The following is a 41,689-nucleotide window of genomic DNA, read 5'->3' as shown; positions in this document are numbered from 1 at the left end:
GCTGTCGAAAACTGCGTAACTCATTGTTTACCAAGGAGTTTTCCGTTTCGACTGCGCCGGAAGTGGGGCGAATTATAGGCTTCCAGAATCTGCCGTCAACCGCTATTTTCATAAAACTGTCATATAAGTCAAAAAACCCCAGAAACACGAAGGCCGGCCCCCTTCATATAAGGAGAGCCGGCCTTCTTCCCTTCTACTTACAAGCTAGGGAATGCGAACTGCGACGCCTCATGGCTCGCACGCTGCGGCCAACGCTGGGTGATGGCCTTGCGACGGGTGTAGAAACGTACGCCGTCCGGACCGTAGGCATGCAGATCGCCAAACAGCGAGCGCTTCCAGCCACCGAAGCTGTGATAAGCCACTGGCACCGGCAAAGGTACGTTGACGCCAACCATACCGACTTCGATCTCGTCGCAGAACAGGCGCGCAGCTTCACCGTCACGGGTGAAGATGCAGGTGCCGTTGCCATACTCGTGATCGTTGATCAGTTGCATGGCTTCTTCCAGGCTGTTGACCCGAACGACGCACAGCACCGGCCCGAAGATCTCTTCTTTATAGATGCGCATTTCAGGGGTGACGTTATCGAACAGGCAGCCACCCAGGAAGAAGCCTTCCTCGTGACCGGCCACGCTCAGGCCGCGACCGTCCACCACCAGCGTCGCGCCGGCAGCAACGCCGTCTTCCACATATCCGCTGACCTTGTCGCGAGCTTGACCGGTGACCAGCGGCCCCATGTCCAGGCCGCAGTTGGTACCGGCACCGACTTTCAACGCCTTGATCTGGGGTACCAGTTTGGCTACCAGCGCATCCGCCACCTGGTCGCCGACACACACCGCTACCGAGATCGCCATGCAACGCTCACCGCAGGAGCCGTAGGCGGCGCCCATCAATGCGCTGACAGCGTTATCCAGATCCGCGTCCGGCATCAGCACCGCATGGTTTTTCGCTCCGCCCAGCGCCTGGACGCGCTTGCCGCGCTTGGTGCCTTCGGCGTAAATGTATTCAGCAATCGGCGTCGAGCCTACAAAGCTCAGTGCCTTGACTTCCGGTGCTTCGATCAGGGCGTCCACCGCTGTCTTGTCGCCATGCACCACGCTCATCACGCCTTTCGGCAGACCGGCTTCCAACAGCAGCTGAGCGATCAGCAGAGTGGAGCTCGGATCACGCTCGGACGGTTTGAGGATGAAACAGTTGCCGCAGACGATCGCCAGCGGGTACATCCACAACGGCACCATCGCCGGGAAGTTGAACGGCGTAATGCCGGCCACCACGCCCAGTGGCTGGAAGTCCGACCAGGCATCAATGTTCGGGCCGACGTTACGGCTGTACTCGCCCTTGAGGATTTCCGGCGCCGCGCAAGCGAACTCGACGTTCTCGATGCCGCGTTTCAGTTCACCGGCGGCGTCTTCAAGGGTCTTGCCATGTTCTTCGCTGATCAACTGGGCGATACGCCCTTCGTTCTGCTCCAGCAATTGCTTGAAACGGAACATCACCTGGGCACGCTTGGCCGCAGGGGTGTTGCGCCAGGCCGGGAATGCAGCCTTGGCAGCATCGATAGCGCTCTGGATGGTTTCACGGGTGGCCAGCGGCAGTTTGTGAATGGCCTGACCGGTGGACGGGTTGAACACATCAACCGCGCGACCGTTTTCGGTCACCAGTTCGCCATTGATCAAATGCGGAATAACGCTCATGGAAGCTCCTGAAAAGTTGTCCACAGGCGTCTTTCAAAGAACGCCTGCTATATAGATAGCTTTTGTGAGGGCCGGGTCTGAAACGATGGCGATCTTGAGGACGCTATCGCCAGCAAGCCGGCTCCTGCAGTGTGTCGGTGAATCAGTCGATCTTGCTTAGCACTTCGCCGACCGCGTCGAACAGACGATCCAGGTCTTGCGGCTTGCTATTGAACGTTGGGCCGAACTGCAGGGTGTCGCCGCCGAAGCGCACGTAGAACCCGGCTTTCCACAGCGCCATGCCCGCTTCGAAAGGACGCACGATGGCATCGCCATCACGCGGTGCGATCTGGATCGCACCGGCCAGGCCATAGTTACGAATGTCGATGATGTTCTTGGTGCCTTTGAGGCCGTGCAATGCATTTTCGAAATGCGGTGCGACTTCGGCCACGCTCTGCACCAGGTTTTCCTTTTGCAGCAGGTCGAGGGCTGCCAGGCCAGCGGCGCAAGCCACCGGGTGTGCCGAGTAGGTGTAGCCGTGGGGGAACTCCACTGCGTACTCAGGCGTGGCCTGGTTCATGAAGGTCTGATAGATCTCGGAACTGGCAATTACCGCGCCCATCGGGATCGCGCCGTTGGTGACCTGCTTGGCGATGCACATCAGGTCCGGGGTCACGCCAAAGGTGTCGGCACCGAACATGTTGCCGGTGCGGCCGAAACCGGTGATTACTTCGTCGAATACCAACAGGATGTTGTGCTGATCGCAGATTTCGCGCAGACGCTTGAGGTAGCCCTTTGGCGGAACCAACACACCGGCGGAACCGGCCAGAGGCTCGACGAATACCGCGGCGATGTTCGACGCGTCGTGAAGCTCGATCAGCTTCAGCAGTTCGTCAGCCAGGGCGATACCGCCCTGCTCCGGCATGCCACGGGAAAAAGCATTGCTCGCCAGCAGGGTGTGCGGAAGGTGGTCGACGTCCATCATGGCCTGGCCGAACAGTTTACGGTTGCCGTTGACGCCGCCGAGACTGGTGCCGGCGATATTCACGCCGTGATAGCCACGGGCACGACCGATCATCTTGGTCTTGGTCGACTGGCCTTTGAGGCGCCAGTAGGCACGAACCATCTTCACTGCAGTGTCGGCACACTCGGAACCCGAGTCAGTGAAGAACACGTGGTTCAGGTTGCCCGGGGTCAGGTCGGTAATCTTTTCCGCCAACTGGAACGACAACGGGTGGCCGTATTGGAAGCCTGGCGAGTAATCGAGGGTGCCCAACTGTTTGGCCACCGCTTCCTGGATTTCCTTGCGGGTGTGCCCGGCGCCGCAGGTCCACAGACCGGACAGCGAGTCATAAACCTTGCGGCCTTTATCGTCGATCAGCCAGCTGCCTTCGGCACCAACGATCAGACGCGGGTCGCGCTGGAAGTTACGGTTGGCGGTGTAGGGCATCCAGTGAGCATCGAGCTTCAGCTGGCTGGCCAGGGAAGTCGGGGCGTTTTCAGGCAAGTTCATGAGCGAAACCTCGCAGGGCGATAAGCGGCGTGGAGTTGAAAGCGTTCTTGCAGCTAAATTGCCACGGCGATAAAGTCGGTGAAATGCAACACTTCTAACGTTCAGTCAGGCCATCACTAAACTATCGAGTAACATGTATGTCCAGCCGCCGCCCCGATCCGCTTGCACAAGTCAGCGACTTTGATATCCGCCTGCTGCGGATCTTTCGCAGTGTGGTCGAATGCGGCGGCTTCTCTGCGGCAGAAAGCGTGCTGGGCATCGGTCGCTCGGCCATCAGCCAGCAAATGAGCGACCTGGAGCAGCGGCTCGGCCTGCGCCTGTGCCAGCGTGGGCGTGCCGGTTTTTCCCTGACCGAAGAAGGCCGCGAGGTCTACCAGTCGGCCTTGCAATTGTTGAGCGCGCTGGAAAGTTTCCGCACCGAGGTCAATGGCCTGCACCAGCACTTGCGAGGCGAACTGACCATCGGCCTGACCGACAACCTGGTCACCCTGCCCCACATGCGCATCACCCACGCCCTCGCACAATTGAAGGAGCGCGGCCCGGACGTGCAGATCCAGATCCGCATGATCGCCCCCAATGAAGTCGAGCAAGGTGTGCTCGACGGTCGCCTGCATGTCGGCGTGGTGCCGCAGGCCAGTGCCCTCTCCGGGCTGGAATATCAACCGCTGTATAGCGAGCGTTCGCTGCTGTATTGCGCGGTTGGTCACCCCTTGTTTTATGTCGATGACAAACAACTGGACGACGAACGCCTCAACAGCCAGGACGCCATCGCGCCGACGTTCCGTTTGCCGGCGGAGATCCAGGCCCACTACCAGGCCCTCAATTGCACCGCCAGTGCGTCGGACCGTGAAGGCATGGCTTTCCTGATTCTGACCGGGCGCTACATCGGTTACCTGCCAGACCATTATGCGAGTCTGTGGGTGCAACAGGGCCGGCTGCGGGCGCTGAAACCCACGGTGCGTTTCTATGATTTGAGCCTGGCTTCGGTCACGCGCAAGGGTCGGCGCCCGCACCTGGTGCTGGAGAGTTTTCTCGAAAGCCTGGCCGCCACGCGCTGAGCCTTGCAGGAGCGAGCCTGCTCGCGATGGGCGTCAACGATAACGCTGGGGGGCCTGACAGCCAGCGGTGCTCTGAGGTTCATCGCGAGCGGGCTCGCTCCTACAGGGGATTGTGGTGTTTTCGGATTTATTGCATGTTGCAAGAGGGTGCGTTATCAACGCATTGGCCGCCCCACCCACTTGCCCGGAAGTGCCCATGACCTTTGAAGTCCCAGCCCATGGCGGCAAACCCGCCAGCCGCATTCGTCAGAAAAACGAAGAGGCCATCATCAAAGCCGCCGAAGACGAGTTCGCCCGTCACGGGTTCAAAGGCACCAGCATGAACACCATCGCCCAGAATGCCGGCTTGCCCAAGGCGAACCTGCATTACTACTTCACCAACAAACTCGGTTTGTACGTGGCGGTGCTGAGCAACATCATCGAATTATGGGACAGCACCTTCAACACACTGACGGCCGAGGACGATCCTGCCGAGGCATTGACCCGCTACATCCGCGCGAAGATGGAATTTTCCCGACGCCAACCACAAGCCTCGCGAATCTTCGCCATGGAAGTCATCAGCGGCGGCGAATGCCTGACCGAGTATTTCAACCAGGACTACCGCACCTGGTTCCAGGGTCGCGCCGGTGTGTTCCAGGCCTGGATCGATGCCGGTAAAATGGACCCGGTCGACCCGGTGCACCTGATCTTCCTGTTGTGGGGCAGCACCCAGCACTACGCCGACTTCGCCACGCAGATCTGCCGCGTCACCGGGCGCTCCAGGCTGACCAAACAAGACATGGAAGACGCCGGCAACAACCTGATCCACATCATTCTCAAGGGCTGCGGCCTGACACCTGCCATCTAAGTACCTATGCCCTTTACCCTCAGCGGTTTTTGCGAATACCGCGAAGAGATTCGCAAAAGCCGCTTCATCACCTTCGCGGCGCCCATCTCCAGCCCGGCCGAGGCCCAGGCGTTCATCGAGCAGCACAGCGACTTGAATGCCTCGCACAATTGCTGGGCGTGGAAGCTCGGCGATCAGTATCGCAGCACCGACGATGGCGAGCCTGGCGGTACGGCGGGCCGACCGATCCTGGCGGCGATCGACGCGCAGGATTGCGATCAGGTCGCGGTGCTGGTGATTCGCTGGTATGGCGGCATTCAACTGGGCACCGGCGGTCTGGCGCGGGCCTATGGAGGGGGCGCCAACAAATGTCTGCAAGCGGCGCCGAAGATCGAGCTGATCAGCCGGGTGGCGCTGCGCTGCGCCTGTGGATTTGCCGAGTTGGCACTGGTGAAGCTTCGGGTAGCAGAAGCTGACGGGCTGGTTGTAGAGGAAGCGTTTACCGCCAATGGTGTCGAGTTGCAGTTAGCGGTCGGCGAACAGCAGATAAAAAGGTTGCAGACGCATCTGGCGGATTTGAGCCGGGGGCGGATCGTTTTAGAGCGCTAGAAAATCAAACGATCGCAGCCGGCGGCAGCTCCAACAGGGTCGCGTTCTTTTGGGGCGCCGCGAATTTCCACATATTCCATATTTGCCCACATCTACTGTGCACCCGACTGTGGATAACCTGAGCACATTCCGCTGTAACCCTTCTGTCATGCGGCTTTGCGGGCTTTGTTCAATTTTCGTCCAATTGGCTGTCCGGCAACCAAAAGCCGCTTGAAAACAACTAGTTAGAGCGGTTTAGTTCCTTTAGAAGAAAGCCACTCAGTGCTTATGCCCGACATTTGAGCTTGCGCACAAATACTGTGGAGCAATCTGTGGATAACCCGTTCATGTCCCTCCCCGCGCCACAGCAGGCATGGGCTGCAATGATTTGTTCAATTTTTGATCATAAAACAATGGGCAAATCCGGAGCCTGATTAATGGCTCTGCCCTGATGTGGTGCCGACTTTGACCCGCCCCATGGCAAAGTTGTGGGCCCAAGGCCGTGGCTGGCCTACCTTGACCAATTTCCTGACCTAGTGGCCAGAAAATTGCTTTATCCACAGGCACAAGTCCAACCGCACCGAGCCTGTCATGCCCAATCCCGTTCCAACCGATCCGGTTCCGCGCCTGCAACTGCGCCGAATCAGCAAACGCTACCCCGGTTGCCTGGCCAACGATGCCATCGACCTGAGCATCGCTCCCGGCGAGATCCACGCTCTGCTCGGGGAAAACGGCGCCGGCAAAAGTACCCTGATGAAAATCATCTACGGCGTCACCCAGGCAGACTCGGGGGAAATGATCTGGCAAGGACAGCGGGTGTCCATGCGCAACCCGGCCCAGGCCCGGGGCATGGGAATCGGCATGGTGTTCCAGCATTTTTCGCTGTTCGAAACCCTGAGCGTGGCGCAGAACATCGCCCTGGCCATGGGCACCGCCGCTGGTACGCCAGCGCAACTCGAGCCGAGGATCCGTGAAGTGTCCCGACGCTATGGCATGGCCGTTGAACCTGAACGACTTGTCCACAGCCTGTCCATCGGTGAACGACAACGGGTCGAGATCATTCGCTGCCTGATGCAGGACATTCGCCTGCTGATTCTCGATGAGCCGACCTCGGTGCTGACCCCGCAAGAAGCCGACGAGTTATTCGTCACCTTGCGCCGGCTCGCTGCCGAGGGCTGCAGCATTTTGTTTATCAGTCACAAGCTCGGTGAAGTCCGCGCGTTGTGCCACGGTGCGACGGTGTTGCGCGGTGGTCGGGTGGCCGGGCATTGCGTGCCCGCCGAATGCTCGGATCAGCAATTGGCGCAGTTGATGGTCGGTGAAGCGGCGGCGTTGATCGCCGATTATCCGAAGGTCGCGGGCGCCACCGCGTTTGTGCAGGTTCGCGGATTGTCCTGGAACAACCCGGACCCGTTCGGTTGCTCGCTCAAGGACGTCGACCTTGAAGTACGCAGCGGCGAAATCGTCGGTATCGCCGGGGTCGCGGGAAATGGCCAGGACGAATTGCTGGCCTTGCTCAGCGGCGAAGAACGCTTGCCCCGCGACAACGGCGCAACCATTAGCTTCGACGGCGAAGCGGTCGCCCATTTGCGTCCCGACGCACGTCGCAAGCTCGGGCTGGCCTTCGTTCCAGCTGACCGTCTTGGCCATGGCGCGGTACCGGAATTGAGCCTGGCGGATAACGCACTGCTCACGGCCTTTCAACAAGGTCTGGTCAGCTGCGGGCTGATCCGCAGGGCCAGAGTCGAGGCTCTTGCCGAGGACATCATCCGTCGCTTCGGCGTCAAGACGCCCGGCAGCCAAGCGCCGGCCCGCAGTCTGTCTGGCGGCAACTTGCAGAAGTTCATCCTTGGCCGGGAAATCCTCCAACAACCAAAACTGCTGGTCGCCGCGCACCCGACCTGGGGGGTGGATGTCGGTGCTGCCGCCACTATTCATCGAGCCTTGATCGCCTTGCGCGATGCTGGCGCGGCGATCCTGGTGATCTCCGAAGACCTCGACGAACTGTTCCAGATCAGTGATCGCCTCGGTGCGCTGTGCGGCGGGCGTCTGTCCGCGCTCCAGGCCACCGTCGATACCCGCCTGAGCGATGTCGGTGGCTGGATGGCCGGCCAGTTCGACGCATCCCAATCATCCGCATCCGCAATGCGCTAACGGAGTGTCACATGTTGCTTTCTCTTGAACCCCGTGGCCAACAATCGCGCCTGATGCTGTGGTGCTCGCCGTTGCTGGCGGCTGTCCTGACCCTGGCCTGTGGCTCGCTGCTGTTCATTGCCCTCGGGCATGATCCGCTGCTGACCTTGCATACCTTGCTGATCGCACCGGTCAGCGACCTGTATGGCGTCTCCGAATTGCTGGTCAAATCCTTGCCGATCCTGCTCTGTGCCCTGGGCCTGGCCGTCGCTTACCAGGCGCGGATCTGGAACATCGGCGCCGAAGGCCAACTGCTACTCGGCGCACTGGCCGGCAGCGCTTTGGCGGTGAATATCATCGGCCTGCAAAGCCGCTGGGCGCTGGTCATGATCCTGCTCACCGGCACCCTCGCCGGTGCCGCGTGGGGCGGGCTGACGGCCTGGTTGCGCACACGCTTCAATGCCAATGAAATCCTCACCAGCATCATGCTCAATTACATCGCGTTGAACCTGCTGCTGTACTGCGTGCATGGCCCGCTGAAAGACCCTGCCGGGTTCAACTTCCCCGAGTCGGCCATGTTCGGCGACGCCAGCCGCTTGCCCCTGTTGATGGAGGACGGTCGGGTGCACACGGGGGTGTATTTCGCCCTGCTCGCCCTGGTGGCGGTTTGGGTACTGCTGCAGAAGAGTTTTGTCGGCTTCCAGATCAAAGTGCTCGGTCTGGACAAACGTGCCGCCGGCTTCGTCGGCTTTCGCGAGAAACGCCTGATCTGGCTGGCGCTGTTGATCAGCGGCGGCCTGGCGGGCCTGGCCGGGGTCTGTGAAGTCACCGGCCCCATTGGCCAACTGGTGCCGCAGGTTTCGCCAGGCTACGGCTATGCGGCCATCACCGTGGCGTTTCTCGGGCGCCTCAATCCCATCGGTATTTTGTTTTCCAGCCTGTTGATGGCGCTGCTGTACATCGGCGGCGAGAGCGCGCAAATGACCCTGAATCTACCCCAGGCGATCACGCAATTGTTCCAGGGCATGATGCTGTTCTTCCTGCTCGCCAGTGACGTGCTGATTCTTTACCGACCACGTCTGAACCTGCGCTGGACCCGCCGCGCGCAAGCCACCGCCGTACATGCAGGAGCGCTGTGATGGATATCGATCTGCTAAGCAATATTTTCTTCGCCATGGTCCGTTGCGGTACGCCGTTGCTGCTGGTGGCGTTGGGCGAACTGATCTGCGAGAAAAGTGGCGTCCTCAACCTCGGCCAGGAGGGCATGATGCTGTTTGGCGCGGTAATTGGTTTTATCGTCGCCTTCAACAGCGGCAACCTGTGGCTCGGCGTGCTGCTGGCGATGCTGGCCGGAATGCTGTTGTCGGCATTGTTCGCCTTGGTGGCGTTGGTGTTCAACGCCAATCAGGTAGCCAGCGGATTGGCCCTGACGATTTTTGGCGTTGGTCTGTCGACCTTTGTCGGGGCGGCGTGGGTCGGTAAACCGCTGGCCGGTTTCGAACCGCTGGCGATTCCGTATCTGAGCGGGATTCCGTTGCTGGGGCGAATGCTGTTTGCCCAGGACTTGCTGGTGTATCTGTCCTTCGCGTTGTTCGCGTTGGTGGCCTGGACGATTCTGAAGACTCGCGTCGGGCTGATCATCCAGGCCGTCGGCGAAAACCCGGATGCGGCCAGCGCCATGGGGCTTCCGGTTTTGACCGTGCGCACGTTGGCGGTGCTGTTCGGTGGTGCGATGGCGGGCTTGGCCGGGGCCTATCTGTCCCTGGCCTATACACCGATGTGGGCCGAGAACATGAGCGCCGGACGTGGCTGGATCGCCCTGGCACTGGTGGTGTTTGCCAGCTGGCGGGTGTGGCGGCTGCTGCTTGGGGCTTACCTGTTCGGGCTGGCCAGCATCCTGCATCTGGTAGCGCAGGGACTGGGGCTGGCAATCCCGTCGAGCCTGCTGGCAATGCTGCCGTATGTCGCGACCATCGTGGTGCTGGTGCTGCTGTCCCGGGATGCGCTGCGAACGCGGCTGTACGCGCCGGTGTCGTTGGGGCAGCCGTGGCAGGCGGGGCATTAGTCGGCGACTATAATGGCCTCTAGCACGAGTCTCAACATTCAAGGAGGCCACTCATGTCCACAACAAAAACCGCGCTCATCATCGGCGCCTCCCGCGGGCTGGGCCTGGGTCTGGTGAAAACCTTGCTGGCCGACGGCTGGCAAGTTACCGCCACCGTGCGTAACCCACAGAACGCCGAAGCCTTGAAGGACCTGGGCAAGGTACAGATCGAGAAGCTCGACATGGATGATCAGCGAGCAGTGCTCGAACTGAGCCAGAAGCTCAAGGGAGGTGTATTTGACCTGTTGTTCGTCAACGCCGGGGTCAAAGGCCCGCAGGTTCAGACACCCAATGGCGGTGCGACAATCGCCGACGTCGGTCAGCTGTTTTTCACCAACGCGGTGGCCCCGATCAATCTGGCTGAACGTTTTATCGGGCGGATCCGGCCGGACACCGGCGTGCTGGCGTTCATGAGTTCGGTACTGGGCAGCGTGACCATGCCCGACTCACCCGATCTTGCCCTGTACAAGGCCAGTAAGGCGGCGCTGAACTCCATGACCAGCAGCTTCGTCACGCAGTTGGGCGAAACCGGGCTCACCGTGCTGTCGCTGCACCCGGGCTGGGTGAAGACCGACATGGGGGGTGAAGGTGCCGATATCGATGTGCAAACGAGTACACGTGGTTTGGTCGATCAGGTGAATGCGTACGTCGGCAAGGGTGGGCATCACTTCATCAATTACAAAGGCGAAACCATTCCCTGGTAACACCACCGCCCCCCCCTGTAGGAGCGAGCGTGCTCGCGATGGGCGTCAACGATAACGCTGGGAGCCTGACACCCCGCGGTGTTCTCAGGTCCATCGTCGGAACGCCGCCCGGAGCATGCTCGCTCCTACAGGGGGATTGCGCCGCCCGGTCGGGCCGGGCTTGCCCGCCGGGGCGTTTTGATCGAAACTGCGCGCCTCGCCTCCCCCGGCGAACCTGGATCAGCAGACAGGGCAACACTGAGCTGGCAACCCTGAACCCAACTTTCAGAGGAGCCGGCCAACATGCCTGCGACCCGTACCTGGTTAAAAAACCCCCTCGCCATTTTCACGGCCAACGGTCTCGATGCCCGTGGCGGTCTGGTGCTGCAAGACGGATTGATCGTCGAAGTGCTCAGCGCCGGCCAGCAACCTTCAGCACCTTGCACTGAAGTCTTCGATGCCCGTGAGCATGTGATCCTGCCGGGGCTGATCAACACCCACCACCACTTCTATCAGACCCTGACCCGCGCCTGGGCGCCGGTGGTTAACCAACCATTGTTCCCTTGGCTGAAAACCCTGTACCCGGTCTGGGCACGCCTGACTCCGCAAAAGCTCGCCCTCGCTACCAAGGTCGCACTGGCCGAGTTGCTGCTGTCCGGTTGCACCACGGCGGCCGATCACCATTACCTGTTTCCTGAAGGCCTGGAAAATGCAATCGACGTGCAAGTCGAAAGCGTTCGCGAACTGGGCATGCGCGCCATGCTCACCCGCGGCTCCATGAGCCTGGGCGAGAAGGACGGTGGCCTGCCGCCGCAACAGACGGTGCAGGAAGGCGAAGTCATTCTCGCCGACAGCCAGCGCTTGATCGCCGAATACCACGAACGCGGTGACGGCGCGCAAATCCAGATCGCCCTGGCGCCCTGCTCGCCGTTCTCGGTGACACCGGAAATCATGTCGGCCAGCGCCGAGCTGGCGAACAAACTCGATGTACGCCTGCATACCCATCTGGCGGAAACCCTCGACGAAGAAGACTTCTGCCTGCAACGCTTCGGCCTGCGTACCGTGGATTATCTGGACAGCGTCGGCTGGCTCGGCCCGCGCACCTGGCTAGCCCATGGTATTCACTTCAACCCGGATGAAATCGCCCGTCTCGGCGCAGCCGGCACCGGTATCTGCCATTGCCCGAGTTCGAACATGCGCCTGGCTTCCGGTATCTGCCCAAGCATCGATTTGACCGATGCCGGCGCCCTGCTTGGCCTGGGTGTGGACGGCTCGGCTTCCAACGATGCCTCGAACATGATGCTCGAAACCCGTCAGGCCCTGTACATCCAGCGCCTGCGTTATGGCGCCGAGAAAATCACCCCGGAACGCGTACTGGGTTGGGCCACCAAAGGTTCGGCCAGTCTGCTGGGGCGTACCGATATCGGTGAGATCGCGGTGGGCAAACAGGCTGACCTGGCCCTGTTCAAACTCGACGAACTGCGTTTCTCCGGCAGCCACGATCCAGTGTCGGCACTCTTGCTGTGCGGCGCCGACCGCGCGGATCGGGTGATGGTCGGTGGCAAGTGGCGGGTGATCGACGGTCAGGTCGAGGGGCTGGATCTGAAAGGGTTGATTGCCGATCACAGCCAGGCGGCTCGCCAGCTTATTGCCGGGGTCTGACCAACCACCATCCCTGTGGGAGCAAGCCCGCTCCCACAAGGGTCTTGCGGTGTTTTTAGAGGCCCAGCAGCGACAACATGATAAATGTCGCAAACAGCACAAAATGGGTCATGCCTTCGATGGCGTTGGTTTCGCCATCGTTGAGGTTGATGGCGCTGACGATCAGGGTGATGAAGATCATCACGGTCTGCACCGGGGTCATCGCCATCTGGAATGGCTGGCCGGTGTAGAGCGCCATCGCTTCCATCACCGGCACCGTCAGGATCACCGTCGACAACGACGCGCCCATGGCGATGTTGACCACCGACTGCATGCGATTGGCCAGCGCCGCCCGCAGTGCCGTCAGAATCTCCGGTGCCGCCGAGATCGCCGCCACCAGGATCGCCGTGATCACCGGCGGCGCACCCGTACCTTCCAGGCCCAGATCGAGAGTCTTGGACATCACCTCGGCCAGCACACCAATCACCACCACGCCGAACACCAGGGTCGCAATGCTCAGCGCCATATTGATCGGCTGCGGCTCTTCGCCGGGCTCCTTCCTGCGGCGTTTTTCCGGGTAGCTGTAGCTGAAAAAGTAACTGTGCGGCCCGACCTGCATGCGCAGGAACAAGGCATAAAGCACCACCATCGCGCCGATGGTAAAGGCCGAATAGATCTTCCAGTTGGCTTCGGGAATGAACTCCGGCACCACCATCGACACGCCCATGGCGGTGAGGATCATCACGCTGTAGCTGCGGGCCGAATCGTCGTTGTAGGACTGCTCGCCGTGTTTGAGCCCGCCCATCAGCGCGGCGAGTCCGAGGATGCCATTGATGTCGAGCATCACCGCCGAGTAAATCGTGTCGCGCACCAGTGTCGCTGACGCTTCATTGCTCATCATGATCGCCAGGATCACCACCTCCACCAGCACTGCGGCCAGAGTCAGGATCATCGTGCCATAGGGGTCTCCGACTTTTTCCGCCAGCAGTTCGGCTTGATGGGCGACGCGCATGGAGGCGGCAACGATGAACGCGATCAGCACCAGGCCGCTGATCAGCGCAACGAGCTGCCCGCTGTGCAGCATCCAGTGCTCCAGCGCGAAGGCAACGACGGCAGCGATCAGCGCCAGTAGCAGAAAGGTTTCTTGCTTGAGCACAGTAAGCATGGCGGGCCTTTTGCCGAGGGGGGGCGGATGACTTAACTGACTGCACGATGGCGCTAATGGTTCGTTACACCTTAGTGCACCACGGGCAGGCAGGAAGATGCATCGGCGCACCGAAGTACGCCATCGCTGGCAAGCCAGCGCCTACAAGGTGAACGGCGATCCGGCTTTTGCAGGAGCCGGCTTGCCGACGATAGGGCCATTCCAAACACCGGCCCCCCTTGAATCTTCGGTTTTGTTGTCCTGTTGGTCAGCAATTTGCATTGCCCTGTGCAAGCCCAAGTGCCCAGCCAATCCAAACAACAACATGGAGTTTCATTCATGCATAAACGTCCATTGAAGAAGCTGCTTTGCGCCGTGACCGCGGCCATCGGCCTGAGCGTCGGCCTGACCGCCAGTGCCAACGACCCGCTGAAAGTCGGCTTCGTCTATATCGGTCCGATCGGTGACCATGGCTGGACGTATCAGCATGAACAGGGGCGCAAGGAACTGGCGGATAAATTCGGTGCGCAGATCACCACCAACTACGTGGAGAACGTCGCCGAGGGTGCCGACGCCGAGCGGGTGATCCGCAACATGGCCAAGGACAAATACGACCTGATCTTCACGACCTCCTTCGGCTACATGAACCCGACCCTGAAAGTCGCCAAACAGTTTCCCAAGGTGACCTTCGAACACGCCACCGGCTACAAGCAGGACAAGAACCTCGGCACTTACCTTGCGCGCACCTATGAAGGTCGCTACGTCGGCGGCTTCCTCGCGGCGAAGATGACCAAGACCAAGAAGGTCGGCTACGTCGCCTCGTTCCCGATCCCGGAAGTGATCCGCGACATCAACGCCATCCAGCTGGCCTTGAACAAGTACAACCCCGGCACCGAAATCAAGGTGGTGTGGGTCAACTCCTGGTTCGATCCGGGCAAGGAAGCCGACGCCGCCAATGCCCTGATTGATCAGGGCGTGGACGTGGTGTTCCAGCACACCGACAGCCCGGCACCGATCCAGGCAGCCGAACGTCGCGGCGTGTATGCCGTGGGCTACGCTTCGGACATGGCGCACTTCGGGCCGAAAGCGGTGCTCACCTCCATCGTCAACGATTGGGGCCCGCACTACATCCAGGCGACGCAAAGCGTGCTCGACCATGACTGGAAACCGCAGGACTACTGGGGCGGGTTGAAGGAAGGCACCGTTGAACTGCCCATCAGCGACCTGGTGCCAGCGGCAGTGAAGAGCGAAGCCGAGCAGCTCATTGCCGACATCAAGAGCGGTACGCTGCAGCCGTTCACCGGGCCGATCAAGGATCAGGCCGGCACCGAGAAAATCCCGACGGGTGTGAGTGCAACCATGGCGGAACTGGCGTCGATGAACTACTACGTCGAAGGCATGAAGGCCGAGATGCCCAAGTAAACACCGCCACCTGTACCTGTACCTGTACCTGTAGGAGCGAGCATGCTCGCGATGGACTCAAGAACACCGCGGGGAACCAGACTCCCCCGCGTTATCGTTAACGACCATCGCGAGCATGCTCGCTCCTACAGGGATTTTCAGCGTTCTTAAGGGTTTTGTATGAACAGCCTTCCCGTCATCGACATCAGCCCGCTTTACAGCGACGATCAGAATGCCTGGTCCGCCGTGGCGAACCAGATCGACCAAGCCTGCCGCGAATGGGGCTTTTTCTATATCAAGGGTCACCCGATTTCCGTCGAGCGTATCGATGCCGTGCTCGACAGCGCCCAACGCTTCTTCGACCAGCCTGCCGCCGAGAAGCTGAAGATCGATATCACCCAGACCCGCCACCATCGCGGTTACGGCGCAATAGCTACTGAACAACTCGATCCGAGCAAACCCAGCGACCTGAAAGAAACCTTCGACATGGGCCTGCACCTGCCGGCCGACCACCCGCAAGTGCTGCTGGAAAAACCCTTGCGCGGGCCCAATCGCCATCCGTCGCTACCCGGCTGGGAGGCGCTGATGGAGCAACATTACGTCGACATGCAGGCGCTCGCGCAAACCCTGTTGCGCGCAATGACCCTGGCGTTGGGGATCGAGCAGGATTTCTTCGATACACGCTTCAGTGAGCCGGTCAGTGTGCTGCGCATGATTCACTACCCGCCACGCCACACCGCCAGCTCCGAAGAGCAGCAAGGCGCCGGCGCCCACACTGATTATGGCTGCATCACCCTGCTTTATCAGGATGCCGCCGGCGGCCTGCAAGTGCGCAACGTCAAAGGCGAATGGATCGACGCGCCACCGATCGACGGCACCTTCGTGGTCAACCTTGGCGACATGATGGCGCGCTGGAGCAACGACCGTTACCTGTCGACGCCGCACCGGGTGATCAGCCCGCAGGGTGTGGATCGCTATTCGATACCGTTCTTCGCCGAGCCGCATCCGGACACCCGCATCGAATGCCTCCCCGGCTGCCAGGATGAACAGCACCCGGCCAAGTATCCGCCGACCACCTGCGCCGAATTCCTGCTCTCGCGTTTCGCCGATACCTACGCCTATCGAAGGGAGCTCGAAGCCGGTTGATCGACCTGCTGGTCAGGTTTTACCAAATGTTGCTGCGAGCATCTGTAGAATGGCGGGCATTGCACCTGATGAGAAAAGAATTATGTACGACTGGCTGAACGCCCTGCCCAAGGCAGAACTGCACCTGCACCTGGAGGGCTCGCTGGAGCCTGAGTTGCTGTTCGCCTTGGCCGAGCGCAACAAGATCGCCCTGCCGTGGAGCGATGTTGAAACCCTGCGCAAGGCTTACGCCTTCAACAACCTGCAAGAGTTTCTCGACCTGTACTACCAGGGCGCTGACGTGTTGCGCACCTCCCAGGATTTCTACGACCTGACCTGGGCCTATTTGCTGCGCTGCAAAGAACAGAACGTGATTCACACCGAACCGTTCTTCGACCCGCAGACCCACACCGACCGTGGCATCCCGTTCGAGGTGGTACTCAACGGCATCGCTGCCGCACTCAAAGATGGCGAGCAACAACTGGGTATCACCAGTGGTTTGATCCTCAGCTTCCTGCGTCACCTGAGCGAAGAACAGGCCGAGAAAACCCTCGACCAGGCGCTGCCGTTCCGCGATGCCTTTGTCGCCGTCGGCCTGGACAGCTCCGAAATGGGCCACCCGCCGAGCAAATTCCAGCGCGTGTTCGATCGCGCCCGCCATGAAGGTTTTCTGACCGTCGCCCACGCCGGTGAAGAAGGCCCGCCCGAGTACATCTGGGAAGCCCTCGACCTGCTGAAAATCCAGCGCATCGACCATGGCGTACGCGCCATCGAAGACGAACGCCTGATGCAACGCATCATCGACGAACAGATCCCGCTGACCGTGTGCCCGCTGTCGAACACCAAACTTTGCGTGTTCGATCACATGTCGCAGCACAACATCCTCGACATGCTGGAACGTGGTGTGAAGGTCACGGTGAACTCCGATGATCCGGCGTACTTCGGCGGCTATGTCACCGAAAACTTCCATGCGCTGCACACGCATCTGGGCATGACCCAGGACCAGGCCACTCGCCTGGCGCAGAACAGCCTGGATGCGCGGTTGATCAAACCGTAAGTGACCGAAGTACAGATGCAGGAGCGACAATGAGTCGCCCTGCATCTTTGGCGTACTAGAGCGCAAGTTCCAGCTCGGCTTCCCTGACAAACCGTTGGATTTCACGCTGCCCGGCGACGCTCACCTGCAAGGCTCGCGAATCGCCGTGCAAACTCAGCCAGCCCGACTGCATGAACAATTGCAGCAAGGCCGCGCCAAGCGAGCCGCCCATGTGCGGGCGTCTTTCACTCCAGTCAGGACATGCGCAGCAAATACTGCCGTTGCGATGGGCCAGTGCCTGGATGAACACACCCCGTGCCGCCAGCCCGGTCGCGCCCTTATGCGTCACACTCACTCGCTGATCGAACTGCTCGATCCAGCCCGCATCCAGCAGACGCTGGTACAGCTCCGCCGCCAGGGTGCCTCCAAGGTGATCGTCGCACAGACGTGCGCGCAGCAATGACGAAGGTTTCGCCTGGGGCTTGTACAGGGGCGCAGTACGCTTGAAGACGGCCGGAATATCCCGGGGCGCGCTGGCGATGCTTGCACTGGCCAGCGCTTCGATTGCCGCCCCCACTTCCGGCGCCGCCAGGCGGAAAAAGCGTTTGCGCCCGCGGCTTTCGACTTTCAACAGACCACCAGCGGACAAGCGTCCCAGGTGTGCACTGGCCGAAGATGGTGACAGGCCCGCCAGCAATGCCAGCTCTTCGGTTGCTCGAGCCGAGCCATCCATCAAGGCCCACATCATCGCACTGCGCTTTGGCTCAGCCAGCAATGTGGCTATCTGGCTGATGCAAGGTGCATGTTCCATGTATTCACTCCCTGTTGAATCGTTCCGTCTACTGCCCGCAGACATCTGCTGATGTACCGCCGGCCGTGGCGCTGAAGACGTCTTGAGTCTGGCGACCCAATGACAAGCCGCCGATCTGTAGATGAGGCACACGATAGTGTATGCAGATTAGTCGTCTGCTCCCGCCCGACGCCAACCCCAGGTGCTGATAGGTTCTGAGAGAAATTTCTCTTTTTTCGTGCGACTAATGATCGATCTTCGATAAACCCGGAAATTGACTACTCAACCCGGCGCATCGGCTGGCGAGCATTTCACGCAAAAGGTTCACCGGCTTACTCAATTGCGCCCGATGGGCACACAGCAGATTCAGCGGTGCGCGCTCACACAGCAACTCCGGCATCAGTATTTTCAAACGACCGGCGAGCACATCGGCGGCGACATCAAGCCACGACTTGTAAGCGATCCCTGCACCCGCCACGGCCCACAACCGCACGACGTCGGCATCGTCGCTGAAGCGATCACCGTTGACGGTCAGGCCGACCTGGCGTTTGCCATCGTGGAAACTCCAGTGGTCGTGGACCCGGCTGCCGAGCATGTACAACAAGCAGTTGTGCTGCGCCAATTGCTCCAGTTGCCGTGGCTCGCCATGCCTGGCCAGATAATCCGGGGAAGCACAGAGTACACGGCGGTTGTGCGTGGCGATGGGCAGCGCCACCAGGCTGGAATCCTCCGGTTCGCCGTAACGCAAGGCAATGTCCACCGGCTGGCGGAACAGGTCGGCAATGCGGTCACCCAGCAGCAAGCGCACGGTGAGTTTCGGATGCTCGCGCTGAAATGCGTCAAGCCACGGCAGCAGCAGATTGCGCCCGAAGTCCGAGGGTGCCGACAGCTGAAGAATCCCGCTGACCTGATCCTGGCCGCTGGCCAACAGGCGTCGACCTTCATCGAGATTGCTCAAGGCCGCGCGAGCGTACTCAAGAAATCCCTCGCCCTCGGCAGTCAGGCGCAGGCTGCGAGTGGAGCGGGCGAGCAAGCGCGCCCCGAGTTGCTGCTCGATACGCTTGAGCGCCGCACTGGCCACCGCCGCCGACATGTCCATGCCACGCGCGGCCGCCGACAGGCTACCCAGGTCCGCCGCCCGGACAAATAGCTGCAAGTCATCGAAACGCAACATCTCAAGCTCCGATTATCAAAAAAATATTGAAAGAGACTGCTCTTGTAGCCGGTTTTATCTTCGCAAGAAATAGCCAATCATCTGTCCCATCCCGTCTTACCTTTATTTGTGTTCCAGGAGCCCTACATGAAAGCCGTTGCCTACTACTCGTCTTTGCCAATCAGCGACGACAATGCCCTGCAGGACATTGAACTGCCCGAGCCGGTAGCCGGCCCCCGCGATCTCTTGGTGGAAGTCAAAGCCATTTCGGTCAACCCGGTGGATACCAAGGTGCGTCAGAATGTGCAGCCTGAAGGTGGCGCGGCGAAAGTGCTGGGCTGGGACGTGGCTGGCGTGGTCAAGGCCGTTGGCAGTGAAGTGTCGCTGTTCAAGGCTGGCGACAAGGTGTTCTACGCCGGCTCCATCGCCCGGGCAGGCGCCAACAGTGAGCTGCATGTGGTGGATGAGCGCATTGTCGGGCATATGCCCCGCACGCTCGATTTCGCCGAAGCCGCTGCACTGCCGCTCACCGCAATCACTGCCTGGGAGCTACTGTTCGAACGCCTGCAAGTGCGCGAAGGCAACGTCGACGAAGGTCAGAGTTTGCTGATCGTCGGTGCAGCCGGTGGCGTGGGTTCGATCCTGACGCAACTGGCCAGCCAGCTCACCGGTCTGAAAGTCATCGGCAGCGCTTCGCGTGCGCAGACCCAGAGCTGGGTAAAAGAACTGGGCGCCGACCTGGTGATCGACCATAGCCAGCCATTGAGTGAAGAACTCAAGCGTGCAGGCCTGGATCAGGTGACCCATGTCGCCAGCCTGACCCAGACTGACCAGCACCTCGATCAACTGGTCGAAGCCTTGGCCCCTCAAGGCAAGCTGGCTCTGATCGATGATCCCAAGTCGCTGGACGTGGTTAAGCTCAAGCGCAAGAGCCTGTCGCTGCACTGGGAATTCATGTACACCCGCTCGCTGTTTGAAACCGCCGACATGATCGAGCAGCACAACTTGCTCAATCGCGTCGCCGGACTGATTGACGCCGGCACCCTGAAAACCACGGTTGGCGAACACTTCGGCACCATCAACGCAGCCAACCTGCGCCGTGCCCATGCACTGCTGGAAAGCGGCAAGGCCAAGGGCAAGATTGTGCTGGAAGGGTTCTGAGCTCAATCGCCCTGCAAGGAGATACCGCGCACAATCAGGAAACCGGGAGGTAGAGCCTCTCCCTCCCGGAGCCCCGAGGCTCTGATTATTTTTGTTACACACCGTCAGTCCGACAGTTGACCCTTGTCACAAAAGCGCTCGTATAGAGGACTACAATCGAATCTCCTGTGAGGCAACCTTTTGCATGACGTCTTTTACAAGAGGAGATCAGCTGTGAAGATCCTGATAAAAGAACTGGCAAAATCCCAGTGGCAAGTCAATCTTGACCAGCATGCCGTGACTTTCCGTAGCGAAGCGGAAGCCCGTGCTTTTACCCGCACCCTGGAAGCACGTATCCAGGCACCCCACCAGATTCCCCTCCTCTATCCGCAGCGTGCTGCTGGCTGAGCCTCACCTCAAGCCTGGGCCTTCTGCAATACCCGGGTATTCTGCAAACGCTGGGTGAGCATCGCCACACTCACCACCAGAACGCCGCACAGGCTGATGACCATGGCCATCGGCATGGCGCTGCCGTCGTGCAACACGCCTACCAGCGCGGCAGCACCTGCCGCCACGCTGAATTGCAGGCAGCCCAGCATGGCCGAAGCGCTGCCGGCGCGTGCCCCCTGGCCGCTCATCGCACAGGCCGAGGCGTTGGGAAGAATGCAACCGAGACTGGCGATACAGACGAACAACGGAATCAGCAGTGGCCACAGTTTTTCGGTTTGCAGCGAGCTGACCGCGAACAACGTCAGGCCGGCCGCCAGATAAATCCACACCGCACGCGCCAGCAAAAAAGCCGGGCCACGTTTTGCCAGTAACCGCGCGTTGATCTGCGAGACCAGAATCAATCCTGCCGCGTTGATGCCGAACAGCCAGCCGAAGTGCTCGGCGGGAACGCCATAAAGCTTGATAAAGACAAACGGTGATCCAGCGATGTAGGCAAACATCCCGGCAATGGCAATGCCTCCGGTCATGGCGTGGCCGAGGAACACCGGGTCAGCCAATAGCCGACCGTACTGGCGCAACGCCCCCGAGAGTGGTTGACGCGGCACATGGGCCGGCAAACTCTCCGGCAATCCGAAGGCCACGGCCAAGCCCGCCAATGCACTGAACCCGCTCAGGGCGAGGAAGATCGATTGCCAACCGGTGGTGTTGACCAACAGCCCGCCGAGCATCGGCGCGAGAATCGGTGCCAGCCCCATCACCAATATCAGTTGCGAAAAGACTTTTGCCGCCCCCACTGCATCGCATTTGTCGCTGACCACCGCCCGGGAGATCACCATTCCCGCACACCCGCCCAGTGCCTGGACAAAACGTGCGCCGATCAGCCACTCCAGGTTCGGTGCATAAGCACACGCCAGAGAAGCAACGGTGAACAGGCCGACCCCCGTCAGAAGTGGAATGCGTCGGCCGAAACGATCCGCTACCGGGCCGTAGGCAAGCTGACCGATGGACAAGCCGAGGAAGTACGCCGCCAGCGTCAACTGAACGTGCTGTTCGTCCGTGGCGAACGCCAGCGCCATGGCCGGAAACGCCGGCAGATAGAAGTCGATCGCCAGTGGACCGAAAGCGCTCAAGGCGCCGAGAATCAGAATGGTGCGAAAGTTCATCAGGCATCCAGAGGGGCAAGAGTCGGCAGCCCGACAGTCTAGCCGCCCATGGACGCCTTGAACATTCCGATAGCTCGCTAACTATCAAAAATCAGACCAACTGGATGCCATAGCCTTCTTCGCGAATCGCCTCCATAACCTGTTGCGCCGTCAAGGCACTCTCGACACCCACCTCCCTGGCAGCCAGATCGACGCGCACGCTGGCCGCCGGATCTTTAGCCTGCACTGCCTGGGTGATGGCCTTGACGCAATGACCACAGGACATGCCTTCAACATTGAAAACCTGCATGGAATGACTCCTTTGATGAGGGTTGAGTAAAGTCTCGGGCTTGCCACCATGGCAAGGTCAAGTTCTGCAGCTATCTGCCGGGCTGGCAATCGACGTCGCGCTCGGCCAAGCTGCGTCCATCAATGACTCGAACTCAGGAGATTCAGCCATGCGCTGGTCAGCTTTCAGCCTGTTTGGCTTCCTCAGCCTTTTCGCCGCCCTGCCCTCGGCCCATGCCAACGGGGAGGATTACGGCGTGCTGGTGATTTCCCGCGAGCGCCTGGAAGTCGCAACTTCCTGCGAGATCGGCGTGTACATCCAGGATCAACTGGCGGCGCGTCTGTTTCAGGAACAGAGCACTTCGTTCAACCTGCCGCCGGGCAATGTGTCGCTGCGTCTCAAGCTGCTGCCGGGGCAAACGCCGGGCTGCAACCCGGGCATGCTCGCCCCGGGCTCACAGCAGATTTCGCTCAAGGCCGGGGATGTGCTCAAGTACCGGATCGCGATGACGCAGGAAGGGATGTATCTCAAGCGTGCTGACCTCGGATATTGAGCCCGATCCCCTGTAGGAGCGAGCATGCTCGCTCCTACAGGGGTTCTGCGGTGAATATTGATTGGTGCTTGACCTTGCCAGCATGGCAAGGTTGATCCTGTGGTTATCTACTACAGGGAGCGTGACCGATGTCCGAATCCACCACCTTCGACCTACCAATTGCCGGCATGACCTGCGCCAGTTGTGCCGGACGTGTCGAGCGAGCATTGAGCAAAGTCAGTGGCGCCAGTACGGTCAGCGTCAATCTCGCCACTGAGCAGGCCCGGGTCCAGGCACCCGGCGACAGCCTGCCGGCCTTGATGGACGCCGTGGAAAAGGCCGGCTATAGCGTGCCGCAGCAGACCCTTGAATTGAACATCGCCGGCATGACCTGTGCCTCCTGTGTCGGTCGGGTGGAACGGGCACTGAGCAAAGTGCCGGGGGTAAAGCGCGTCAGCGTCAACCTGGCCAATGAACGCGCGCACCTTGAACTGCTCGGCCAGATCGACGCGCAAATCCTGATCGCGGCCGTCACCCGGGCAGGCTACAGCGCCAGCGTCCAGGAAGCCGGGCATCAACAATCCGACGATCAGCAACGACGCCTGCACCGCGAGCGTTGGGCGTTGATCATGGCTATCGGCCTCGCCTTGCCGCTGGTGTTGCCGATGTTGTTGCAGCCGTTTGGCGTGCACTGGATGCTTCCGGCCTGGGCGCAATTCGCCCTGGCCACGCCGGTGCAATTCATCTTCGGTGCCAGGTTTTACCTCGCCGCGTGGAAAGCCGTGCGTGCCGGTGCCGGTAACATGGATTTGCTGGTCGCGATCGGCACCAGCGCCGGATATGGCTTGAGCCTCTACGAATGGGCCACCGATGCCGGGCGCATGCCGCACCTTTACTTCGAAGCGTCTGCGGTAGTGATCGCCCTGGTGTTGCTGGGCAAATACCTGGAAAGCCGCGCCAAGCGTCAGACCGCCAGCGCAATCCGTGCCCTCGAAGCACTGCGCCCGGAACGGGCCATTCAGGTGATCGATGGTCGCGAGCAAGACGTCGCCATCAGTGCCCTGCGCCTGCATGACCTGGTGCTGGTCAAACCCGGCGAACGCTTCCCTGTGGACGGTGAAGTGGTCGAAGGCCAGAGCCATGCCGACGAAGCGCTGATCAGCGGCGAAAGCCTGCCGGTGCCGAAACAACCGGGTGACAAGGTCACCGGTGGCGCTATCAACGGCGAAGGCCGCTTGCTCGTGCGCACTCAGGCCCTCGGTGCGGAAACGGTGTTGGCACGCATCATCCGCCTGGTGGAAGACGCCCAGGCGGCAAAAGCACCGATCCAGAAACTGGTGGATAAAGTCAGCCAGGTGTTCGTGCCGACAGTACTGGTGATCGCCCTGGCCACCCTGATCGGCTGGTGGCTGTACGGCGCCCCGCTGGAAACCGCGCTGATCAACGCCGTGACGGTGCTGGTGATCGCCTGCCCTTGCGCGCTGGGCCTGGCAACGCCGACGGCGATCATGGCCGGCACCGGGGTGGCGGCGCGGCACGGCATTCTGATCAAGGACGCCGAAGCCCTTGAGCGTGCCCATGAGGTCAGCGCGGTAGTGTTCGACAAGACCGGCACCCTGACCTCGGGGGCGCCACGCATTGCCCATTTGAGCGCCGTCGATGGCGACGAAGCACTCCTGTTGCAACAGGCCGGCGCCCTGCAACGCGGCAGTGAGCATCCGTTGGCGAGGGCCGTGCTGGATGCCTGTGCCGAACGTGGTTTGAACGTGGCCGATGTCAGCGACAGTCAGACCCTGACCGGGCGCGGCATAGCCGGCACTCTTGGGGGGCGGCGACTGGTGTTGGGCAATCGGCGCCTGCTCGAGGAAACGGGTTTGAGCGCAGGGCAATTGGCCGATTCGGCTGCTCCCTGGGAGACCGAAGGCCGCACCCTATCCTGGCTGATCGAGCAAAGCCCCGAGCCACGGGTATTGGGCCTGTTCGCCTTCGGTGACACCCTCAAGCCCGGCGCGCTGCAAGCCGTGCAACAACTCGCTGCACGCCACATCAGCAGCCACCTGCTGACCGGCGATAACCGTGGCAGCGCCAAGGTGGTGGCCGATGCGCTGGGGATTGCCGATGTCTACGCCGAAGTGCTGCCGGCGGACAAAGCCGCGACTGTCACTGCACTGAAAAAAACCGCCGTGGTAGCGATGGTCGGCGACGGTATCAACGACGCTCCTGCGCTGGCTGCCGCGGATATCGGCATTGCCATGGGCGGCGGCACCGACGTGGCCATGCACGCCGCCGGCATTACCCTCATGCGTGGCGATCCACGGTTGGTGCCGGCGGCGCTGGAGATCAGCCGCAAGACCTACGCAAAAATCCGCCAGAATCTGTTCTGGGCATTTGTGTATAACCTGATCGGTATTCCGCTGGCGGTATTCGGTGTGCTTAACCCGGTGCTGGCCGGCGCCGCCATGGCGCTGTCGAGCGTCAGCGTGGTGAGCAATGCGCTACTGTTGAAAACCTGGAAACCCAAGGACCTGGAGGACAACCGATGAACATCGGCCAAGCGGCTCGCCAGAGCGGCCTCACTGCGAAGATGATTCGTTATTACGAGTCTATCGGCCTGCTCAAGGCGGCCCATCGCACCGACAGTGGTTATCGGCTGTACGGCGACGATGACCTGCATACCCTGGCCTTCATCAAGCGCTCACGGGATTTGGGGTTTTCCCTGGAAGAGGTCGGCAAGCTGCTGACCCTCTGGCAAGACCGTCAGCGTGCCAGCGCCGATGTGAAAGCCCTGGCCCGGCAGCACATCGATGAACTGAACCGCAAGATCCGCGAGCTGGGGCAACTGCGCGATACCTTGCAGGACCTGGTTGAGCATTGCCAGGGGGATCATCGGCCGGATTGCCCGATTCTGAAAAATCTTGAGTCGGGGTGTTGTGCGCAACTGATACATGCCTGAACCCACCCCTCACCCCAGCCCTCTCCCGGAGGAAAAGGGCTGGGGTGAGGCGCTTCAAGTAATGAGTTCGACTCAAAGTTTAAGGTTGCAGTGATTCTTGCCAATAACTCGGTCGGCTCCCTCTCCCTCCGGGAGAGGGCTGGGGTGAGGGAAGAATCTGACTGACACCCCACGAAATAACTGACACCCACAAAAAACCCGGCCGAAGCCGGGTTTTTCTTTAGCCCATCACTGCATCCATGGCGGAGGCGGTTCTTCAGTCTTGCCTGGCGGCGCGTCATCAGCCGCGCGCACCGCTTGCTTGCGCTCTTCATCCAGGCGCGCAGCCTCGATTTCACGCATGATCCCGCCGACATCCGCCAGCTCTTCCGGTTCGTCGAACTCCCCGGTCAGGACACTCGCCGGGTGCAAGGTGCCGGCCTCGTACAAGGCCCACATTTCCTTGGCGTACCGGGTCTTTTTCAGCTCCGGGGCAAACCGCCCGAAGTAGGACGCCATGTTGCCGACATCCCGCTCCAGCATGCTGAACGCGTGGTTGTTGCCCGCCGCATCGACCGCTTGGGGCAGGTCGATGATCACAGGCCCCGTAGGCGTCAGCAGCACGTTGAACTCGGACAGGTCGCCGTGCACCAGGCCGGTACACAACATCAGCACGATCTGCGAGATCAGGAACGCGTGATACTCGCGCGCTTGATCCGGTTCCAGTACCACATCGTTCAGGCGCGGCGCGGCATCACCGTATTCGTCGGCCACCAGCTCCATGAGCAGCACGCCTTCGAGGAAATCGAACGGCTTGGGTACCCGCACGCCGGCACTGGCCAGCCTGAATAGCGCCGCCACTTCGGCGTTCTGCCAGGCGTCTTCGGTTTCCTTGCGGCCAAACTTGGAGCCCTTGGCCATCGCCCGGGCCTGACGGCTGTTGCGCACCTTGCGGCCTTCCTGATACTCGGCCGCCTGACGGAAACTGCGTTTATTCGCCTCCTTGTAGACCTTCGCGCAACGTAACTCGTTACCGCAGCGCACCACATAAACAGCTGCTTCTTTACCACTCATGAGTGGGCGCAGCACCTCGTCGACCAGACCGTCCTCGATCAGGGGTTCAATGCGTTTTGGAGTCTTCATCAGCTTTTATTATGGGTCCTTTATTACCAAACACGCGAAAGTCATTCGTTATACGGCAATCCACTCGCCGGGGGGAGGGGTTGCCGACCTAAGACAAGCATTTCCGACACAAGCTGGCAACGCAACTCATCACATAGACAGGATTTTTCCCGGTAATCTTCAATTTCCTTCGACCGCAGCCGAAGCTCTTGGTGACAAAGTGACGTGTCCGACAATCGCGCCAAAACCAGCGATGCCGCACTCAGGACCCGGGGTTGACCAAGAGTGAGGCGTAACTGCTTCGGACAGATCCGCGAGTCGGTGGACGTGATCCGTGATCATGAACACCCAGATCGGCACGGCAGCCGAGCAACAGCATCAAGTGGCCGAAGACATAAACCGGCACATCAGCCAGATCCACAGCGATACACAGTGGGTGGCGGAACTGGCGAACTCGGCGTACCTGGACTCCCAGAGTCTGGCCGGGTTGTCGAATGAGCTCGACGGGTTGATGCGGCGGTTTCGTACCTGATAGTCGGCGAAGAACCTTTAAAAGCCCCCCTCACCCCAGCCCTCTCCCCCAAGGGGAGAGGGGGAAAGGGAGCAGATCTTCAAACTGTTCAAAACCTGAGTTTGACTCAGGCTCTAAGGTCGCCGTACATCGTCCAGACGACTCGGTCAGTCCCCTTTCCCTCCGGAAGAGAGGGAAATCGAGCTGATCCTCATGCAGTTCAAAACCTGAGTTCGATTCAGACTCTCAGGTCGCCGTACATCGTCCAGACAACCCGGTCATTCCCCTCTCCCTTTGGGAAAGAGGGAAATCGAGCTGATCCTCATGCAGTTCAAAACCTGAGTTCACTCAGGCTCTCAGGTCGCTGTATATCGTCCAGMCAACCCRGTCAGTCCCCTCTCCCTTTGGGAAATAGGGAAATCGAGTTGATCCTCATGCAGTTCAAAACCTGAGTTCAACTCAGGCTCTCAGGTCGCTGTATATCGTCCAGACAACCCRGTCAGTCCCCTCTCCCTTTGGGAGAGGGTTAGGGTGAGGGTGGCCCTTGCAGTCAACGCTCAAGTATCGCCGTCACCCCCTGCCCTCCTGCCGCGCAAATCGAAATCAACCCCCGCCCCCTGCCCGCCGCATCCAGCAACTTCGCCAGGTTGGCAACAATGCGCCCACCCGTGGCCGCAAACGGATGCCCTGCCGCCAGGGAACTGCCTTTGACGTTAAGCCGGCTCCGATCAATCGACCCCAATGGCGCATCAAGGCCGAGCCGGGTTTTGCAGTACTCGGGATCCTCCCAGGCCTTCAAGGTGCACAACACCTGCGCGGCGAAAGCTTCGTGGATTTCGTAATAGTCGAAGTCCTGTAGCGTCAGGCCATTGCGCGCCAGCAAGCGTGGTACCGCATAGACCGGCGCCATCAACAAGCCTTCAGCTCCGTTGACGAAATCCACCGCTGCCGCTTCACCGTCGCGCAGGTACGCCAGGATCGGCAAGCCGCGCTCCTTCGCCCATTCCTCACTGCCCAGCAACACCAGAGACGCGCCATCGGTCAGCGGCGTCGAGTTGCCGGCCGTCAGGCTGCCCTTCGCGCTTTTTTCGTAGGCCGGTTTGAGTGCCGCGAGCTTTTCCAAAGTCGAGTCGGGCCGCAGGTTGTTATCGCGGGTAAGCCCCAGAAAGGGGGTCATCAGATCGTTGTGCCAGCCTTCGGCGTAAGACGCCGCCAGTTTCTGATGGCTCTCGAGCGCGAGCCGGTCCTGGTCTTCGCGGGCAATGTTCCAGGTCTGGGCCATCAGTTCGCAGTGCTGGCCCATGGACAAACCGGTGCGTGGCTCACCGTTGCGCGGAAACTCGGGGACCAGATGACGGGGGCGCAATTGCAGGAACGTCTTCAGTTTGTCGCCCGTGGTTTTCACCCGGTTGGCTTGCAGCAGAATCTTGCGCAGGCCTTCGTTGACACTGATCGGCGCGTCCGAGGTGGTATCGACACCGCCGGCAATGCCGCACTCGATCTGCCCCAGGGCAATTTTGTTCGCCACCAGCAATGCCGCTTCCAGCCCGGTGCCACAGGCCTGCTGAATGTCATAAGCCGGGGTCGCGGGTGACAGCCGCGAGCCGAGCACGCATTCGCGGGTCAGGTTCATGTCCCGGGACAACTTGAGCACCGCCCCCGCGACCACCTCACCGATGCGCTGGCCGTGCAAGTTGTAGCGCTCGATCAGACCTTCCAGCGCGGCGGTGAGCATCACCTGATTGCTGGCCGTGGCATACGGACCGTTGGAGCGAGCGAAGGGAATCCGGTTACCGCCGATGATCGCGACACGGCGCAGCTGGGTCATAGAAGCTCCTGACAAATTATCTGATTTCAACACCTTCCCCCTGTGGGAGCGGGCTTGCTCGCGAAAGCGGTGGATCAGTCAACCGAGATGTTGAATGTGCTGGCGCTTTCGCGAGCAAGCCCGCTCCCACAAAGGTTGAGGTGCTAGCCAAATCCCGTGGTCAAACTACTCTGCTGTTACCAAGCGTAGGCCTTAAATGGTGAATCGAACGACTGATCGCCGTTCATGGTCCACACTTTGAACCCCAGCTGCTGGAGTGCGTTCCATGTCTGACCGCTATATCGACTTCGCCAACTCATCCATCGGCCATCGCCTGGTCGGCGCCCTGGGGCTGCCTTCGCCAACCCGCCTGGAGCGCTGGCAAGCAGGCCGGCTGCGGCCTGTGGAAGGTGCGCTGCTGATCGGCGGCGGGCCCTTGGCGGAAAAAGTCAGCGCCTTCGCCAACCGCCTGACCGATGCCATCTACAGCTACGGCACCGAACCCTCGACGGCGACCGCCTGGATCCCCGGTCATGGTCCGAAACTCAAAGCGGTGGTGTTCGATGCCAGCGACCTGACGCACACCGATCAGCTCAAACAGCTACGCGAATTCTTCCAGCCGCTGATGAAAAATCTGGAGCACTGCGCACACCTGGTGATCCTCGGACGCGATCCACAAACCCTGACAGAACCGTTCGCCGCCAGCGCACAGCGTGCCCTGGAAGGCTTCAGTCGTTCGCTGGCCAAGGAACTGCGCAGCGGTGGCACCCTGCAGCTGATTTATGTCGGTGAAGGCGCCGAGGATCAACTGGAAGGCCCGTTGCGGTTTTTCCTTTCGCCAAAAAGCGCATTCGTCTCCGGACAGGTCATTCGCCTGGCTCCCTGCGTGACCCAGGTGAGCGACTGGACGCGCCCGCTCGCCGGACGCAAGGCGCTGGTCACCGGTGCCGCGCGGGGTATCGGTGCCTCCATCGCCGAGACCCTGGCCCGGGATGGCGCCGAGGTCATCCTGCTTGACGTGCCACCGGCCAAAACCGATCTCGACGCCCTCGCCGCCCGCCTCGGTGGCCGCAGCGTCACCCTGGACATCTGCGCCAAAGACGCCGCCACGCAACTGGTCGAACAGTTGCCCGACGGCATCGACATCGTGGTGCACAACGCCGGCATCACCCGGGACAAAACCCTGGCCAACATGACCCCGGAATTCTGGGACGCCGTGCTCGCGGTCAACCTCAACGCCCCGCAAGTGCTGACCAAAGCCCTGCTCGAGAGCGGCACCCTGCACGACAACGCCCGGGTGATTCTGCTGGCGTCCATCAGCGGCATCGCCGGCAATCGCGGGCAAACCAATTACGCCGCCAGCAAGGCCGGACTGATTGGCCTGGCACAGGCCTGGGCGCCCTTGCTCAATGAGCGTGGCATCAGCATCAACGCCGTGGCGCCGGGCTTTATCGAAACCCAAATGACCGCACACATTCCCTTCGCCCTGCGCGAAGCCGGGCGGCGCATGAGCTCCATGGGCCAGGGGGGCCTGCCGCAAGACGTCGCCGAAGCCGTGGCGTGGCTCGCGCAACCGGGTAGCGGCGCCTTCACCGGGCAAGCGCTGCGCGTGTGTGGACAAAGTGTTCTGGGGGCTTAGCCATGATCACTGACTGGCACACACTCAACCGCGAACCGAGTCTGCCGGGGCTGTATGCGCGGGCGGCAACGCGACGCAAAATCACCGGCACGACCCTGCCCGACTCAGGTTTGCGCTGTTGGGTGGACGTCGATCCGCAGCGTCTGGCGGCTTACCGCAAGGTCTGCGGTTTCGCGGATAACGGCCTGCTGCCACCGACCTATCCGCACATCCTTGGCTTTGCCCTGCAGATGCAATTGCTCACTGCCAGCAACTTTCCGTTCCCGCTACTGGGGTTGATTCACCTGAGCAATCGCATCCGCGTATTGCGCCCACTGGGTGGAGTGAGTCGCGCCCGGGTGAGCGTGCAGGTGCAGAACCTGCAACCCCACGCCAAAGGCGCAACCTTTGATCTGGTGACAACCCTTGACGATCAGTTGGGCACGCTGTGGGAGGCGCAAAGCCAGATGCTCTGCCGCGGAGTCAAACTCGATGGTGAACCGGTCGAGGAGGCGCTGGCATCGACCCTGATGTTAAGCGAAGTTGAAGACTGGAAAGCACCCTCGGACATTGGCCGGCAATACGCCAGAGTATCGGGCGATTACAACCCGATTCACCTGAGCGCCGCGAGCGCCAGGCTCTTCGGTTTCCCTACCGCCATCGCCCATGGTCTGTGGCTCAAGGCACGCACGCTGGCTGCGTTGGGCGAGCAACTGGCGGCAGCGCATGTCGAAATGGCCGTGCAGTTCAAAAAACCGGTGCGCTTGCCCAGCGAGGTGACCTTGTTGGCCAGCGCGGCAGGGTCGAGCGGGGACTTGCGCCTGGCGGGCGCCGGGGATCTGGAGCACATGGTCGGGCATTGGCGACCGCTCGCCTGATGGCGCACGTTTCAGGGAAGACTCAGCTTTTGACCAGATAAACCTGCGGCTGCGGAAACAGATTATTCAGGGTTTCCAACAGTCGCACGTGGTAGATCGGCTTGCGGAAAAGATCGAGCACCTGCAGGCGCAACATGTCACTGACATCCTCCATGTCCGCGTGTCCGGACATCACGATCACCGGCAAGTGCTGGCGTGAGGTGTGCTCGCGCAGGCGCTTGATCAGCGCCATGCCACTCTCCTCGGGCATGCGCAAGTCGGTGATGACAAGGGCGATATCAGGGTGTCGGGTCAACTGTCGCAGTGCGAGCTTGACCGAGGTGGCCGTATAGCAATTGAACCCCTCGCCCTCCAGCAATTCAGCCAGTTCAAGCAATGCGTCCTCTTCGTCATCGACCAGAAGCAGTTGCTGTCGTGGATGTGCTGGAGCGTTCATGGGGAAACACCTGCAATGGACTCAGCGCTGACGTCAGGATAAATTTCAAACGATAGCAAGTTGCAGGCTTAGAAACTAAGCCGCTGGAGTTAGCGCGGTTGTAATCGTGCCGAAGAATGTGACTAATGCTGTTTTCACACTCGGACTCAACCCTATAAGCACCACCGCAACCATCGCGGCAACAACCGCATATTCAATACCTGAAGCGCCCTCGGTATCTTTTATAAATTTTTTATACGAAACGACCGCCGATTTGGTCTTGTGCACAAGTTTGGAAAAAGACATGACATTCTCCTGGACGACGACAGGTGTTGCACCAGCGCAACATGATTCCTCCGTGCCAGCACCAGCATTGTCGGCATTTCCCGGGCAAACAACTGTAAATACGCATTAATACTAAAGTATTAACCAATTTATTGACGCCGAAAAGCACTTAAGTATCTGCATTTCCGTTCGATATATTCAGAGAGCTAATGGCATTTCGCTCTAGCTGCGCTAACGTGACATAGCGAAATAGTTAAATGTTCATAGCTGCCTGATTGCGAAGTTGTCTCGTTTTTTAATAACGAAGGCCTGTAGCAGCAGGAAAGGGAGAGCCGTCATGAACAGCCGTATGACTCTGGGCCTGGCCGGATTGTTTTTGATCGGCGCCATTATTGCCGGTTATTGGGGCCTGACACTCAGTCGTCAGCCGGCCCCCGAAACCGTTATCGCTCCAACCGTCGCCACCGCACCAGCCCCCGCCATCGCGGTACCTGCGCCAGCGGAGGACCTCGTCCGCCAGCCCGTGGTCGTGCTGGTCAAGGATGTTGCGCCGTTCGCGCAAATCAGCGCCGCCGACGTGGCCCTGGAAAATCTGCGCACGGTTCCGCCCGGCAGTCTCACTCGTCTCGACCAGGCCATTGGCCGCACACCCTGGCGCGCCCTCGGTGCCGGCACCTGGCTCAATGACGAAAGCTTCGAAGCAGGCAGCCGCGTGGCACGGATGATCCACCCCGATGAGCGCGCCATGGCGGTGGCTGTCGATGAAGTGATCAACGCCGGTGGGCAACTGACACCGGGGGACTATGTCGACGTGCTGCTGTTCCTGCCAATGGGTACCAACAACCCGCAATCGTCAGCCCAGTTGGTGATTCCGGCGCTGCGAGTGCTCGGGGTCGGCGAACAGCTGGGGCTGACCAACGACGGTCAGCCTGCCAGCCCGGCGCGCAGCAATGAAGACAAACTCCGGCAGGATCAATTGCGTGCCACGGCTCGAACCGTGTTGCTCGCTGTTCCCGAACAACTGCTCAGTCGCCTGATGCTCGCCACCCAGTCCGGGGTACTGCGCCTGGCCGTGCGCAGCGCCGATGAACAACGCCTGGCCCGCTACTGGGCGGGTGAAAAAGATTCAGCGGTGAGCCTGGCCGCCGCCAACCGCGAGTTGCTGCAGTTCAACCAGTTGGCCATGACCTCACCCGCCAAAGCAGTGGGGACCGGCAACGCGGTGATGTCGCGCAAGCCGAGTGTGGAAGTCATTCGCGGCAACGAAGTCTCGCAAAAGACCCCCTGAATAAAAGCAAGGAATGCCTCTCCATGTGCAGTCGTTTTACTCCGTTGTTCAACGGTTTGATCTGGGCCACCCTGCTCGCCGGCATGCCACTGCAAACAACCTCAGCGGCCGCCGGCAACTGTGCCGCACTCAGCCCGCTGCCCGCAGCGCTGGAAGTCGGCGAAGGTCTGCAACAGGAACTGCAATCAGCGGTGGCCATCACCCGCGTGGCGGTCGGCGACCCGAAAATTGCCGACGTGCGCGTCAATGGCAATCAGGCTTTGCTCCTCACCGGCATGGCGTCGGGAACCACCAGCCTGATGGTCTGGACCGCCTGCGCCACTGCGCCGCGCCAGAGCATGGTGTTCGTTCAGGGGCGAGCCACCGCGGCCATGACCAGCACCAGCAAACTGCCGTCCGATGACTCGCTGCTGCCATCGCAAGTGCAAACCGACATTCGCTTCGTCGAAGTCAGCCGGACCAAACTCAAAGAAGCCAGCACTTCGATCTACGGCAAGAATTCGAACTTCCTGTTCGGCTCCCCGGGCACCGTCCCCAACACGGCCGTGACTCCCCGGGTGTTCCCGCTGCGCAACCTTGATCCGCGCATCGCCGTGCCGAGCATTCCGCTGGCCAACGACATGTACAACATCGTCGCCGGTGGCGGTAACTTCCTCGCCATCATCAATGCCATGGAGGGCAGCGGTTTCGCCTACACCCTGGCGCGCCCAAGCCTGGTGGCGATCAGCGGCCAGAGCGCGAGCTTCCTCGCCGGTGGTGAAATTCCGATCCCGATTCCCAGTGCCAACAGCAACAGCTACTCCATCGAGTACAAGGAATTCGGTATCCGCCTGACGCTCACGCCGACAGTGGTCAGCAACAACCAGATCGCCCTCAAGGTCGCCCCCGAGGTCAGCGAACTGGACTACAACAATGCCGTGACCATCGGCGGTACTACAGTGCCGGCGTTCACCATTCGCCGCACCGACACCAGCATCTCCCTCGCCGATGGCGAAAGCTTCGTCATCAGCGGCCTGATCAGCACGCAAAACAGCTCACAAGTCAGCAAGTTCCCGGGGCTGGGCGACATCCCGATCCTCGGTGCGTTTTTTCGCAGCTCCTCGGTCAACCGTGAAGAGCGCGAGCTGCTGATGATCGTCACACCACACCTGGTGCAGCCGCTGGCCGCCAACGCTCAACTGCCGTCGTTGCCCGGAGAGAAACTGCGCAACTACGACCCGAATTGGTATCGCCTGTACTTCCTCGAAAACGGCGATTTCGAGAAACGCAGCGGGTTATCGCAATGAGCCAGAATCTGAGCCAGACCTTCCTCGCGATCACGCGCAACAGCACTGACCTCGAATGGCTCCAAGGCGCCCTGGCACCACTGGGTCAGGTGCTCAGCGCCGGTGCTGGCAGCCTCGACGAGTTGCTGGCGCTGGTGGACGTGACCTTCGCCAGCCTGGTGTTCGTCGGCCTCGACCGTGACCACGTAGTGGCCCAGTGCGCATTGATCGAAGGCGCTCTGGAGGCCAAACCGATGCTGGCGATCGTCGCGCTGGGCGATGGCATGGACAACCAGCTGGTACTCAATGCCATGCGCGCCGGTGCCCGGGATTTCGTCGCCTATGGCTCGCGTTCCAGCGAGGTCGCGGGGTTGGTGCGACGCCTGGGCAAACGCCTGCCAGCGGTGGCGCCGAGTACACACCTGGGCGGCCTGACCGTGCTTTACGGCGTACAGAGCAACGCCGACGGTGCATTGCTGGGCACGCACATGGCACAGGTGGTGCAAAAGAGTGGGCAACAGACGCTGCTGCTTGACCTGGGGTTGCCCCGCGGCGACAGCCTGGCCCTGCTCGGCCTCAACAGTTCGTTTCATTTCGGCGATGCATTACGCCATTTGCGCCGCCTCGATACGACGTTGATCGACAGTGCGTTCACCCGCTGCGAAGGCGGCCTGCGCATCCTCGCCTACGCCGCCAGCGACGAACCGCTGGAACACACCAGCGCCGCCGAGCTGTACATGCTGGTGAGCGCCTTGCGCCACCACTTCCAGCACATCGTGGTGAACCTCACCGGCCAGCCGGACAGCGAAGCCCTGCGCACCTTTGTCAGCCATTGCGACAGACTGCTGTGGTACACCGACCAGAACGTGCTGGACTGTCGACGCAACCTGGCGGTACTCAACCTGTGGCGTGAAAAAGGCATGAAGCTCGACCACGCCATGTTGCTGGTGGACCGCTACCTGCGCAGCGTCGCACCGGACTCAGACACCCTGGGCAAAAGCTTCGGCATGGACATCATCGCCACCTTGCCCTACAGCCCCGAAGTCCGCCTCAATGCCAAGAATCAGGGCCTGACCCTGTTCGAACTGGCTCCCCGGGAAGGCCTCACGCAAAGTCTGCGGGCACTCGGCGAACGCCTGGCCAAGCGCTCCGAAAACATGGCCATAGCCAGGCCCCGCTGGTTCAACCGTTTCAGGGGCGCACAATGAGCAGTGAAAAACTCTTCGGCGGCACCCAGCGTTCAGCGGTCGGCAATACCGATCACGAAGGTCTGAAGCTGGTGTTGCACCGCTACGTCATCGATGCCATCGAAGAGTCAGGGAAAAACCTGCTCGAAGGCTCGCGGCAAGTGCTGGCGCAGTTTGTCATCGACAAGGTGGCCGATTACATCGCGCGTTTGCACCTGGCCATTTCCCGCTATGAAATGGAACGCCTGGCCGAAGAGATCGTCGACGAACTCACCGGCTTCGGGCCGCTGGAAGTGCTGCTGCGCGATAGCGCAGTGACGGAGATCCTGGTCAACGGCCCACATCGGGTATTTGTCGAACGCGACGGCGTGCTGCATCTGAGCGATTTGCGCTTCATCGATGCGCACCACGTCGAGCGCGTCATTCAACGCATACTCGCTCCGCTGGGACGGCGCCTCGACGAGTCGTCCCCCATGGTCGATGCGCGCCTGCCGGACGGCAGTCGGGTCAACGCGATCATTCCGCCGATTGCCCTCGATGGCCCCTGCCTGTCGATTCGCAAGTTTCGCCAGGACATGCTCAAAAGCACCGACCTGATGACGATGCAAACCATCGACCAGGCGATCTACGATTTCATTCAGGAAGCCGTCGGCAGGCGTTGCAACATTCTGATCAGCGGCGGCACCGGCACTGGCAAAACCACGTTGCTGAACATTCTCAGCCAGTTGATCAACCCTCGAGAACGCCTCGTCACCATCGAAGACGTCGCCGAATTGCAACTTGGCCACCCCCACGTGGTGCGCCTGGAAACCCGCCCGCCCAATGCCGAAGGCCATGGCGAAGTGAAGGCCAGCGACCTGATTCGCAACGCCCTGCGGATGCGCCCGGACCGGATCATCCTCGGCGAGATTCGGGGCGTCGAAGTGGTCGATGTGCTGACGGCGATGAACACCGGTCACGACGGCTCCATGAGCACCGTGCACGCCAACAATGCCCAGGATGCGTTGCTGCGCCTGGAAACCCTGGTGGGCCTGACCGGCCGCAGCATCGCCGAACGCACCCTGCGGCAAATGATTTGCGCCGCGCTGGACGTGGTTATCCAGTTGACCCGCATGCCCGACGGTCGTCGTTGCGTCAGCGAAGTGGTCGAGGTGGTCGGCGTGCGCGATGACGTGTATGTCACCAACACCCTGTTCCGGCTGGACCGCCGTACCGGCTTCGGTTTCCTGCGCGAGGCGGTCAACCCCGCCGGCGACAAACTGCGCCGCGATGCGGTGCTCTCTCCATCGGCGTATTGAGGCCAGGCATGCTCAAACCGGCGCTGCTCATCCTCATTTGCCTTGTCCTGTTCGGGCTGTCGCTGCGCCTGCTTTACAGCGGATTGCGCCAGACCGGCACCGAGCGGATTCTGGATCGCCTGGGCCAGGGGCAGCCGCAACCGATAGCGCAAAAAACTTCATGGAGCGGGCTTGAGCGGGCGTTCCTGCGCGCCGGCCTTGGGCGGCCCACCGACCGCCTGGGCCTGTGGCTGGCATTCTGGGCCCTGGCGGTGCTGGTGGGGTTTATCGCAGGTGGCGGGCTCGGTGCCGCGCTGTTGCTGCTGGCCCCTCCGGTGACGTTACGCCTGTACGTCAGCTGGCGTTATCAACGTCGCCTTACCCGCATGATCGAACAACTGCCGACATTGCTCGATCACGCCGTGCGCAGCCTGAAGTCCGGGCGGACCTTGGCCGATGCGGTATTGGGCGCCATCGATGCCGCCCAGGACCCGTTGAAAAATGCCATGGGCCGGATTCAGCGCAATGTGCAGTTGGGCGTCAGCCTGGCCGACGCGGCGTCGGACTTCGCTGAACTGTACGAGAAAGATGAGCTACGACTGTTTGCCCTCGGCTTGAAGGTCAATCACCGCTACGGAGGCAATGCCAGTGAGTTGCTGGAGAACCTGATCAAGATGATCCGCGAACGGGAGCAGGCGGATCGGCAGTTGCGCGCGATGACCGGTGAAACCCGTATCACCGCACTGGTCCTGGCTTTGTTGCCGGTGTGCGTTGCCGGCTACACGCTGCTCACCAATCCGACCTACCTGCTGACCATGTGGAACGAAAGCTCGGGACAAATGATGCTGGCCGGTGCGTTTGCGCTGCAGGCTGTCGGTTGTCTGGTGCTGTGGCGAATGTTGCGCAGCCTATGAAGATGCCATTGCTGATCAGTGCACTGCTTTTCCTCGGGGCCGCCCTGCTGTTGCTCAGCGGCCTGCTGGACCAGCGCCGGCGGGCGCGCCAGGTGGCCCGGCGGCTGGATGGCAAGGCCCCGGCGGAGCAGCGTTTCAGCCAATGGCTTGAGGTCCTGGGCACCAGCCGCCTGGGGCAACAGTCGGTAAAAATGGATAGCGAAACCCAGGCCCTGCTCAACCGTCTGGGCTGGCGCAGCGTACGCCAACGCTCGCTGTTCGCCGCCGTTCAGTTGGGCGTCCCGCTGCTGGCGCTGGCCTTGAGCTTGCTGATCCAGGGGCTGTTCTACCCAGACGTGGAAAACCGCTGGACCGCTCCGACCTTCGCGCTCGGCATCGGTTATCTACTGCCCAAACGCCTGCTGGCCGCCGCCGCGCAACATCGGCAGAAGCAGCTGGCGATCGAGGTTTCAACGTTCATTTCGCTGCTGCGCATCCTGTTCGAGTCGGGCATGGCGGTTGAGCAGTCGCTTCGCGTGCTGAGTCATGAAGGCAAAAAATTACTGCCCGCCCTGACCCATGAACTGCGCTTGGTACTGGCCCGGGTCGACTCAGGCCTGGAACTGGGCGAAGAGCTGAACAAAGCCAGTAAGTTGCTCGCGGTGGAAGAGTTCAGCGACACCTGCGTGATCCTGCAGCAACTGATCCATCAGGGCGGTGGTGCGATGAAGTCCCTGCTGTCGCTCAAGCAACTGCTCGATGACCGGCGCCTGACGCGCCTGCAGGAATACATCTCCAAGATGTCCGCCAAAATGTCCGTCGTGATGATGTTGTTTCTCTTCCCGGCGTTATTGATCGTACTGGCCGGCCCGGGCTTGACCGCCCTGGCCCTGGCCTTTGCTTCGTAGAGGGAAACAGATGAAAGCACTGATAGCCGGATTGAGTCTTCTTTTGTTGAGCGGTTGCGCAAACACCGGCCAGACGCCCTGGAGCGCCCTGACCAACACGGCCAGTTGCGCCAAACTGAATTCCGATCAACAGCTGTCGATGAACCTGGCCGACGACATGGCCAACGACGGCAAGCTGCACGCCAGCCTGGCCAACCTGCAAAACCTTCCGGACAACCTGGCCGAGGTTCGCCTGCGCAAGGCCAGGGTCTATCGGCTATTGGGCCGCAGCGAAGCCGAGCCTTTGTACCGCAGCCTGCTGGGCAGTTGCCTGGCCGCCGAAGCCGAACACGGCCTCGGCCAACTCGCCGCCGCCAGCGGCAACAACGGCCTGGCACAAGCACATCTGCAACGGGCCGTTCAGCTGGCGCCCACCAATGAAAAAATCCGCAACGACCTGGGCGTGGTGTACCTCAACCAATTGCGTGTCGTCGATGCGAAATTCGAATTCCTTACCGCCATTGAACTCAAGCAAGGTGATCAACTGGCGGCTGTGAATCTGGTGACGCTGCTGATCTACCAGGACGACTGGAGTCGCGCCGCCGAACTGGTCAGCCGCCTTGGCCTGAGCCCGGCCCAGGTCACCGAAGCCCAGACTCGCGCCGAGAAACTCAAGACCCCGAACAGGTCGGCCCCGAGCGCGGCTGCGCAAGTGGCTGCCATCATGCCAGCAGCCGTTCACTAGGAGCGCTCCGGATGAAAACCATCACATATTGCTGCCTCGGCTTGCTCGCCCTGCCCCTCGCCGCCCACGCCATCGACGCCGGCCCGTCCTCACCTGCACAACAGGAAACCGAAGGCTGGCTGCAACTGCAGGCCCGCAACCAGGCCGCCTCCGACAAACCACAAACCGCCAGTTCAGCCGAGCGCGAGTTGGCCATGCAGCGCTGGTTGAAAAGTTTTCAGCATGAGATCCCAGCGTTTTTCGAACAGGATACTGGAGGGGTAGTGGATAGTGGGTCAGGGGGCTAATCCCTTGTGTTCGGGCCCCCGCCTTCGCGAGCAAGCTCGCGAAGAGCGATTACGAGAACCATCGGATGGAACGCTATTGCTGCGGATCGAGATTATCCAAAGCCCGATTCACCGCCAGCTCACCCAACATGATCACCTGCTGAATTCCCAGCATCGTGCTGCGTTGCGATCCCTCAAGAAAACCCGCGAAGTCACTCGCCATGACACTGGCTGACGCCAGGGATTCGCAGGCATGGGCCAGCAGGGTTTCGGTGTTGATGTTGGGGGCCACGAGAAACATCGGATTGATGCGTGGGGGCGTGATGGGGGTGGAAACGCCTTCGGTTTCGGGGGGGTGTGGGGTGGATCTGATCATGGTGAATCTCCATTCAAAGTCAGGAGTTCGCCACCACTGCGACCAAGCAGAAGGGTGGCGAACTGAGCGCAGGTTGGTCGACCAGGGAATGGAAACCCGGCAGGGCCTAAGCCCTCCCGCGCACAGCTCGCCATAAGCAAGCACAAAAAAAACCGCTCACGCGGCACTGTGCGCCATTCTAAACCCGGGCGACCAAACCCGATCACTGATTTTTCAGTGACAGACAAAGGCTAGAGATCGAGTTTCTGACGGACAACCTGAAAAACATGTGGGATATTTCCGAGAAGCGGAGGCGAAATTAAACAACATTGATCGGCTCGTAGGCCGCCATCGCCGGCAGGCCAGCTCCCACAATTTGTCCCCGGGGTATCTGCGAGAGATTGGTCGGCTGTCAGGCCGCCTTCGCTAGCAAGCCAGCTCCCACAATTTAGTCCCTGGTGTAACTAAGAGAGATTGGTCGGCTCGTAGGCCGCCATCGCCGGTAGGCCAGCTCCCACAATTAGTCCCCGGGGTATCTGCGAGAGATTGGTTGGCTGTCAGGCCGCCTTCGCTAGCAAGCCAGCTCCCACAATTTGTCCCCGGGGTATCTGCGAGAGATTGGTCGGCTGTCAGGCCGCCATCGCTGGCAGGCCAGCTCTAACAATTAGTCCCCGGGGTATCTTCGAGAGATTGGTCGGCTGTCAGGCCGCCTTCGCTAGCAAGCCAGCTCCCACAATTTTAGTCCCCGGKGTATCTGAGAGAGATTGGTCGGCTCGTAGACCGCCATCGCTGGCAGGCCAGCTCCCACAATTTGTCCCTGGGGTATCTGCGAGAGAGTGGTCGGCTGTCAGGCCGCCTTCGCTAGCAAGCCAGCTCCCACAATTTTAGTCCCCGGTGTATCTGAGAGAGATTGGTCGGCTGTCAGGCCGCCATCGCTAGCACGTCGGATCGCCGCACCGCAGCTCCCGCAGCAAAGCAAAGCAAACTGCAAACACCCGCTCTTCACCACTCAACAGGCCGAGCGTTAACTCGCCTGCAGCTTTTGATCTTGATCCACCCGCCCCGTCGGGAGGCTGAGTGGAGGTGTTCATCCGGGGGGTAGGCGCGTAGCGCCGTTCGACGAAGTCGAACGCATCGAGAGGAGGTCGAAGCGAAGCCGACCGGAGGCGATGCCMCCGGATGGACACCGGAGCGAAGGAACGCCGAGCCTTAGCGAGGGGCCGGACGCTGGGGCGAGCGTTTTTTTGCTTACTTTTTTTTGGCGCTTGTAAAAAAAGTGAGTCGCCGTAAGGGCGAAACCATAAGCCGCCATTACCGCAGCAACGGATATGCACTCAATCAACCAAGACCCTGGTCGGCCCGAAGGCCGCCAAGGTCAACGGCTAACTCAAGCCAGACTCTTGCTGACCACCTCAAACACATCACTGGACAACTGCCCCGAAGCACGAATCCGCTCCAGCTCCCCTTTCATCAAGGCCTGACGAGCATCGTCATACTTGCGCCAGCGCGTCAAAGGCGCCAACTGCCGCGAAGCAATCTG

At 60.8% G+C, this 41,689-nt stretch carries 39 protein-coding genes and 1 pseudogene (1 of these 40 only partly in view); 27 read left to right on the top strand and 13 right to left on the bottom strand.

Going from position 1 to position 41,689, the window contains the following annotated elements:
- Nucleotides 1-197 precede the first annotated feature (197 nt).
- Together ASE98_RS06400 and ASE98_RS06395 are read right to left on the bottom strand one after the other, a co-directional pair.
- The gene (locus ASE98_RS06400) at nt 198-1,691 is read right to left on the bottom strand and encodes a CoA-acylating methylmalonate-semialdehyde dehydrogenase (RefSeq protein ID WP_060540546.1); all 1,494 of its coding nucleotides are present in this window, start codon (nt 1,689-1,691) and stop codon (nt 198-200) included.
- A gap of 142 nt (nt 1,692-1,833) precedes the next feature.
- Nucleotides 1,834-3,183, bottom strand: coding sequence for an aspartate aminotransferase family protein (locus tag ASE98_RS06395; RefSeq protein ID WP_060540545.1), 1,350 nt, complete (start codon nt 3,181-3,183; stop codon nt 1,834-1,836).
- 137 nt (nt 3,184-3,320) lie between these two features.
- Between ASE98_RS06395 and ASE98_RS06390 the strand changes: the two genes are divergently transcribed.
- The 8 genes from ASE98_RS06390 to ASE98_RS06355 all read left to right on the top strand — a co-directional run bounded on the left by ASE98_RS06390 (nt 3,321) and on the right by ASE98_RS06355 (nt 12,237).
- The gene (locus ASE98_RS06390; protein WP_033059482.1) at nt 3,321-4,241 is read left to right on the top strand and encodes a LysR family transcriptional regulator; all 921 of its coding nucleotides are present in this window, start codon (nt 3,321-3,323) and stop codon (nt 4,239-4,241) included.
- A gap of 196 nt (nt 4,242-4,437) precedes the next feature.
- Nucleotides 4,438-5,088 (top strand): TetR/AcrR family transcriptional regulator, encoded by a 651-nt coding sequence (locus ASE98_RS06385; protein ID WP_060540544.1) that lies wholly within the window; start codon nt 4,438-4,440, stop codon nt 5,086-5,088.
- A 6-nt stretch (nt 5,089-5,094) separates the two neighbouring features.
- The gene (locus ASE98_RS06380) at nt 5,095-5,676 is read left to right on the top strand and encodes an IMPACT family protein (protein WP_060540543.1); all 582 of its coding nucleotides are present in this window, start codon (nt 5,095-5,097) and stop codon (nt 5,674-5,676) included.
- Between the two features lie 570 nt (nt 5,677-6,246).
- Complete coding sequence (locus ASE98_RS06375) at nt 6,247-7,809, top strand: ABC transporter ATP-binding protein (protein ID WP_060540542.1); 1,563 nt, start codon at nt 6,247-6,249, stop codon at nt 7,807-7,809.
- An 11-nt stretch (nt 7,810-7,820) separates the two neighbouring features.
- Nucleotides 7,821-8,927 (top strand): ABC transporter permease, encoded by a 1,107-nt coding sequence (locus ASE98_RS06370; RefSeq protein WP_060540541.1) that lies wholly within the window; start codon nt 7,821-7,823, stop codon nt 8,925-8,927.
- On the top strand, nt 8,927-9,853 hold the full coding sequence (locus ASE98_RS06365) for an ABC transporter permease (RefSeq protein WP_060540540.1): 927 nt from the start codon (nt 8,927-8,929) through the stop codon (nt 9,851-9,853). The genes ASE98_RS06370 and ASE98_RS06365 overlap by 1 nt, the downstream gene beginning before the upstream one ends.
- 53 nt (nt 9,854-9,906) lie before the next feature.
- Nucleotides 9,907-10,596: an SDR family oxidoreductase gene (locus tag ASE98_RS06360; protein WP_060540539.1), complete on the top strand. Its 690-nt coding sequence runs from the start codon at nt 9,907-9,909 to the stop codon at nt 10,594-10,596.
- 282 nt (nt 10,597-10,878) lie between these two features.
- The gene (locus ASE98_RS06355; protein ID WP_060540538.1) at nt 10,879-12,237 is read left to right on the top strand and encodes an 8-oxoguanine deaminase; all 1,359 of its coding nucleotides are present in this window, start codon (nt 10,879-10,881) and stop codon (nt 12,235-12,237) included.
- Nucleotides 12,238-12,292: 55 nt separating this feature from the next.
- On the opposite strand, the gene ASE98_RS06350 is transcribed toward ASE98_RS06355, so the two are convergent.
- Nucleotides 12,293-13,381 carry a calcium:proton antiporter gene (locus ASE98_RS06350; protein ID WP_060540537.1) on the bottom strand — a complete coding sequence of 363 codons (1,089 nt, stop codon included), beginning with the start codon at nt 13,379-13,381 and terminating at the stop codon, nt 12,293-12,295.
- Nucleotides 13,382-13,699: 318 nt separating this feature from the next.
- Between ASE98_RS06350 and ASE98_RS06345 the strand changes: the two genes are divergently transcribed.
- From ASE98_RS06345 to ASE98_RS06335, 3 genes are all read left to right on the top strand, one after another.
- Nucleotides 13,700-14,782, top strand: a complete 1,083-nt coding sequence (locus ASE98_RS06345; RefSeq protein ID WP_060540536.1) for a BMP family ABC transporter substrate-binding protein — start codon at nt 13,700-13,702, stop codon at nt 14,780-14,782.
- A 159-nt stretch (nt 14,783-14,941) separates the two neighbouring features.
- Complete coding sequence (locus ASE98_RS06340; RefSeq protein WP_060540535.1) at nt 14,942-15,907, top strand: isopenicillin N synthase family dioxygenase; 966 nt, start codon at nt 14,942-14,944, stop codon at nt 15,905-15,907.
- 82 nt (nt 15,908-15,989) lie between these two features.
- A complete protein-coding gene (locus tag ASE98_RS06335) occupies nt 15,990-16,943 on the top strand; it encodes an adenosine deaminase (RefSeq protein WP_060540534.1) in 954 nt (317 codons plus the stop codon).
- A 55-nt stretch (nt 16,944-16,998) separates the two neighbouring features.
- Here ASE98_RS06335 and ASE98_RS06330 read toward each other — a convergent pair whose 3' ends face one another.
- A complete protein-coding gene (locus ASE98_RS06330; RefSeq protein ID WP_060540533.1) occupies nt 16,999-17,733 on the bottom strand; it encodes an ArsR/SmtB family transcription factor in 735 nt (244 codons plus the stop codon).
- Nucleotides 17,734-17,956: 223 nt separating this feature from the next.
- A complete protein-coding gene (locus tag ASE98_RS06325) occupies nt 17,957-18,886 on the bottom strand; it encodes a LysR family transcriptional regulator (protein ID WP_060540532.1) in 930 nt (309 codons plus the stop codon).
- A gap of 126 nt (nt 18,887-19,012) precedes the next feature.
- Here ASE98_RS06325 and ASE98_RS06320 point away from each other — a divergent pair, with 126 nt between their 5' ends.
- Nucleotides 19,013-20,026, top strand: coding sequence for a zinc-binding alcohol dehydrogenase family protein (locus ASE98_RS06320; protein WP_060540531.1), 1,014 nt, complete (start codon nt 19,013-19,015; stop codon nt 20,024-20,026).
- Between the two features lie 213 nt (nt 20,027-20,239).
- Complete coding sequence (locus tag ASE98_RS26900) at nt 20,240-20,413, top strand: hypothetical protein (protein ID WP_177336950.1); 174 nt, start codon at nt 20,240-20,242, stop codon at nt 20,411-20,413.
- A gap of 8 nt (nt 20,414-20,421) precedes the next feature.
- On the opposite strand, the gene ASE98_RS06315 is transcribed toward ASE98_RS26900, so the two are convergent.
- Together ASE98_RS06315 and ASE98_RS06310 are read right to left on the bottom strand one after the other, a co-directional pair.
- Nucleotides 20,422-21,618, bottom strand: a complete 1,197-nt coding sequence (locus tag ASE98_RS06315) for a multidrug effflux MFS transporter (RefSeq protein ID WP_060540530.1) — start codon at nt 21,616-21,618, stop codon at nt 20,422-20,424.
- A 91-nt stretch (nt 21,619-21,709) separates the two neighbouring features.
- Nucleotides 21,710-21,907 (bottom strand): heavy-metal-associated domain-containing protein, encoded by a 198-nt coding sequence (locus tag ASE98_RS06310; RefSeq protein ID WP_060540529.1) that lies wholly within the window; start codon nt 21,905-21,907, stop codon nt 21,710-21,712.
- 148 nt (nt 21,908-22,055) lie between these two features.
- Here ASE98_RS06310 and ASE98_RS06305 point away from each other — a divergent pair, with 148 nt between their 5' ends.
- From ASE98_RS06305 to cueR, 3 genes are all read left to right on the top strand, one after another.
- Nucleotides 22,056-22,439 (top strand): hypothetical protein, encoded by a 384-nt coding sequence (locus ASE98_RS06305; protein ID WP_060540528.1) that lies wholly within the window; start codon nt 22,056-22,058, stop codon nt 22,437-22,439.
- A 128-nt stretch (nt 22,440-22,567) separates the two neighbouring features.
- Nucleotides 22,568-24,961: a heavy metal translocating P-type ATPase gene (locus ASE98_RS06300; protein ID WP_060540527.1), complete on the top strand. Its 2,394-nt coding sequence runs from the start codon at nt 22,568-22,570 to the stop codon at nt 24,959-24,961.
- Nucleotides 24,958-25,371 carry a Cu(I)-responsive transcriptional regulator gene (gene cueR, locus ASE98_RS06295; protein WP_060540526.1) on the top strand — a complete coding sequence of 138 codons (414 nt, stop codon included), beginning with the start codon at nt 24,958-24,960 and terminating at the stop codon, nt 25,369-25,371. Before ASE98_RS06300 ends, cueR begins: the two co-directional genes overlap by 4 nt.
- 228 nt (nt 25,372-25,599) lie before the next feature.
- On the opposite strand, the gene ASE98_RS06290 is transcribed toward cueR, so the two are convergent.
- Nucleotides 25,600-26,493, bottom strand: coding sequence for a PA4780 family RIO1-like protein kinase (locus tag ASE98_RS06290; protein ID WP_060540525.1), 894 nt, complete (start codon nt 26,491-26,493; stop codon nt 25,600-25,602).
- A gap of 270 nt (nt 26,494-26,763) precedes the next feature.
- On the opposite strand from ASE98_RS06290, the pseudogene ASE98_RS06285 reads away from it, so the two are divergent.
- Nucleotides 26,764-27,004 (top strand): annotated as a pseudogene (locus ASE98_RS06285) (methyl-accepting chemotaxis protein); the annotation flags it as partial.
- 529 nt (nt 27,005-27,533) lie between these two features.
- Here the strand turns inward: ASE98_RS06285 and ASE98_RS06280 are convergent.
- Nucleotides 27,534-28,811: an acetyl-CoA C-acetyltransferase gene (locus ASE98_RS06280; RefSeq protein WP_060540523.1), complete on the bottom strand. Its 1,278-nt coding sequence runs from the start codon at nt 28,809-28,811 to the stop codon at nt 27,534-27,536.
- Nucleotides 28,812-29,076: 265 nt separating this feature from the next.
- Between ASE98_RS06280 and ASE98_RS06275 the strand changes: the two genes are divergently transcribed.
- Together ASE98_RS06275 and ASE98_RS06270 are read left to right on the top strand one after the other, a co-directional pair.
- On the top strand, nt 29,077-30,429 hold the full coding sequence (locus tag ASE98_RS06275) for a 3-oxoacyl-ACP reductase (RefSeq protein ID WP_060540522.1): 1,353 nt from the start codon (nt 29,077-29,079) through the stop codon (nt 30,427-30,429).
- 2 nt (nt 30,430-30,431) lie between these two features.
- Entirely contained in the window at nt 30,432-31,286 is an 855-nt protein-coding gene (locus tag ASE98_RS06270) for a MaoC family dehydratase (RefSeq protein ID WP_060540521.1), read from the top strand.
- Nucleotides 31,287-31,308: 22 nt separating this feature from the next.
- Here the strand turns inward: ASE98_RS06270 and ASE98_RS06265 are convergent, their stop codons facing one another.
- Both ASE98_RS06265 and ASE98_RS06260 read right to left on the bottom strand, forming a co-directional pair.
- The gene (locus ASE98_RS06265) at nt 31,309-31,722 is read right to left on the bottom strand and encodes a response regulator (protein WP_060540520.1); all 414 of its coding nucleotides are present in this window, start codon (nt 31,720-31,722) and stop codon (nt 31,309-31,311) included.
- Between the two features lie 75 nt (nt 31,723-31,797).
- Entirely contained in the window at nt 31,798-32,007 is a 210-nt protein-coding gene (locus ASE98_RS06260; RefSeq protein WP_060540519.1) for a Flp family type IVb pilin, read from the bottom strand.
- A 316-nt stretch (nt 32,008-32,323) separates the two neighbouring features.
- On the opposite strand from ASE98_RS06260, the gene cpaB reads away from it, so the two are divergent.
- The 8 genes from cpaB to ASE98_RS06220 are packed head-to-tail and all read left to right on the top strand — an operon-like array spanning nt 32,324 to nt 39,815.
- On the top strand, nt 32,324-33,274 hold the full coding sequence (gene cpaB, locus ASE98_RS06255) for a Flp pilus assembly protein CpaB (protein ID WP_060540518.1): 951 nt from the start codon (nt 32,324-32,326) through the stop codon (nt 33,272-33,274).
- A gap of 23 nt (nt 33,275-33,297) precedes the next feature.
- Nucleotides 33,298-34,560 carry a type II and III secretion system protein family protein gene (locus ASE98_RS06250; protein WP_060540517.1) on the top strand — a complete coding sequence of 421 codons (1,263 nt, stop codon included), beginning with the start codon at nt 33,298-33,300 and terminating at the stop codon, nt 34,558-34,560.
- A complete protein-coding gene (locus tag ASE98_RS06245; protein ID WP_060540516.1) occupies nt 34,557-35,747 on the top strand; it encodes an AAA family ATPase in 1,191 nt (396 codons plus the stop codon). Before ASE98_RS06250 ends, ASE98_RS06245 begins: the two co-directional genes overlap by 4 nt.
- Nucleotides 35,744-37,024: a CpaF family protein gene (locus ASE98_RS06240; protein WP_060540515.1), complete on the top strand. Its 1,281-nt coding sequence runs from the start codon at nt 35,744-35,746 to the stop codon at nt 37,022-37,024. Before ASE98_RS06245 ends, ASE98_RS06240 begins: the two co-directional genes overlap by 4 nt.
- Nucleotides 37,025-37,032: 8 nt before the next feature.
- Nucleotides 37,033-37,917: a type II secretion system F family protein gene (locus tag ASE98_RS06235; protein WP_060540514.1), complete on the top strand. Its 885-nt coding sequence runs from the start codon at nt 37,033-37,035 to the stop codon at nt 37,915-37,917.
- Nucleotides 37,914-38,804, top strand: coding sequence for a type II secretion system F family protein (locus tag ASE98_RS06230; protein ID WP_060540513.1), 891 nt, complete (start codon nt 37,914-37,916; stop codon nt 38,802-38,804). The genes ASE98_RS06235 and ASE98_RS06230 overlap by 4 nt, the downstream gene beginning before the upstream one ends.
- Before the next feature lie 10 nt (nt 38,805-38,814).
- Nucleotides 38,815-39,528: a hypothetical protein gene (locus ASE98_RS06225; RefSeq protein ID WP_060540512.1), complete on the top strand. Its 714-nt coding sequence runs from the start codon at nt 38,815-38,817 to the stop codon at nt 39,526-39,528.
- An 11-nt stretch (nt 39,529-39,539) separates the two neighbouring features.
- Nucleotides 39,540-39,815, top strand: a complete 276-nt coding sequence (locus tag ASE98_RS06220) for a DUF3613 domain-containing protein (protein WP_060540511.1) — start codon at nt 39,540-39,542, stop codon at nt 39,813-39,815.
- 73 nt (nt 39,816-39,888) lie between these two features.
- Here ASE98_RS06220 and ASE98_RS06215 read toward each other — a convergent pair whose 3' ends face one another.
- Together ASE98_RS06215 and pepN are read right to left on the bottom strand one after the other, a co-directional pair.
- Nucleotides 39,889-40,170: a DUF6124 family protein gene (locus ASE98_RS06215; RefSeq protein ID WP_060540510.1), complete on the bottom strand. Its 282-nt coding sequence runs from the start codon at nt 40,168-40,170 to the stop codon at nt 39,889-39,891.
- A 1,366-nt stretch (nt 40,171-41,536) separates the two neighbouring features.
- Nucleotides 41,537-41,689 carry the 3' end of an aminopeptidase N gene (gene pepN / locus ASE98_RS06210; RefSeq protein WP_060540509.1) on the bottom strand. It continues 2,505 nt past the right edge of the window, so only the last 153 of its 2,658 coding nucleotides appear in the window; its start codon lies off the right edge, out of view — the gene reads right to left on this strand; it ends in the stop codon at nt 41,537-41,539.

This window comes from Pseudomonas sp. Leaf48, assembly GCF_001421885.1.
Classification (GTDB): domain Bacteria; phylum Pseudomonadota; class Gammaproteobacteria; order Pseudomonadales; family Pseudomonadaceae; genus Aquipseudomonas.
Note: the sequence above shows the minus strand (reverse complement) of the source record. Positions and strands in the feature narration are given on the sequence as shown.

Bases quoted from the DNA above. Each gene is read 5' to 3' on its own strand.
- ASE98_RS06400 (WP_060540546.1), bottom strand. From the start codon at position 1,691: ATGAGCGTTATTCCGCATTTGATCAATGGCGAACTGGTGACCGAAAAC.
- ASE98_RS06395 (WP_060540545.1), bottom strand. From the start codon at position 3,183: ATGAACTTGCCTGAAAACGCCCCGACTTCCCTGGCCAGCCAGCTGAAG.
- ASE98_RS06390 (WP_033059482.1), top strand. From the start codon at position 3,321: ATGTCCAGCCGCCGCCCCGATCCGCTTGCACAAGTCAGCGACTTTGAT.
- ASE98_RS06385 (WP_060540544.1), top strand. From the start codon at position 4,438: ATGACCTTTGAAGTCCCAGCCCATGGCGGCAAACCCGCCAGCCGCATT.
- ASE98_RS06380 (WP_060540543.1), top strand. From the start codon at position 5,095: ATGCCCTTTACCCTCAGCGGTTTTTGCGAATACCGCGAAGAGATTCGC.
- ASE98_RS06375 (WP_060540542.1), top strand. From the start codon at position 6,247: ATGCCCAATCCCGTTCCAACCGATCCGGTTCCGCGCCTGCAACTGCGC.
- ASE98_RS06370 (WP_060540541.1), top strand. From the start codon at position 7,821: ATGTTGCTTTCTCTTGAACCCCGTGGCCAACAATCGCGCCTGATGCTG.
- ASE98_RS06365 (WP_060540540.1), top strand. From the start codon at position 8,927: ATGGATATCGATCTGCTAAGCAATATTTTCTTCGCCATGGTCCGTTGC.
- ASE98_RS06360 (WP_060540539.1), top strand. From the start codon at position 9,907: ATGTCCACAACAAAAACCGCGCTCATCATCGGCGCCTCCCGCGGGCTG.
- ASE98_RS06355 (WP_060540538.1), top strand. From the start codon at position 10,879: ATGCCTGCGACCCGTACCTGGTTAAAAAACCCCCTCGCCATTTTCACG.
- ASE98_RS06350 (WP_060540537.1), bottom strand. From the start codon at position 13,381: ATGCTTACTGTGCTCAAGCAAGAAACCTTTCTGCTACTGGCGCTGATC.
- ASE98_RS06345 (WP_060540536.1), top strand. From the start codon at position 13,700: ATGCATAAACGTCCATTGAAGAAGCTGCTTTGCGCCGTGACCGCGGCC.
- ASE98_RS06340 (WP_060540535.1), top strand. From the start codon at position 14,942: ATGAACAGCCTTCCCGTCATCGACATCAGCCCGCTTTACAGCGACGAT.
- ASE98_RS06335 (WP_060540534.1), top strand. From the start codon at position 15,990: ATGTACGACTGGCTGAACGCCCTGCCCAAGGCAGAACTGCACCTGCAC.
- ASE98_RS06330 (WP_060540533.1), bottom strand. From the start codon at position 17,733: ATGGAACATGCACCTTGCATCAGCCAGATAGCCACATTGCTGGCTGAG.
- ASE98_RS06325 (WP_060540532.1), bottom strand. From the start codon at position 18,886: ATGTTGCGTTTCGATGACTTGCAGCTATTTGTCCGGGCGGCGGACCTG.
- ASE98_RS06320 (WP_060540531.1), top strand. From the start codon at position 19,013: ATGAAAGCCGTTGCCTACTACTCGTCTTTGCCAATCAGCGACGACAAT.
- ASE98_RS06315 (WP_060540530.1), bottom strand. From the start codon at position 21,618: ATGAACTTTCGCACCATTCTGATTCTCGGCGCCTTGAGCGCTTTCGGT.
- ASE98_RS06310 (WP_060540529.1), bottom strand. From the start codon at position 21,907: ATGCAGGTTTTCAATGTTGAAGGCATGTCCTGTGGTCATTGCGTCAAG.
- ASE98_RS06305 (WP_060540528.1), top strand. From the start codon at position 22,056: ATGCGCTGGTCAGCTTTCAGCCTGTTTGGCTTCCTCAGCCTTTTCGCC.
- ASE98_RS06300 (WP_060540527.1), top strand. From the start codon at position 22,568: ATGTCCGAATCCACCACCTTCGACCTACCAATTGCCGGCATGACCTGC.
- cueR (WP_060540526.1), top strand. From the start codon at position 24,958: ATGAACATCGGCCAAGCGGCTCGCCAGAGCGGCCTCACTGCGAAGATG.
- ASE98_RS06290 (WP_060540525.1), bottom strand. From the start codon at position 26,493: ATGAAGACTCCAAAACGCATTGAACCCCTGATCGAGGACGGTCTGGTC.
- ASE98_RS06280 (WP_060540523.1), bottom strand. From the start codon at position 28,811: ATGACCCAGCTGCGCCGTGTCGCGATCATCGGCGGTAACCGGATTCCC.
- ASE98_RS06275 (WP_060540522.1), top strand. From the start codon at position 29,077: ATGTCTGACCGCTATATCGACTTCGCCAACTCATCCATCGGCCATCGC.
- ASE98_RS06270 (WP_060540521.1), top strand. From the start codon at position 30,432: ATGATCACTGACTGGCACACACTCAACCGCGAACCGAGTCTGCCGGGG.
- ASE98_RS06265 (WP_060540520.1), bottom strand. From the start codon at position 31,722: ATGAACGCTCCAGCACATCCACGACAGCAACTGCTTCTGGTCGATGAC.
- ASE98_RS06260 (WP_060540519.1), bottom strand. From the start codon at position 32,007: ATGTCTTTTTCCAAACTTGTGCACAAGACCAAATCGGCGGTCGTTTCG.
- cpaB (WP_060540518.1), top strand. From the start codon at position 32,324: ATGAACAGCCGTATGACTCTGGGCCTGGCCGGATTGTTTTTGATCGGC.
- ASE98_RS06250 (WP_060540517.1), top strand. From the start codon at position 33,298: ATGTGCAGTCGTTTTACTCCGTTGTTCAACGGTTTGATCTGGGCCACC.
- ASE98_RS06245 (WP_060540516.1), top strand. From the start codon at position 34,557: ATGAGCCAGAATCTGAGCCAGACCTTCCTCGCGATCACGCGCAACAGC.
- ASE98_RS06240 (WP_060540515.1), top strand. From the start codon at position 35,744: ATGAGCAGTGAAAAACTCTTCGGCGGCACCCAGCGTTCAGCGGTCGGC.
- ASE98_RS06235 (WP_060540514.1), top strand. From the start codon at position 37,033: ATGCTCAAACCGGCGCTGCTCATCCTCATTTGCCTTGTCCTGTTCGGG.
- ASE98_RS06230 (WP_060540513.1), top strand. From the start codon at position 37,914: ATGAAGATGCCATTGCTGATCAGTGCACTGCTTTTCCTCGGGGCCGCC.
- ASE98_RS06225 (WP_060540512.1), top strand. From the start codon at position 38,815: ATGAAAGCACTGATAGCCGGATTGAGTCTTCTTTTGTTGAGCGGTTGC.
- ASE98_RS06220 (WP_060540511.1), top strand. From the start codon at position 39,540: ATGAAAACCATCACATATTGCTGCCTCGGCTTGCTCGCCCTGCCCCTC.
- ASE98_RS06215 (WP_060540510.1), bottom strand. From the start codon at position 40,170: ATGATCAGATCCACCCCACACCCCCCCGAAACCGAAGGCGTTTCCACC.